Annotated in this window: 53 protein-coding genes and 1 riboswitch (2 of these 54 only partly in view); of the genes, 35 read left to right on the top strand and 18 right to left on the bottom strand. The window is 72.5% G+C overall.

Annotated features, from left to right (window positions below; translation table 11 throughout):
- From ACIPM1_RS24685 to ACIPM1_RS24695, 3 genes are all read left to right on the top strand, one after another.
- On the top strand, nucleotides 1–92 hold the 3' end of the coding sequence (locus ACIPM1_RS24685) for a M16 family metallopeptidase (protein WP_402438126.1). The gene continues 1,297 nt to the left of window position 1, outside the view; the window shows 92 of its 1,389 coding nt (coding positions 1,298–1,389); its start codon lies beyond the left edge, outside the window; it ends in the stop codon at nucleotides 90–92.
- Nucleotides 93–341: 249 nt separating this feature from the next.
- A riboswitch (cyclic di-AMP (ydaO/yuaA leader) is annotated at nucleotides 342–502 on the top strand.
- 13 nt (nucleotides 503–515) lie between these two features.
- Entirely contained in the window at nucleotides 516–1,286 is a 771-nt protein-coding gene (locus tag ACIPM1_RS24690; protein WP_402438129.1) for a M23 family metallopeptidase, read from the top strand.
- Between the two features lie 200 nt (nucleotides 1,287–1,486).
- A complete protein-coding gene (locus ACIPM1_RS24695) occupies nucleotides 1,487–2,182 on the top strand; it encodes a GntR family transcriptional regulator (RefSeq protein WP_402438132.1) in 696 nt (231 codons plus the stop codon).
- A gap of 231 nt (nucleotides 2,183–2,413) precedes the next feature.
- Here the strand turns inward: ACIPM1_RS24695 and ACIPM1_RS24700 are convergent, their stop codons facing one another.
- A complete protein-coding gene (locus ACIPM1_RS24700) occupies nucleotides 2,414–2,695 on the bottom strand; it encodes an HPr family phosphocarrier protein (RefSeq protein WP_402438135.1) in 282 nt (93 codons plus the stop codon).
- A 245-nt stretch (nucleotides 2,696–2,940) separates the two neighbouring features.
- On the opposite strand from ACIPM1_RS24700, the gene ACIPM1_RS24705 reads away from it, so the two are divergent.
- Genes ACIPM1_RS24705 through ACIPM1_RS24720 form a run of 4 tightly spaced genes read left to right on the top strand, consistent with a single transcriptional unit; the run spans nucleotide 2,941 to nucleotide 8,433 of the window.
- A complete protein-coding gene (locus ACIPM1_RS24705) occupies nucleotides 2,941–5,889 on the top strand; it encodes a GNAT family N-acetyltransferase (protein WP_402438138.1) in 2,949 nt (982 codons plus the stop codon).
- 53 nt (nucleotides 5,890–5,942) lie between these two features.
- Complete coding sequence (locus tag ACIPM1_RS24710; protein WP_402438386.1) at nucleotides 5,943–6,539, top strand: DUF5998 family protein; 597 nt, start codon at nucleotides 5,943–5,945, stop codon at nucleotides 6,537–6,539.
- Nucleotides 6,539–7,729: an alkaline phosphatase family protein gene (locus ACIPM1_RS24715; protein ID WP_402438141.1), complete on the top strand. Its 1,191-nt coding sequence runs from the start codon at nucleotides 6,539–6,541 to the stop codon at nucleotides 7,727–7,729. Before ACIPM1_RS24710 ends, ACIPM1_RS24715 begins: the two co-directional genes overlap by 1 nt.
- A 53-nt stretch (nucleotides 7,730–7,782) precedes the next feature.
- Complete coding sequence (locus ACIPM1_RS24720; RefSeq protein ID WP_402438143.1) at nucleotides 7,783–8,433, top strand: thymidine kinase; 651 nt, start codon at nucleotides 7,783–7,785, stop codon at nucleotides 8,431–8,433.
- Nucleotides 8,434–8,539: 106 nt separating this feature from the next.
- Here ACIPM1_RS24720 and ACIPM1_RS24725 read toward each other — a convergent pair whose 3' ends face one another.
- Complete coding sequence (locus tag ACIPM1_RS24725; protein WP_402438146.1) at nucleotides 8,540–8,755, bottom strand: DUF397 domain-containing protein; 216 nt, start codon at nucleotides 8,753–8,755, stop codon at nucleotides 8,540–8,542.
- Nucleotides 8,752–9,693 carry a helix-turn-helix domain-containing protein gene (locus ACIPM1_RS24730; RefSeq protein ID WP_402438388.1) on the bottom strand — a complete coding sequence of 314 codons (942 nt, stop codon included), beginning with the start codon at nucleotides 9,691–9,693 and terminating at the stop codon, nucleotides 8,752–8,754. Before ACIPM1_RS24730 ends, ACIPM1_RS24725 begins: the two co-directional genes overlap by 4 nt.
- Before the next feature lie 150 nt (nucleotides 9,694–9,843).
- Here ACIPM1_RS24730 and ACIPM1_RS24735 point away from each other — a divergent pair, with 150 nt between their 5' ends.
- Complete coding sequence (locus tag ACIPM1_RS24735; RefSeq protein WP_402438148.1) at nucleotides 9,844–10,341, top strand: ATP-binding protein; 498 nt, start codon at nucleotides 9,844–9,846, stop codon at nucleotides 10,339–10,341.
- Nucleotides 10,342–10,392: 51 nt separating this feature from the next.
- Here the strand turns inward: ACIPM1_RS24735 and ACIPM1_RS24740 are convergent, their stop codons facing one another.
- The gene (locus ACIPM1_RS24740) at nucleotides 10,393–11,196 is read right to left on the bottom strand and encodes a VOC family protein (protein ID WP_402438151.1); all 804 of its coding nucleotides are present in this window, start codon (nucleotides 11,194–11,196) and stop codon (nucleotides 10,393–10,395) included.
- Between the two features lie 291 nt (nucleotides 11,197–11,487).
- On the opposite strand from ACIPM1_RS24740, the gene ACIPM1_RS24745 reads away from it, so the two are divergent.
- Nucleotides 11,488–12,342: a sulfurtransferase gene (locus ACIPM1_RS24745; protein WP_402438154.1), complete on the top strand. Its 855-nt coding sequence runs from the start codon at nucleotides 11,488–11,490 to the stop codon at nucleotides 12,340–12,342.
- A 96-nt stretch (nucleotides 12,343–12,438) separates the two neighbouring features.
- On the opposite strand, the gene sepH is transcribed toward ACIPM1_RS24745, so the two are convergent.
- A complete protein-coding gene (gene sepH / locus ACIPM1_RS24750) occupies nucleotides 12,439–13,482 on the bottom strand; it encodes a septation protein SepH (RefSeq protein WP_402438157.1) in 1,044 nt (347 codons plus the stop codon).
- 476 nt (nucleotides 13,483–13,958) lie between these two features.
- The gene (locus tag ACIPM1_RS24755) at nucleotides 13,959–15,278 is read right to left on the bottom strand and encodes a D-arabinono-1,4-lactone oxidase (RefSeq protein WP_402438160.1); all 1,320 of its coding nucleotides are present in this window, start codon (nucleotides 15,276–15,278) and stop codon (nucleotides 13,959–13,961) included.
- Nucleotides 15,279–15,558: 280 nt separating this feature from the next.
- On the opposite strand from ACIPM1_RS24755, the gene ACIPM1_RS24760 reads away from it, so the two are divergent.
- Nucleotides 15,559–16,686, top strand: a complete 1,128-nt coding sequence (locus ACIPM1_RS24760) for a ferrochelatase (protein WP_402438163.1) — start codon at nucleotides 15,559–15,561, stop codon at nucleotides 16,684–16,686.
- Between the two features lie 8 nt (nucleotides 16,687–16,694).
- Nucleotides 16,695–17,510 (top strand): inositol monophosphatase family protein, encoded by an 816-nt coding sequence (locus ACIPM1_RS24765; RefSeq protein ID WP_402438166.1) that lies wholly within the window; start codon nucleotides 16,695–16,697, stop codon nucleotides 17,508–17,510.
- Between the two features lie 166 nt (nucleotides 17,511–17,676).
- Here ACIPM1_RS24765 and ACIPM1_RS24770 read toward each other — a convergent pair whose 3' ends face one another.
- Entirely contained in the window at nucleotides 17,677–17,850 is a 174-nt protein-coding gene (locus ACIPM1_RS24770; RefSeq protein WP_356188208.1) for a hypothetical protein, read from the bottom strand.
- A 438-nt stretch (nucleotides 17,851–18,288) separates the two neighbouring features.
- Here ACIPM1_RS24770 and ACIPM1_RS24775 point away from each other — a divergent pair, with 438 nt between their 5' ends.
- The 4 genes from ACIPM1_RS24775 (at nucleotide 18,289) to ACIPM1_RS24790 (ending at nucleotide 21,879) form a co-directional block, all read left to right on the top strand.
- On the top strand, nucleotides 18,289–18,942 hold the full coding sequence (locus ACIPM1_RS24775) for a response regulator transcription factor (protein ID WP_007385219.1): 654 nt from the start codon (nucleotides 18,289–18,291) through the stop codon (nucleotides 18,940–18,942).
- Nucleotides 18,943–18,948: 6 nt separating this feature from the next.
- The gene (locus ACIPM1_RS24780; protein ID WP_402438171.1) at nucleotides 18,949–20,181 is read left to right on the top strand and encodes a sensor histidine kinase; all 1,233 of its coding nucleotides are present in this window, start codon (nucleotides 18,949–18,951) and stop codon (nucleotides 20,179–20,181) included.
- A gap of 392 nt (nucleotides 20,182–20,573) precedes the next feature.
- A complete protein-coding gene (locus ACIPM1_RS24785) occupies nucleotides 20,574–20,870 on the top strand; it encodes a DUF4193 domain-containing protein (protein ID WP_005481602.1) in 297 nt (98 codons plus the stop codon).
- Between the two features lie 13 nt (nucleotides 20,871–20,883).
- The gene (locus ACIPM1_RS24790; protein ID WP_402438174.1) at nucleotides 20,884–21,879 is read left to right on the top strand and encodes a hypothetical protein; all 996 of its coding nucleotides are present in this window, start codon (nucleotides 20,884–20,886) and stop codon (nucleotides 21,877–21,879) included.
- A gap of 304 nt (nucleotides 21,880–22,183) precedes the next feature.
- Here ACIPM1_RS24790 and ACIPM1_RS24795 read toward each other — a convergent pair whose 3' ends face one another.
- Nucleotides 22,184–22,660 (bottom strand): DUF3093 domain-containing protein, encoded by a 477-nt coding sequence (locus ACIPM1_RS24795; protein WP_402438177.1) that lies wholly within the window; start codon nucleotides 22,658–22,660, stop codon nucleotides 22,184–22,186.
- A gap of 57 nt (nucleotides 22,661–22,717) precedes the next feature.
- On the opposite strand from ACIPM1_RS24795, the gene ACIPM1_RS24800 reads away from it, so the two are divergent.
- The 7 genes from ACIPM1_RS24800 (at nucleotide 22,718) to ACIPM1_RS24830 (ending at nucleotide 29,518) form a co-directional block, all read left to right on the top strand.
- Nucleotides 22,718–23,302 (top strand): PaaI family thioesterase, encoded by a 585-nt coding sequence (locus ACIPM1_RS24800; protein ID WP_402438180.1) that lies wholly within the window; start codon nucleotides 22,718–22,720, stop codon nucleotides 23,300–23,302.
- Nucleotides 23,299–23,850, top strand: a complete 552-nt coding sequence (gene dut / locus ACIPM1_RS24805) for a dUTP diphosphatase (protein ID WP_402438183.1) — start codon at nucleotides 23,299–23,301, stop codon at nucleotides 23,848–23,850. The genes ACIPM1_RS24800 and dut overlap by 4 nt, the downstream gene beginning before the upstream one ends.
- A gap of 1 nt (nucleotide 23,851) precedes the next feature.
- Nucleotides 23,852–24,613 (top strand): DUF3710 domain-containing protein, encoded by a 762-nt coding sequence (locus ACIPM1_RS24810; RefSeq protein ID WP_356188195.1) that lies wholly within the window; start codon nucleotides 23,852–23,854, stop codon nucleotides 24,611–24,613.
- 377 nt (nucleotides 24,614–24,990) lie between these two features.
- Nucleotides 24,991–27,549: an ATP-binding protein gene (locus ACIPM1_RS24815; RefSeq protein ID WP_402438186.1), complete on the top strand. Its 2,559-nt coding sequence runs from the start codon at nucleotides 24,991–24,993 to the stop codon at nucleotides 27,547–27,549.
- Nucleotides 27,549–28,265 (top strand): response regulator, encoded by a 717-nt coding sequence (locus tag ACIPM1_RS24820; protein ID WP_356188191.1) that lies wholly within the window; start codon nucleotides 27,549–27,551, stop codon nucleotides 28,263–28,265. Before ACIPM1_RS24815 ends, ACIPM1_RS24820 begins: the two co-directional genes overlap by 1 nt.
- Before the next feature lie 80 nt (nucleotides 28,266–28,345).
- Nucleotides 28,346–28,744 (top strand): OB-fold nucleic acid binding domain-containing protein, encoded by a 399-nt coding sequence (locus tag ACIPM1_RS24825; protein ID WP_356188189.1) that lies wholly within the window; start codon nucleotides 28,346–28,348, stop codon nucleotides 28,742–28,744.
- A gap of 3 nt (nucleotides 28,745–28,747) precedes the next feature.
- Nucleotides 28,748–29,518: a DUF3159 domain-containing protein gene (locus ACIPM1_RS24830; RefSeq protein ID WP_402438191.1), complete on the top strand. Its 771-nt coding sequence runs from the start codon at nucleotides 28,748–28,750 to the stop codon at nucleotides 29,516–29,518.
- A gap of 137 nt (nucleotides 29,519–29,655) precedes the next feature.
- On the opposite strand, the gene ACIPM1_RS24835 is transcribed toward ACIPM1_RS24830, so the two are convergent.
- Nucleotides 29,656–30,333, bottom strand: coding sequence for a TrkA family potassium uptake protein (locus tag ACIPM1_RS24835; RefSeq protein WP_356188185.1), 678 nt, complete (start codon nucleotides 30,331–30,333; stop codon nucleotides 29,656–29,658).
- Entirely contained in the window at nucleotides 30,333–31,004 is a 672-nt protein-coding gene (locus ACIPM1_RS24840) for a TrkA family potassium uptake protein (RefSeq protein WP_356188183.1), read from the bottom strand. Before ACIPM1_RS24840 ends, ACIPM1_RS24835 begins: the two co-directional genes overlap by 1 nt.
- A gap of 407 nt (nucleotides 31,005–31,411) precedes the next feature.
- Between ACIPM1_RS24840 and ACIPM1_RS24845 the strand changes: the two genes are divergently transcribed.
- The 5 genes from ACIPM1_RS24845 (at nucleotide 31,412) to ACIPM1_RS24865 (ending at nucleotide 37,793) form a co-directional block, all read left to right on the top strand.
- Nucleotides 31,412–33,463: an APC family permease gene (locus ACIPM1_RS24845; RefSeq protein WP_402438195.1), complete on the top strand. Its 2,052-nt coding sequence runs from the start codon at nucleotides 31,412–31,414 to the stop codon at nucleotides 33,461–33,463.
- A gap of 134 nt (nucleotides 33,464–33,597) precedes the next feature.
- Entirely contained in the window at nucleotides 33,598–34,926 is a 1,329-nt protein-coding gene (locus tag ACIPM1_RS24850; protein ID WP_402438198.1) for a class I SAM-dependent RNA methyltransferase, read from the top strand.
- Nucleotides 34,927–35,291: 365 nt separating this feature from the next.
- Nucleotides 35,292–35,495 (top strand): cold-shock protein, encoded by a 204-nt coding sequence (locus ACIPM1_RS24855; RefSeq protein WP_356188166.1) that lies wholly within the window; start codon nucleotides 35,292–35,294, stop codon nucleotides 35,493–35,495.
- A 350-nt stretch (nucleotides 35,496–35,845) separates the two neighbouring features.
- Nucleotides 35,846–37,342 (top strand): DEAD/DEAH box helicase, encoded by a 1,497-nt coding sequence (locus tag ACIPM1_RS24860; protein ID WP_402438202.1) that lies wholly within the window; start codon nucleotides 35,846–35,848, stop codon nucleotides 37,340–37,342.
- 46 nt (nucleotides 37,343–37,388) lie between these two features.
- A complete protein-coding gene (locus tag ACIPM1_RS24865) occupies nucleotides 37,389–37,793 on the top strand; it encodes a CBS domain-containing protein (RefSeq protein WP_402438204.1) in 405 nt (134 codons plus the stop codon).
- A gap of 70 nt (nucleotides 37,794–37,863) precedes the next feature.
- Here ACIPM1_RS24865 and ACIPM1_RS24870 read toward each other — a convergent pair whose 3' ends face one another.
- The 5 genes from ACIPM1_RS24870 to ACIPM1_RS24890 form a co-directional block, all read right to left on the bottom strand.
- Complete coding sequence (locus tag ACIPM1_RS24870; RefSeq protein WP_402438207.1) at nucleotides 37,864–38,712, bottom strand: hypothetical protein; 849 nt, start codon at nucleotides 38,710–38,712, stop codon at nucleotides 37,864–37,866.
- Between the two features lie 123 nt (nucleotides 38,713–38,835).
- Nucleotides 38,836–40,557 carry an MFS transporter gene (locus tag ACIPM1_RS24875; protein ID WP_402438210.1) on the bottom strand — a complete coding sequence of 574 codons (1,722 nt, stop codon included), beginning with the start codon at nucleotides 40,555–40,557 and terminating at the stop codon, nucleotides 38,836–38,838.
- A 260-nt stretch (nucleotides 40,558–40,817) separates the two neighbouring features.
- Nucleotides 40,818–41,429: a lactate utilization protein C gene (locus ACIPM1_RS24880; protein WP_402438390.1), complete on the bottom strand. Its 612-nt coding sequence runs from the start codon at nucleotides 41,427–41,429 to the stop codon at nucleotides 40,818–40,820.
- A 119-nt stretch (nucleotides 41,430–41,548) separates the two neighbouring features.
- Nucleotides 41,549–43,153 carry a LutB/LldF family L-lactate oxidation iron-sulfur protein gene (locus tag ACIPM1_RS24885; RefSeq protein ID WP_402438213.1) on the bottom strand — a complete coding sequence of 535 codons (1,605 nt, stop codon included), beginning with the start codon at nucleotides 43,151–43,153 and terminating at the stop codon, nucleotides 41,549–41,551.
- On the bottom strand, nucleotides 43,150–43,917 hold the full coding sequence (locus ACIPM1_RS24890) for a (Fe-S)-binding protein (protein WP_402438216.1): 768 nt from the start codon (nucleotides 43,915–43,917) through the stop codon (nucleotides 43,150–43,152). Before ACIPM1_RS24890 ends, ACIPM1_RS24885 begins: the two co-directional genes overlap by 4 nt.
- Before the next feature lie 219 nt (nucleotides 43,918–44,136).
- Between ACIPM1_RS24890 and ACIPM1_RS24895 the strand changes: the two genes are divergently transcribed.
- The gene (locus ACIPM1_RS24895; protein WP_402438219.1) at nucleotides 44,137–45,810 is read left to right on the top strand and encodes an L-lactate permease; all 1,674 of its coding nucleotides are present in this window, start codon (nucleotides 44,137–44,139) and stop codon (nucleotides 45,808–45,810) included.
- 115 nt (nucleotides 45,811–45,925) lie between these two features.
- On the opposite strand, the gene ACIPM1_RS24900 is transcribed toward ACIPM1_RS24895, so the two are convergent.
- The 3 genes from ACIPM1_RS24900 to ACIPM1_RS24910 form a co-directional block, all read right to left on the bottom strand.
- A complete protein-coding gene (locus ACIPM1_RS24900) occupies nucleotides 45,926–46,663 on the bottom strand; it encodes a FadR/GntR family transcriptional regulator (protein WP_402438222.1) in 738 nt (245 codons plus the stop codon).
- Between the two features lie 36 nt (nucleotides 46,664–46,699).
- Nucleotides 46,700–48,319 carry an MFS transporter gene (locus ACIPM1_RS24905; protein WP_402438225.1) on the bottom strand — a complete coding sequence of 540 codons (1,620 nt, stop codon included), beginning with the start codon at nucleotides 48,317–48,319 and terminating at the stop codon, nucleotides 46,700–46,702.
- Nucleotides 48,320–48,539: 220 nt separating this feature from the next.
- Nucleotides 48,540–49,316, bottom strand: a complete 777-nt coding sequence (locus ACIPM1_RS24910) for an IclR family transcriptional regulator (protein WP_402438228.1) — start codon at nucleotides 49,314–49,316, stop codon at nucleotides 48,540–48,542.
- A 70-nt stretch (nucleotides 49,317–49,386) separates the two neighbouring features.
- On the opposite strand from ACIPM1_RS24910, the gene ACIPM1_RS24915 reads away from it, so the two are divergent.
- The 7 genes in view from ACIPM1_RS24915 to ACIPM1_RS24945 are tightly spaced (at most 15 nt apart) and all read left to right on the top strand, a layout consistent with a single transcriptional unit that may run on beyond the window.
- Nucleotides 49,387–50,547: a cupin domain-containing protein gene (locus ACIPM1_RS24915; RefSeq protein ID WP_402438231.1), complete on the top strand. Its 1,161-nt coding sequence runs from the start codon at nucleotides 49,387–49,389 to the stop codon at nucleotides 50,545–50,547.
- Nucleotides 50,548–50,549: 2 nt separating this feature from the next.
- Nucleotides 50,550–51,377, top strand: a complete 828-nt coding sequence (locus tag ACIPM1_RS24920) for a fumarylacetoacetate hydrolase family protein (RefSeq protein ID WP_402438233.1) — start codon at nucleotides 50,550–50,552, stop codon at nucleotides 51,375–51,377.
- Nucleotides 51,374–52,006, top strand: a complete 633-nt coding sequence (locus ACIPM1_RS24925) for a maleylpyruvate isomerase family mycothiol-dependent enzyme (protein ID WP_402438236.1) — start codon at nucleotides 51,374–51,376, stop codon at nucleotides 52,004–52,006. Before ACIPM1_RS24920 ends, ACIPM1_RS24925 begins: the two co-directional genes overlap by 4 nt.
- Nucleotides 52,007–52,021: 15 nt before the next feature.
- Nucleotides 52,022–53,302: an FAD-dependent oxidoreductase gene (locus tag ACIPM1_RS24930; RefSeq protein ID WP_402438239.1), complete on the top strand. Its 1,281-nt coding sequence runs from the start codon at nucleotides 52,022–52,024 to the stop codon at nucleotides 53,300–53,302.
- Nucleotides 53,299–54,489 (top strand): thiolase family protein, encoded by a 1,191-nt coding sequence (locus ACIPM1_RS24935; protein ID WP_402438242.1) that lies wholly within the window; start codon nucleotides 53,299–53,301, stop codon nucleotides 54,487–54,489. Before ACIPM1_RS24930 ends, ACIPM1_RS24935 begins: the two co-directional genes overlap by 4 nt.
- Entirely contained in the window at nucleotides 54,489–55,181 is a 693-nt protein-coding gene (locus ACIPM1_RS24940; RefSeq protein WP_402438245.1) for a 3-oxoacid CoA-transferase subunit A, read from the top strand. Before ACIPM1_RS24935 ends, ACIPM1_RS24940 begins: the two co-directional genes overlap by 1 nt.
- Nucleotides 55,181–55,701, top strand: the 5' portion of a protein-coding gene (locus tag ACIPM1_RS24945; protein WP_402438248.1) for a 3-oxoacid CoA-transferase subunit B. It continues 154 nt past the right edge of the window; the window shows 521 of its 675 coding nt (coding positions 1–521); the start codon lies at nucleotides 55,181–55,183; its stop codon lies off the right edge, out of view. The genes ACIPM1_RS24940 and ACIPM1_RS24945 overlap by 1 nt, the downstream gene beginning before the upstream one ends.

Raw genomic sequence — 55,701 nt, forward strand, 5'->3', positions numbered from 1 at the left:
TGGTGACCGTCCTCGTCGGTGACGCGGCGCGGATCAAGGAGCCGGTCGAGGCCCTCGGCATCGGTCAAGTCGGCGTGGTGGCAGCCGAGTAGGCGGTCGCGGCGCCCACCGTCCGCGCGGGTACGCGCCCACCCGCGCGGACGGTGGGCGAGCGGTACGCGTGAGGGAGCCCCGGTGGCCGAAGTGTCACCGGGGCTCCCTGATGTCCGAATTGAGGGAGAGGCTGCCTTTCTGCCCTGTGTCCTGCGCTACAAAACCCACCATTCGTTTGGGATTTGAAAGCGGGCCCGTTTAGCGTCGGTCCGGCTGTCCGTCAGGCAACGCGCCGCGCCCGCGGCACCGGACAGTCATCGCCGAGTCCCCGTACGGCGCGAGCCAGGGGAGCCGGGGACCCACCGTCCCTGGGGTGAATCGGACGCCCGCGCGTGCCGCGAGGGAGTCCGTAGGAGACCTTCCTGCTCCGAACCCGTCAGCTAACCCGGTAGGCGAGAAGGAAGGAAAGGAACAACGTCTGCATGGCGTTCACCCGCGCCACCGGGAAGCACCGTCGTCCCGGCCGGATGCACCGCACCACGGCACGCGCCGTGGGCGTAGCCGCCCTCACCACCACCGGCGTCCTCGGCACCCTCTCCGCCGCCCCGGCCCTGGCCGCCGAGACGCCCGCTCCCGAGGACACCGGCCTCACCCCGGTCATCACCATCGGTGACTCCGTCGCCGAGAAGATCGACGCCCAGGCCGTCGCCCAGCACCGGGCCGCCGCCCAGAAGCAGGCCGAGGAGGCCGCGCGCGAGAAGGCCGCCGAGCAGGCGCGGAAGGCTCGCGAGGCGGCGCGTGAGGCCAAGGAGCGCGCGGCCCGCGCGGCCGAGCGCAAGCGCCTCAACACCTTCGTGGCGCCCGTCTCCGGCTCCTACGTCTCCACCGGGTACAAGACCGGCGGCACCCTGTGGTCGTCCGGCTCCCACACCGGCATCGACTTCCACGCCTCCAGCGGCACCTCCGTCCACGCGGTCGGCATGGGCACCGTCGTGAACACGGGCTGGGGCGGGGCGTACGGCAACCAGGTCGTGATCAAGATGGCCGACGGCATGTACACCATGTACGGCCACCTGTCGTCCATCGGCGTCTCGGTGGGCCAGAAGGTCGTGCCGGGCCAGCAGATCGGGCTCTCCGGCGCCACCGGCAACGTCACCGGACCGCACCTGCACTTCGAGGCCCGCACCACCCCGGAGTACGGCTCCGACATCGACCCCGTCGCCTACCTCCGCAAGCACGGCGTCGACGTCTGACGTGCCACCGGCGCCGACCGCCTCCCGCACATCCGAAGCCCCGGCTCCCGCAGCCGGGGCTTTCGGCGTTTCGGATGCCCCGCTGTCCAAAAAAACTCCATGGAATCCGGCCCGCCGTCGGAAATTCCGGCTCATTGCAATAGAGTCACGGAACGGCGTCCATCGTCGGCGTTTCACGGGGATTAAGGCGGAGGTCGGTCATGCGTATTCCGGCGCACTCGGTGTGCACGGCGATCCGGGACGACATCGTCGCAGGCGTCCATGAGCGCGGCAGCCGGCTCACCGAGGAAGTTCTCGCACGCCGCTACGGCGTCTCGCGCGTCCCCGTGCGCGAGGCCCTGCGCACCCTGGAGGCCGAGGGTTTCGTGGTGACCCGGCGGCACGCGGGCGCGTGTGTGGCCGAGCCGACCGAGCAGGAGGCGGCGGACCTGCTGGAGATGCGGATGCTCCTGGAGCCGCTCGGCGCCGCCCGCGCGGCCCAGCGCCGTACCGAGGCCCATCTGAAGGTCCTGCGCGGCCTGGTCAGACTGGGCCAGGAGCGGGCCCGCAGGGGCAGCAGCGAGGACCTGCGCTCCCTGGGCGGCTGGTTCCACGAGACGCTCGCCCAGGCCTCCGGCAGCCCCGCGCTGACCTCGATGCTGACCCAGCTGCGGCACAAGATCTCCTGGATGTACACGGTCGCGGCGCCGGCCGACCCGGTGGAGTCCTGGGTGGAGCACGGCGCCATCGTGGACGCGGTCGCGCGGGGCGACGGCGAGCGGGCCCGGACGGTCACCGCCGTGCACACCGAGCGGGCGACGGCCGCGCACCGGCTGCGTGCGCCCGGCGGCGCGCCCCGCGCCGACCGTGTGAGGACTTCGCAACATCCCGTAAACACGTCGGGCCCGCGGCATTAACACGAGCACCGTATACAAAGAAGAGATATTCGGTCGAGGTGTATTTCGGCTGCCCTTTTCAGTGGCGCCGGGAATTTCCGTTCGGGGTGCCCCGAGGGGTGCGCGCCGTCCCCGGGACAATGTGCGGGCCCATTCCGTCGGACCCGGCGAAACACCGGGCGGGCCCGCCGGAGCGAAAGAGGCCGCGCCGCCCGGAAAGGGCGACACGGCCTCCTGTGCGCGGCGACGCGGTCAGACCGTCTCGGGGAGCTCCTCGAGCCCCTCGGAGACCAGCTTGGCCAGCCGGTCGAGCGCGATCTCCGCGCCCTCGGCGTCGGAAACCAGGACGACCTCCTCGCCGCCCTGGGCGCCGAGGCCGAGGACGGCCAGCATGGAGGCGGCGTTGACGGGGGCGCCGTCGGCCTTGGCGATCGTCACGGGGACCCCTGCGGCCGCGGCGGCCCGGACGAAGATGGAAGCGGGGCGGGCGTGGAGGCCCTCGGCCCAGCCGACGTTGACGCGGCGCTCAGCCATGTGATGCTGCCCTTCAGGTGTTCAGGGTTGTCTAGACCAGTTTCCCATACGGTGCGGCACCCTCCCGGAGCGGTCCGGTGTTCCGTGCCCGGGAGGGCGTCGGTCCGCGGCCTCGGCCCGACATGTGCCTTCCACAGACTGCCTCGCGGCGCTGCCGTTGCGCCAGGGCGCGCCGTGGGGACCGGACCCGGCCGGCCCGGTCCGCACTGATCCGGAAGCAAGGCCCTGCCCGTACTCTGGGGCCCATGCAGAGCTCGTCGGACCGGCACGTGTACCCCGCCCACTGGGAGGCCGACGTGGTGCTGCGCGACGGCGGCACCGCACGGATCCGCCCGATCACCGTCGACGACGCCGACCGCCTGGTCAGCTTCTACGAGCAGGTGTCGGACGAGTCGAAGTACTACCGCTTCTTCGCGCCCTACCCGCGCCTGTCCGCGAAGGACGTCCGCCGCTTCACGCACCACGACTTCGTGGACCGGGTGGGCCTCGCGGCCACGGTGGGCGGCGAGTTCATCGCCACCGTGCGCTACGACCGCATCGGCGCCGACGGCATGGCCGCGACCGGTCCCTCCGACGAGGCCGAGGTGGCCTTCCTCGTGCAGGACGCGCACCAGGGGCGCGGGGTCGCCTCCGCCCTCCTGGAGCACATCGCCGCCGTCGCGCGCGAGCGCGGCATCCGGCGCTTCACCGCCGAGGTGCTGCCCGCCAACAACAAGATGATCAAGGTGTTCACGGACGCCGGCTACACGCAGAAGCGCAGCTTCGAGGACGGCGTCGTCCACCTGGAGTTCGGCATCGAGCCGACGGACCGCTCGCTGGCGGTGCAGCGCGCCCGGGAGCAGCGCGCCGAGGCCCGGTCGGTACGGCGCCTGCTGGCGCCCGGCTCGGTCGCCGTCGTCGGAGTCGGCCGCACCCCCGGCGGCGTGGGCCGCAGCATCCTCGGCAACATCCGCGACGCCGGATTCACCGGCCGCCTGTACGCCGTGAACAGCGCCTTCGCCGAGGACCTGCGGGAGATCGACGGGGTGCCCGCGCACCGCTCGGTGCGGGAGATCGACTCCCCGGTCGACGTCGCGATCGTCGCCGTGCCCGCCGACCACGTCCCCGGGGTCGTCACCGAGTGCGGCGAGCACGGCGTCCAGGGGCTCGTCGTGGTCTCCGCCGGATACGCGGAGAGCGGCCCCGACGGACGCGAGCGCCAGCGAGCCCTCGTGCGGCACGCGCGCGCGTACGGCATGAGGATCATCGGGCCCAACGCCTTCGGCGTCATCAACACCTCGCCCGGCGTCCGGCTGAACGCCTCCCTCGCGCCCCGGATGCCCCGGCCCGGCCGCATCGGGCTGTTCGCGCAGTCCGGCGCCATCGGCATCGCGCTGCTGTCCCGGCTGCACCGGCGCGGCGGGGGCGTCACCGGCGTCACGGGCGTGTCGACGTTCGTGTCGTCCGGCAACCGGGCCGACGTCTCGGGCAACGATGTCCTGCAGTACTGGTACGACGACCCCGACACCGACGTCGCCCTGATGTACCTGGAGTCCATCGGCAACCCGCGCAAGTTCACCCGGCTCGCCCGCCGCACCGCCGCGGCGAAGCCGCTGGTCGTCGTCCAGGGCTCGGGCAGCGGCCCGCAGGGGCACACCGTACGGGCGACGCGGCTGCCGCACGCCACGGTGTCCGCGCTGCTCCGGCAGGCCGGGGTGATCCGCGTCGACACGATCACCGAACTGGTCGACACGGGCCTGCTGCTCGCCCGGCAGCCGCTGCCCGCCGGGGCGCGCGTGGCGATCCTCGGCAACTCCGAGTCGCTCGGCGTGCTGACGTACGACCGCTGCCTCGCCGAGGGGCTGCGCCCGCAGCGTCCCGTGGACCTGACGACGGCGGCCTCGGCGGAGGACTTCCGCGCGGCGCTGGCCCGGGTGCTCGCCGACGACACCTGCGACGCGGTGGTGGTGACGGCGATCCCGGCCGTGGGGGAGGGCGCCGCCGAGGACGCCGCCCTGGCCGAGGCGCTGCGGTCGGCCGCCCGGACGGTGCCCGGCAAGCCGGTGCTCGTGGTCCACGTCGAGCTGGGCGGACTCGCGGAGGCACTGTCGGCCGCGGCCAGCACCGGCCCGCAGGCCGGGCCGGACGCCGGTCCGCAGACCGGACCGGACCTCGGTGCGCAGGCCGGACCGGACGCGGGCCCGCAGACCGGGCCCGGCACCCCCTCGCGGCCCGGACCGGACACGGGCAGGCCCTCCACCCCGGCGCCCGGAGCGGGCGCGGAGCCCGCCGCCGCGGCGTCCGCCGCCCCGGCCCACGAAACCCCGGCGCCCGAGGCCCCCGGCACCTGCTCCCGACTGATCCCCGCCTATCCCGCCGCCGAGCGAGCCGTGCGGGCCCTCGCCGAGGCGGTCAGGTACGCCCAGTGGCGGCGCGACGCCGCCGACCCCGGCAAGGTGCCCGAGTACGACGACATCGACGAGAAGGGCGCCGCCCGGCTGATCGACGGACTGCTCGCGCGCGGGCAGGGGCTCACCCTCGGCGCCGAGGAGACCGGCGAGCTGCTCGGCCACTACGGCATCCACGTCCGCCGGGCCCTGCCCGCGCCGACCCCCGACGACGCCGCCGAGGCCGCCCGCGCGCTCGGCTACCCCGTGGCCCTCAAGGCCACCGCCCCCCACCTGCGCCACCGCGCCGACCTCGGCGGCGTACGCCTGGACCTGGCCGGCGAGGATCAACTGCGCCGGGCCTACGCGGAGTTGACCGAGCTGTTCGGCAAGCCCGAGGAGCTGCGGCCGGTGGTGCAGGGCATGGCACCCCGGGGCGTCGACACCGTCGTACGGGCCGTGATCGACCCGGCGGCCGGCGCGGTGCTCTCCTTCGGGCTCGCCGGGGCCGCCTCGCAACTGCTCGACGACATGGCCCACCGCCTGGTCCCCGTCACCGACCGGGACGCCACCTCCATGCTCCGGTCGATCCGGATGGCCCCGCTGCTGTTCGGCTGGCGCGGCTCCGCCCCGGTCGACAGCACCGCGCTGACGGAGCTGCTGCTGCGCGTGTCCCGGCTGGTCGACGACCACCCGGAGGTCGTCGCCGTCACCCTGGAGCCCGTCGTCGTGGCCCCGCGCGGGCTGAGCGTGCTGGGCGCCGGCGTCCGCCTCGCGCCCCCGCCCGCCCGCGGCGACCTCGGCCCGCGGACCCTCCCGGCGTACTGAGCCGCGTTTCCCCGGCCCGCGGCGGTGCCTCGCAGTCAGTGCGCCCCCGTAGGATGGACGGCATGGCCAAGACCAGTACGACGACCCAGGGGCTGCGGGCGGCGATCGAACGCAGCGGCTACTACCCGGCTCTCGTGGCCGAGGCGGTGGAGGCCGCCGTGGGCGGCGAGCCCGTCCGGTCGTACCTGGTCCACCAGGAGACCACGTTCGACCAGAACGAGGTGCGGCGGCACGTGACGGTACTCGTCCTCACCGGCAACCGCTTCATCGTCAGCCACACCGACGAGCAGGCCGCCGACAGCACCTCCCCGACCCCGTACGCCACCACCTCCACGGAGTCGGTGAAGCTCGACCGGATCTCCTCGGTCGTGGTCAGCCGCGTGGTGGCCAACCCGGAGCAGTACACGCCGGGCACCCCGCCCCGCGAGGTCGTGCTCACCATCGGCTGGGGCGCCGTCTCCCGCATCGACCTGGAGCCGGCCGCCTGCGGCGACCCCAACTGCGACGCGGACCACGGCTACACGGGCAGCTCGACGGCGGACGACCTGAGCCTCCGCGTCAGCGAGGCCGGGGACGGCCCGGAGACGGTGCGCCAGGCGCTCGCCTTCGCGCAGGCCGTCTCCGAGGCGACCGCGGACCCGACCCGCTGATGGCGCAGCCCACCGCCTGGGACCACCCGGAGCCCCTGGCCGTCGAGTCCGCCCCCGTGCCGCAGTACGGATCCGGCTCGCTCGCCGACCTGCTGCCCACGCTCGCCGCCGGCATGGGCGTGCCGGACGTGACCGCCGCGATCCAGGAGCTGACCCCGGCCGACCGCGCCTGCGTCTTCCTGGTCGACGGACTCGGCTGGGAGCAGCTGCGGGCGCACCCCGAGGACGCGCCCTTCCTGACCTCGCTGCTCGGCAGCTCGCGCGGCGGCACCGGCCGTCCGATCACCGCCGGCTACCCGGCCACCACCGCCACCTCCCTCGCCTCCGTCGGCACCGGCCTGCCGCCGGGCGCCCACGGCCTGCCCGGCTACACCGTGCGCAATCCCGGCACCGGCGAACTGATGAACCAGCTGCGCTGGCACCCGTGGGCGCCTCCGCGCCCCTGGCAGCCGTACCCCACGGTCTTCCAGCTGGCCCACGACGCCGGGGTGCACGCCGCCCAGGTGTCCTCCCCGACCTTCCAGAACACCCCGCTGACCAAGGTCGCGCTCAGCGGCGGAACGTTCCTCGGGCGGCTGACCGGCGAGGACCGCATGGACGTCGCGGCCCGCGAGCTCGCCGCCGCGGACCGGGCCCTGGTCTACACGTACTACTCCGAACTCGACGGCGCGGGCCACCGCTACGGCGTCGACTCCGACACCTGGCGCGGCCAGCTCATGCACGTCGACCGGCTCGTCCAGCGCCTGGCCGAGCAGCTCCCGCCGCGCAGCGCGCTCTACGTCACCGCCGACCACGGCATGGTTGACATCCCGTTCGACGAGCAGCACCGCATCGACTTCGACGAGGACTGGGAGCTGAGCGCGGGCGTCGCCCTGCTCGGCGGCGAGGGACGCGCCCGGCACGTGTACGCGCACCGGGGCGCCGCGAACGACGTGCTGACGTGCTGGCGCGAGGTGCTCGGCGAGCAGTTCTGGGTCGCCTCGCGTGACGAGGCGATCGCGGCCGGCTGGTTCGGGCCGCGGATCGACGACCGCGTCTACGAGCGCATCGGCGACGTGGTCGCGGCCGCCCGTGACGACGTGCTGCTCATCGCCTCGGAGCGGGAGCCCAAGGAGTCGGCGATGGTCGGCAACCACGGCTCGATGACCCCTGCCGAGCAGCTCGTCCCCCTGCTCGAAGTACGCTCCTGACGCCCCCGCCCGCCGTCCCGTTCCGATCTCGCCCGAAAGGTGCTCGACTCCCCATGCCCGAGCTGGTGTTCTTCTCCGGAACGATGGACTGCGGGAAGTCGACACTGGCACTGCAGATCGAGCACAACCGCTCGGCGCGCGGGCTGGTGGGCCTCATCTTCACCCGCGACGACCGCGCCGGCGAGGGAAAGCTGTCGTCGCGCCTGGGGCTGGTGACCGACGCGGTGGAGGTCGAGGACGGCGTGGACCTGTACGCCTACATCGTGGAGCACCTGTCGCAGGGCGGCCAGGCCGACTACGTCATCGCCGACGAGGCGCAGTTCCTGGATCCGGAGCAGATAGACCAGCTCGCCCGTGTGGTCGACGACCTGGACGTCGACGTCTATGCCTTCGGCATCACGACCGACTTCCGCTCCAAGCTGTTCCCCGGCTCGCAGCGCCTGGTGGAACTGGCCGACCGCGTCGAGGTCCTCCAGGTCGAGGCCCTGTGTTGGTGCGGCGCCCGCGCCACGCACAACGCCCGCACGGTGGGCGGTGTCATGGTCGTCGAGGGCGCCCAGGTCGTCGTCGGCGACGTCAACCGGTCCGCCGACGAGATCGGCTACGAGGTGCTGTGCCGACGCCACCACCGCCGCCGCATGACGGCCGCCTCGGCCCACGCGGCTGTGCTGTCCCCGGACGTCCTGCCGGTGACCGCCGACTGACCGGCAGCCCGGCACATCGCGCCCGAACGGGCGTCGGCGGCGGGGGACCCAGGCGAGTGAACACGCATGGTGCCTGACAGGCATTCCGAGCCCGGCCGCAGCAGCGTCAGACGCGCCCCTCCGACGAGGCCAGCCCGACGAAACCCGTCCACGCCTCGGGCGAGACCGTGAGCAGGGGTCCGGCGACGGCCTTGGAGTCACGGACGTGCACACCTGTCGTAGTGGCGGCGACCTCCACGCACTGTCCACCTTCGGCTCCGCTGTAGCTGCTCTTGAACCAGGGCAGGCCAGAAGCGACAGTCGAGGACCCAGCGTTGTTCATAGTGACCCCAGCAACCCTTCGACGAACGCCATCGACTCTCGCGGAGTGAGAGCTTGTGATCGGATGATCCCATAGCGCGAGGCCGCGAGAGCGGCGTGCGCAGGGTCCGTCTCGAGCGAGCTGGTCCCCTGCGCTTCCGCGTACACGAACTGCTTGCCGTCGCGCCTGACGACGACGGTGAAGGGCCCGTCCACTCCTGCGCTCTCGGCGCAGTTGAGGGGCATGACCTGGAGCTCGACATTCCGCCTCTGTCCCATGAGGAGAAGGTGTTCGAGCTGCCCCCGTTGTACGTCCCTTCCGCCGTACCCGCGCCGCACCACCGACTCGTCCATCACGAAGCTCAGCAGCGGTGCGGGTTCACGGTCGAGAAGGTCCTGCCGGGCCTGCCGTGCCACCACCCGCTGCTCGATGGTGTCCTGCTTCAACGGTGGACGCCGCATGGTGAGCAGCGCCCGCATGTATTCCTCGGTCTGGAGCAGGCCATTGACCACGAGAGTGTCGTACACGAGCAGTTCCATGGCCTCCTTCTCCAACGCCGCCATCCCCTGGAAGAACACCGGATACTGAGCCCGCTCCACCTGCTCCTTCCACAGGCACAGCAGCCCGCCCGCCCTCAGGACTTCATCGGCCCGCTCGATCGTCCTGGGGGACGGAATCCTCCGTCCCTGCTCGAACGACGCGATCGTGGACGCCGAGTACCCGAGCCGCCTCCCGAACTCCTCGCGTTCCAGGCCCTCCCGCACCCGCAGCGTCTTCATGGTCTGTCCGAAGGCGACGACGACACCACGCCCGGCCTCGTCCTCCGGTCGCCGTCCGGCCCCGTCGTCGTTGCCCCGGCCGTCCCCGAGACTCACGAACTCCGCCCCCACGCCGCTGTCGTTCCGGCGCGCCCCGGAATCCGCCTCGGCTCCCGCCCCCACGCTCTCGCGTTCCGCCATGTCCATCACCGCCTCCTCGCCTCAACGCCCCCGCGACGGACGCCGTTACGGCGTGCAGCTCGTACAAGCGCGTACAACACGCGTACAGCGGGGACCTGTCGCCGCGTCACCGCTGGTCACGCCGGGCGACCGGGCGCGAACGTGATCGGCATGACGATCAAACCGATCCACACCGCCCGACCCGCCGCGGCCCCGTCGTGCGACCGCACCTTCGAGATGTGCTTCACCTCCACCCCTCGCGGAGCCCGCCTCGCCCGCCGTCTGGCGGCCGTTCGCCTGGAGGCGTGGGGAATCCCGTACGGCACGGAGGCACACGACGCGATCGCGCTGATCGTCGCCGAGTTCACCGCGAACGCCGTACGGCACGGCCACGTCCCCGGTCGGGACTTCCACCTGCGCCTCCATGCGCCGCTCCACGCCCCGCCCCACGACCGCGTGGTGCGCGTCGAGGTCACCGACACCCGCGCCGAACGCCTTCCCCGCCGCCCCACCGCTCCGGAGGGCGCTGCCGAGAGCGAGGAGGAAGCCGGCCGCGGGCTGATCCTCGTGTCGCATCTCGCGACCCGCTGGGACTGGCACCCGCGCCCGGAAGGTCCGGGCAAGACCGTGTGGGCGGAGTACGTGCTTCCGGCACGGTCCCGGGCGTGACCCCGCACGGCTGAACACCTCGCCGCGCTGCCCGGCGTCACGGTGTGGGCGTCAACGCCGCCGCTGGAGCAGCGCGAACCGCGCCCCCTCCGGGTCCGTCACCGTGGCCGTCCGGCCGCGGTCGGTGTCGTGGGCCGGGTCCAGGACGTGGCCGCCGAGGGCGACGACCCGGGACAGTGCCGCGTCCGTGTCGGCGACCTCGAAGTACGTCGTCCAGTGCGGTCCCCGGTCGCGGGGCAGGGACGGGCCCAGGCCGCGGACGCCGGCGACCGGACGGCCGTCGAGGCACAGCGTCAGCTCGTCGAGGCCGTCCGCCGTGCTCCGCCGCTCCTCATAGCCGAACAGCGTTTCGTAGAACTTGGCGACGGTGGCCGCCTCGTAGGTCACCAGCTCGTTCCAGACGGGGGTGCCGGGCACGCCGGAGACGCCCGTGCCCTGGTGCGTCCCGGCCTGCCAGACGCCGAAGACCGCGCCCGAGGGGTCGGAGCCGATCGCGAGGCGCCCGGCCTCGGCGGCGTCCAGCGGACCCACCCCGAGGGTGCCGCCGCACAGCCGTACCGTCTCCGCCGTCAGATCCACGTCGTCCGAGGCGAGATACGGCGTCCAGGCCACCGGCAGACGGCGGTCCGGAGGCAGTTGACCGATGCCCGCCACCTCGTGGCCGTCCAGCAGGGCCCGCACGTACGGGCCGAGCTGCTGCGGGCCGGGCCGGAACTCCCAGCCGAAGAGCTCGCCGTAGAAGGCCTCGGTCGCGGCCACCTGGTGGGCCATCAGGCTCACCCAGCACGGCGTGCCGGGGGTGTGCCGAGCGGGCGCCCCGCCGTTCGGGCCGGCCGACTGAGGTGCCTCGGTCATCGTCACTCTCTTCTCGGCCCCTCGCGGTGGCCGCGTCGCTTCCGCTCTCCGGACCCCGAGCCGATGCTCGTACCACCCGTCGCGGGCGCGTTCGGGGCGCGTCCCCGGGGCGGTTCCCCGCCCGGAGGATGCCCTGTGCGGCTTCCTGCCCGTGTCCGTGCGCTTGCCTACGGATGTCGATCGGCTGTACAGGATGTGGCCGATCCCGTACACCGGGTGATCGGACCTGCCCGGCGGGCAGATTAGCCCGACCTGGACGCGGCGGCCACCCCGTGCGCAAGGATGGCGACCATGAACGCCATCATCTCCGCATCCGGCCTCGCGAGCGCCCTCGCCGGCCCGAACCCGCCGGTCCTGCTCGACGTGCGCTGGCAGCTGACCCTGGCCAGGACGGCCGGCGAGCCGGCCTTCGACGGGCGCTTCGAGTACGGGACCGGGCACCTCCCCGGCGCCGTCTACGTCGACCTGGACCGTGAACTGGCCTCGCCGCCCGGCGGGACGGGGGGCCGGCACCCACTGCCCGACACGGAGGAGTTCGGCGCCGCGATGCGCCGTGCGGGCGTCTCCGCCACCCGGCCCGTCGTCGTGTACGACGGGGGCCAGGGCTGGGCGGCGGCCCGCGCGTGGTGGCTGCTGCGCTGGACGGGTCACCCGGACGTGAGGGTCCTGGACGGCGGGTTGACGGCGTGGCAGGGGCCGCTGGAGACGGCGGTGCCCGAGCCCGCGGCGGGCGACTTCGTGCCGCGGCCCGGTGCGCTGCCCCTGCTGGACGCCGACGGGGCCGCGGCGTTGGCGCGGTCGGGGGTGCTGTTCGACGCGCGGGCGGGGGAGCGGTACCGCGGCGAGGTGGAGCCGATCGACCGGGTGGGAGGCCACATTCCGGGGGCGGTGTCGGCGCCCACCACCGAGAACGTGGCGGCGGACGGCCGCTTCCTGCCCGCGGAGGAACTCCGGGCGCGCTTCAAGGCGTTGGGCGCGGGCGACGGCGGGGAGGTCGGCGTCTACTGCGGCTCCGGTGTCTCCGCGGCACACGAGGTCCTGGCCCTCGCCGTCGCGGGGATTCCCGCGGCCCTGTATGTCGGGTCGTGGTCGGAGTGGTCGGCGGACCCGTCGCGGCCGGTCGCGGTGGGGCCGGACCCGCAGTGAGCGGCCGGGTGCGCGGACCGGCAGCGAGCCGGTCCGCGCACCCGGACGGAGGGCCGCCCGGACAGGCGCGGCCCTCCGTACGGCAGGGTCCTGCCGCTACTCCTGCTTCTTCCGGCGCGTCCCGAACACGATCTCGTCCCAGCTCGGGACCGCGGCGCGGCGCCCGGGGCGGACGCCGTCCGCCTCGGCCTGACGGTCGGTGGCGCCGATGAGCCGGTCGCGGTGGCTGCCGACGGAGCGCGGCATGAGGACGTCCGCGTAGGCGGAGCCCGCACCGGCCGAGGCCGCGGGCGCCGGAGGCTCCTCCGCCTCCGGTTCCGTCGGGGGTTCCTCCACCGGCTCCGGCGCGCGCTCGGGCACCACCAGATCGCCCCGGAAGCTCGGCACCGCTTCCAGCAGGCTCGTCAGCGAGTCGCGCTCGCCTCGCTCGTTCCGCTCGCCCGTGCTCTCCTCCGCCGGCTCGGGAGCCTGCGCGGGCAGGCTCGGCCGGTCGCGGTCGAAGGAGCGCTCGCGCGGCAGCCGTGCGATGCGCGGCACGAACGGGAAGCTGGGCTCCGGGGCGCCGAGGTCGTCGGACTCGCCGATCAGGGACCGCGCCTCGTCGTCGACCGCCTGGACGAGCCGCCGCGGCGGGTCGTACGTCCAGCTCGCCGAGTGCGGTTCGCCCGCGACCCGGTACACCAGCAGGACTTCCCAGGTGCCGTCGTCGCGGCGCCAGGAGTCCCACTGGACGGTGTCCTTGTCGGCGCCGCGCAGCAGCAGCCGTTCCTGGACGGCCTCGCCGAGCAGCGGACCGGAGTTCTCGCCGGGACGGCGCACCGGGGTCTTCCGGGCCCGCTCGGCCATGAAGGCGCGCTCGGCCAGGACGGGACCCTCGAAACGCCGTACGCGATCGACGGTGATGCCGGCGAGTTGGGCGACCTCTTCCGCGGTCGCGCCGGCTCGTATCCGCGCCTGGATGTCACGGGGGCGGAGATGGCTCTCCACCTCGATCTCGATCTGGCCGAGGCGGGGACGGTCGCCACGCACGGCGGCACGGAGCCGTTCGTCGATCGGAAGCGTGTACTCCGTGCTGTCCGCAGCCTTCAGCACCAGCCGTGTGCCGTCATTCGAGACGGCCACGACACGCAGTTCGGGCATGGGGACCTCCCGGGTGGTGCCTGCCGACGTCACGTGCGTCGCTGCTTCCGCTTGTCGAGTGTGGCCTGCCCGGGTGCAGCCTGCCACAACCTTGCCGAGTTGCCCGGCGTGTCGGGCACGGGCCCTGGATCGCCGTTATGGCACGGTTACCTGTTCACAACGCTCAGTGACCAACTGCGTCACCCTGTGCAACCAGCCCCCTCCCGGCGGTCCAGCAAGGCCCCGGACGTCCCGGAGGGAGTCCGGGCCCCAGGGCTCTGCACAGTACTCCATTCGGACCACGTGCGTGGATTGGCGCGCCGTCCAACTTCTGGCAAGGAACGGGACTTGACGGCCCCTGCCCGCTTTTATCGATCATGAACGTGGCGTACTTCACGTAATCGACGGAAACGGAACTAACGGTTTCGTCCGCTTTTCTCCAATTCGGTGCCGTTGTACGGGCCTTGGCGCCGCGGACCTGGCGTCCCGCGGCTCGGCTACGCGCCCAGCACCCTCCGCAAGTAGTCGTTCTGGAAGCGCCGTTCCGGGTCCAGGCGGTCGCGCAGCGCCGTGAACTCGCCGAAGCCGGGATACACCCCGGAGAGGTACGCGGCGTCCCGGGTGTGCACCTTGCCCCAGTGCGGCCGGCCCTCGTGCGCGGTGAAGATGTGCTCGGCGGCGGTGAAGTACCTCTGGTACGGCGTGCCCCGGAACATGTGGACCGCGACGTACGCGCTGTCCCGGCCCGCGGCGGTGGAGAGCGTGATGTCGTCGGCGGGGGCGGTGCGCACCTCCACCGGGAAGCTCACCCTCAGGTCGGAGCGGTCGATCATCCTCTTGAGCTCGCGCAGGGTGTCGGTCAGGGCGTCGCGCGGGACGGCGTACTCCATCTCCACGAACCGCACCCGGCGGGGCGAGGTGAAGACCTTGTACGGGATGTCGGTGTACGTCCGCGCGGACAGCGCCCGGCTGGAGATCCGGGCGAGCGCGGGGATGCCGGCCGGCACCGCGCGGCCGACCCAGTTGGCCGCCTGGAAGACCCCGTTGGAGAGGAACTCGTCCTCGAACCAGCCGGCCAGCCGCCCCACCGGCTGCTCCGGGCCCGCGCTGCGGTTGTTGCGCTTGGTGGTGGTGGTGCCGGTGTGCGGGAACCAGTAGAACTCGAAGTGCTCGTTCTCCGACCACAGTTGGTCGAACTCGGCGAGCACCCGGTCCAGGGGCATCGGCTCCTCGCGGGCCGTGAGCAGGAAGACGGGCTCCACCGCGAAGGTGATGGCGGTGACGACCCCCAGGGCGCCCAGGCCGATCCGGGCGGCCGCGAACACCTCCGGGTTCTCCTTCTCGGAGCAGGTGAGGACCGAACCGTCCGCGGTGACCAGCTCCAGCCCCTTGATCTGGGCGGCGATGGAGGCGGACTCGCGGCCGGTCCCGTGGGTGCCGGTGCTGGTCGCCCCGGACACCGTCTGCTCCATGATGTCGCCCATGTTGGTGAGCGAGAGACCCTCGCGGGCGAGTGCCACATTGAGTCTCTTGAGCGGGGTGCCCGCCTCGACCGTGACCGTCATGGCGTCGCGATCAATGTTGCGTATACCGGTCAACAGGTGAGGGCGGACCAGGACACCGTCCGTCGCGGCGATGCTCGTGAAGGAGTGCCCCGTACCGACCGCCTTCACCTTCAGCCCGTCCTCGGCGGCCTTCCGCACGGCCGCGGCCAGCTCCTCCACCGAGGCCGGCGCGACCTCCCGGGCGGGGCGCGCGCTGACGTTGCCGCCCCAGTTGCGCCACGTGCCGTTCTTCGCGCTCGTCGTGCTGCCCAACGAAGCCTCCCCGAACCGGAGCCGGCCCGCTGAGCCGGCGAACAGCGCCACAGCCAGAAACGGCAGGCTTGCGACCAGTAGAAGGCGGATCATACTCACGGCCGTCGCTCATATGCCCGGTGCCCGGCGATCTGCGGCGCCCCGCCCGGGCGCGGCGCCGCAGAACCTCCCGGCCGCCGCGCCGCAGAACCTCCCGGCCGCCGCGCCGCAGAACCGTCCGGCCCCGGACGCGACACCCCGCCGTTTTCCGGCTGTCCGTGCCGGGTGGCAGGATCGAGACATGCCAGACGCGCTCGATGCCACCCCGTACGACGCCCTGCTCCTGCTCTCCTTCGGCGGCCCCGAAGGCCCGGACGACGTGGTCCCGTTCCTGGAGAACGTGACACGCGGGCGCGGCATCCCCAAGGAACGCCTGAAGGAAGTCGGACAGCACTACTTCCTCTTCGGCGGGGTCAGCCCGATCAACGAGCAGAACCGCGCCCTGCTCCGGGCGCTCCGCGAGGACTTCGCCGACCACGGCCTGGACCTGCCGGTCTACTGGGGCAACCGCAACTGGGCGCCGTACCTGACGGACACCCTGCGCGAGATGGTCCGGGACGGCCACCGCCGCATCCTGGTCCTGGCCACCAGCGCCTACGCCTCGTACTCGGGCTGCCGCCAGTACCGCGAGAACCTCGCCGACTCGCTCGCCGCCCTCGAGGGCGAGGGCCTGGACCTCCCGCGGGTCGACAAGCTGCGGCACTACTTCAACCACCCCGGCTTCCTCGAGCCCATGGTCGACGGGGTGATCGAGTCCCTGGCCGCCCTGCCCGAGGACGTCCGCGACGGCGCGCACATCGCCTTCACCACCCACTCGATCCCGACCTCCGCCGCGGACACCTCCGGCCCGGTCGAGGGGCACGGCGACGGCGGGGCCTACGTCCGGCAGCACCTGGACGTGGCGAAGCTGGTCGCCGACGCCGTCCGCGAGCGCACCGGCGTCGACCACCCCTGGCAGCTCGTCTACCAGTCGCGCTCCGGCGCCCCCCACATCCCGTGGCTGGAGCCGGACATCTGCGACCACCTCGAGGAGCGGCACGCCGCCGGGGTCCCCGCCCTGGTGATGGCGCCCATCGGCTTCGTCTCCGACCACATGGAGGTCCTCTACGACCTGGACACGGAGGCCACGGCCAAGGCCGGGGAGCTGGGCCTGCCGGTGCGCCGCTCGGCCACCGTCGGTGCCGACCCGCGGTTCGCCGCCGCCGTCCGCGACCTGATCCTGGAGCGCGCCGCCGTCGAGCGCGGACAGCGGGTCACGCCGTGCGCCCTCGGCGCCCTCGGCCCGAGCCACGACATCTGCCCGGTCGGCTGCTGCCCGGCCCGCGCGCCCCGCCCCGCCGCCGCGGGCGCCGACAGCCCCCACGCCTGAGGAGCCCCGTGATCGACGCCCTGACCACCGAACTGCTGGAACTCGCGCGGGAGGCCGCGCGCCGCGCCGGGGAGCTGCTGCGGGACGGCCGTCCGGCCGACCTCGCGGTGGCCGCCACCAAGTCGAGCCCGATCGACGTCGTCACCGAGATGGACATCGCGGCCGAGAAGCTGATCACCGGCCTGATCTCGGACCGCCGCCCCGACGACGGCTTCCTCGGGGAGGAGGGCGCCGCCACCGAGGGCACCAGCGGGATCCGCTGGGTCGTCGACCCGCTCGACGGCACGGTGAACTACCTGTACGGACTGCCGACCTGGGCGGTGTCCATCGCGGCCGAGCAGGACGGCGAGACCCTCGTCGGCGTGGTGGCCGTCCCGATGCGCGGGGAGTCGTTCCTCGCGGCGCGCGGCCGCGGGGCCTGGGCCACCGGCGCCTGGGCGGGCCAGCGCAAGCTGGCCTGCCGCGCCGCGCCGCCGCTCGACCAGGCCCTGGTCTCCACCGGCTTCAACTACGTCACCGAGGTGCGCACGCACCAGGCCGACGTCGCCCGGCGGCTCATCCCGCGGCTGCGGGACATCCGGCGCAGCGGCTCGGCCGCGGTCGACCTGTGCGACGTGGCCGCGGGCCGCCTCGACGGCTACTACGAGCGGGGCCTGAACGCCTGGGACTACGCCGCGGGCGACCTGATCGCCCGGGAGGCGGGCGCCCTGACCGGTGGCCGCCCCGGAGAGCGCGCCTCGCGCGACCTCACGGTCGCGGGCTCCCCGGGCGTCTTCGAGCCCCTCCAGCGCCTCCTGGAGGACCTCGGCGCCTGGCACGACTGACCGGGAGACCGCTCGCACTGCACGAGACGGTTCGGCACGACCGGAGACGGTTCGGCACGACCGGAGACGGCTCGGCACGACCGCGGGCAGCGCGGCACGACCGCACACGGCAGCGAAGCGGGGCCCCGGCGCTGGATTCGCCGGGGCCCCGCTTCGCGCACGCTGATCAGACGGCGGACACGCCGACTTCCACACCGTGTTCGGCGGCGAGGCGGCGCAGGTCGTCGAGCTCGGCCAGTTCGACGTCGACGAGGAAGTCGTCGCCTTCGTCGCGAGCCCGCGTCAGGTCGGACTCGGTCGCCTTTATGCGCTGCAGAAGTCCTGCGGTGAATGCGTCCATGCTGCGCCCCCTCGTCCTGGGTCGTGGGTCGGTGGCACGGGGGTGTGCCGTTCGAAAGGGGCGATCACGTCTCCAGTGGATGCCCAGCGCTGCCCGGCTGGGCGGCGACGGCGCCGGACACCCACGCCCACTCCGCCGGAAAGCGGATCATGATGTACCGCAGGTGGTACGGCACATGCAGAGCGTGATCGCGGGGTGTAAAGCCGTCCTCCCCAGCCTCCCTCCCGCGGAAACCTCAACCGCGCGGAATTATTCGGCATTCCCGGACCTTCATCCGGGTCTCATCCGCCCCACGCCTCCCCCTCGCCGGCCGTTCCCCCGGCTTACAGCCGACTTATGACCGAAAAGGGCAGGATGGAGGCACACACCCGTGAGGACCCCCTGCCCGCGTGTGCCCGAGCGGCGCTACGCGGGTGGACATCAGGAAGGACAAGGGACGTGCGCGTACTCGTCGTCGAGGACGAGCAACTGCTCGCCGATGCGGTGGCCACCGGACTGCGCCGGGAGGCCATGGCCGTCGACGTCGTGTACGACGGCGCGGCCGCCCTGGAGCGCATCGGCGTCAACGACTACGACGTGGTCGTCCTCGACCGCGACCTCCCCCTCGTGCACGGCGACGACGTCTGCCGCAAGATCGTGGAGCTCGGCATGCCCACGCGCGTGCTGATGCTCACCGCGTCCGGTGACGTCAGCGACCGGGTCGAGGGCCTGGAGATCGGCGCCGACGACTACCTCCCCAAGCCCTTCGCGTTCAGCGAGCTGACGGCACGGGTGCGTGCCCTCGGCCGGCGCACCAGCGTGCCCCTGCCGCCCGTCCTGGAGCGCGCCGGCATCAAGCTCGACCCCAATCGCCGCGAGGTCTTCCGCGACGGCAAGGAGGTCCAGCTCGCGCCGAAGGAGTTCGCCGTCCTGGAGGTCCTCATGCGCAGCGAGGGCGCGGTCGTCTCGGCGGAGCAGCTGCTGGAGAAGGCGTGGGACGAGAACACGGACCCGTTCACCAATGTCGTACGGGTCACCGTGATGACCCTGCGCCGCAAGCTCGGCGAGCCCCCGGTGATCGTCACCGTGCCCGGCTCCGGGTACCGGATCTGATCCGCCGTGGCCTCCACCCCCGCGCCGCCCCAGGCGCCGCCGAAACCCACCTGGGACCCCCGGAGGCCGGAGCCGCCCTTCCCGTGGCTGCGCCCGACCATCCGGATACGGCTCACCCTGCTCTACGGCGGCATGTTCCTGATCGCCGGCATCCTGCTGCTGTCGATCATCTACCTGCTCGCCGCGAACGCGCTGAACGTGGGCAGCGAGCTGCCGTTCAAGATCATCTCCGGCCAGGTCACCAGCGACGTCTGCAACTTCCCGACCCAGACCACCGCGACGCAGCTCAACCACGCGATGAACGAGTGCGTGAACGAGCAGCGCCAGCACGCCCTGGACAGCCTGCTCAGCCGCTCGCTGCTGGCCCTGCTCGGCCTCGCCGTCATCGCCTTCGCCTTCGGCTACGCGATGGCCGGCCGGGTGCTGTCCCCGCTGGGCCGGATCACCCGCACCGCCCGCGCGGTGGCCGGCTCGGACCTGTCCCGGCGGATCGAGCTGGACGGCCCGGACGACGAGCTGAAGGAGCTGGCCGACACCTTCGACGAGATGCTGGAGCGTCTCCAGCGGGCCTTCACCGCCCAGCAGCGCTTCGTGGGCAACGCCTCGCACGAGCTGCGCACCCCGCTCGCGATCAACCGCACGCTGCTGGAGGTGCACCTGTCGGATCCGAACGCGCCGGTGGAGCTGCAGCAGCTCGGCAAGACGCTGCTGGCCACCAACGAGCGCAGCGAACAGCTCGTGGAGGGCCTGCTGCTGCTCGCCCGCAGCGAGAACCAGATCGTCGAGCGCAAGCCGGTGGACCTCGCGGAGGTCGCCTCGCAGGCCGTCGACCAGGTGCACGGCGAGGCCGAGGCCAAGGGCGTCGAGATCCGCGGCGAGCGCAAGCCGGCGGTCGTCCAGGGCAACGGCGTCCTGCTGGAGCGGATCGCGCTGAACCTGGTGCAGAACGCCGTCCGGTACAACGTGCCCGAGGGGGGCTGGGTGGAGGTCACGACCGACGTCCAGCACGGCCAGGCGGTCCTGGTGGTCGCCAACACCGGCCCCGTCGTCCCGGCCTACGAGATCGACAACCTCTTCGAGCCCTTCCGGCGGCTGCGCACCGAGCGCACGGGCAGTGACAAGGGCGTGGGCCTCGGACTGTCGATCGCCCGCTCCGTGGCGCGGGCGCACGGCGGGCACATCTCGGCACAGCCTCGGGAAGGGGGCGGACTCGTGATGCGCGTCACATTGCCCGTCTGAGATCATAGGTGCGAACACCGGGTTGTTCGCTGCGCGCGGAATCCGCAAGGGCCCGTCGGAGCCTCCCGGTGTGTGATCGGTCACATGCACATTTTTCCGGCCACCCACTCTCCGTGATCATGAATCAGGTCGGAAAGCCGGAAAAATCCTGGTTTTCAGGTGTACTGATCACGGGAAGTACACGGTGGGACCGCTTTGAAGTGCGGCATCCGGACCGTGTACGGTCCCGTTCGCCATCCAAGCCGATCACTCTTGAGGGGGCCGGTTGGGTGTCGATTGAGTAACAGACCTTGATGTGAGGCAAAATCTCCGCCTCAGGTCGGGCACAAGTCCGGCCTCTCACGCGTTACGTGCGCTGGAGACACCGCAGACACCCAGAGGGGGAGAGCGACATGGCAACCGATTACGACACTCCACGCAAGACCGACGACGACGTCGACTCGGACAGCCTTGAAGAGCTGAAGGCCAGGCGGAACGACAAGTCGACCTCGGCCGTCGACGTGGACGAGTTCGAGGCCGCAGAAGGCCTGGAGCTTCCCGGCGCCGACCTCTCCAATGAGGAGCTGGCCGTCCGGGTCCTGCCCAAGCAGCAGGACGAGTTCACCTGCATGAGCTGCTTCCTGGTGCACCACCGCAGCCAGCTGGCCCGCGAGAAGAACGGCCAGCCGATCTGCCGCGACTGCGACTGAGGCGGGGTCGGCCGTGACCGGCTCGACCCCTCCCTGGAAGCGCCGTCCCCCTCGCGGGGGAGCGGACCCGGGGCCGTCCGACGGCCCCCACGGCGTGCGTGACGACGAGCGAGGCTCATCCGATGCGTCCGGCCCGGCCGGACCGACCGGATCGGCCTCGCTCGCATCGCTGTCCGGGCGCGGTGACCCCACCGGGCCCGAGACAGGTCCCGGGCCCGGTGCCCGGACGGAGAAACCTCCCACCCGGCCGGAGCCGGGAGCCGGGGCGAAGGTCGCGAGGCTGGGCGGCAGAGCCGCACGAGTGGCGCGCGACGGCGCCCGCAGGGGCGGCAGCCGCGCCAGGGCGGGACTGGCCTACCTCGCCGACCGGATCATCGACATCGCCCCGCGGATCCCCGTACGGGACCTCGCCACCCTCCGCCGGCAGTTCCCGGGCCTGGGGCCCGAGCAGATCGCGGACAGGCTGGTCGCGGGCGCGGCCAAGGCCACCTCCGCGGTCGGAGCCGGGGTCGGAGCGGCGGCGATGCTGCCCGTGCCGCCCGCGATGCCGACGGAGCTCGCCGCCGAGATCACCGGCGTGGCGGCGATCGAGCTCAAGCTGATCGCGGAGCTCCACGAGGTGTACGGAGTGCGGCCGCCCGGAGATCTCAGGGCCCGCAGCGCCGCGTATCTGTCCTCCTGGTCGGGGGAGCGCGGCATCGACGTGACCAGGCCGTCGACGTTCGACTCGGCCTTCGGCGGCCACCTGCGGCGCCGGCTCAGACACCAGATCATGAAGCGCACGGTGCGTGACCTGCCGAACCTGATGCCGTTCATGGTCGGGGCCGCCGCCGGTGCCCTCCTCAACCGCCGGGAGACCCGCAGGCTCGCCGGGCGGATCCGCGCCGACCTCCGCCGCGTCCAGGTCCCCTGGCACGCGCTGCCCGCGCTGCCGCCCCTGGAGACCCCCGCCGACGCGGTGGCGATCGACGACATCCCGGGCGACGTCCGCAGGGAGATCGGGCACTGACGGATCGAGCACGGGTCCCGCGTAGGCCTCGCCGTCGAGTCGAGGGTGCCGCGGGAGACTCTCTGTCCGCCGTCGGCGGCCCGACGGACCTCCACCGGACCGGTGCCCACGGCTCCCGTGGCTCCGGCGCCGCGCGGGGCCGGAGCGGACGTGCCCGGCGCCTCGGACGCCGGCTCCACGGACCCACGGCTCCACGGGCGTACGCCGCCGCGGGCGTACACGGTGCCGGCCCCCGCGCGGGGGCGTGCCGAGCCCCGCACGAGGCGCCCGTACAGGATGCGGCGCAAGGTGCCGCGGGGGCCTTCTACGCGGTTCCTGGCGTCGTGGCCGCCCGGGCCGCCTCCAGGGCCTCGGCGAGGCCCTGCGGGTTCCGGGTCGACAGGTACAGGTAGGGCGTCGGGTCCTCCGGGTCGGTGACCTCCACGCGCAGCGCCCCGGGGATGTAGGCGCGCAGCAGCAGGAAGGCGCGGGTGTCGGCCCTGTAGGTGCGCCAGGCGCGCGCCTCCTCCGCGTCCAGCACCTCGGCCTCGCCGAGGGCCGTCACCGGGATCTTCGCCTCGCCCGCGACCAGCGTCCCGCCCACGACCCGGATGCGCGGGGCGCCGTACGCGCTCACCACGACCGCTGCCGCGGCGGTGCCCCCCACCAGCCCGCCGAGCGTCGGCAGGATGCCGAAGGGAAGCATGATCAGAGCGCAGGAGACACCGATCAGGAAGCTCATCAGCCACCAGGAGCGGGGCGCGGTGAGACGTTCTTCGTACGGCGGGGCGGAGGGCTGCATGAGCCAAGCTTGGCACGGTGTCGGGACCGGGCCGAGGCGCGGGTAAGGTCTGCGGCTGTGAGTGGTAGTTCCGCAGCTCTTCAGCCCCCGTCCGATGCCGTGAAACCCGTGCGGCACCCCGACGCCCCCGCCCCCGGTGAACTCCTCGGCGCGCACTACGAGCAGTGCTTCGGGTGCGGCGGGGAGCAGCCGCACGGCCTGCACCTGCAGGCCCGGGCCGGTGAGGGCGTCTGCATCACCGCCGAGTTCACCGTGCAGAGCGCCCACCAGGGAGCGCCCGGACTGGCCCACGGCGGGGTGCTCGCGACCGCGCTCGACGAGACGCTCGGCTCGCTGAACTGGCTGCTGCGGACCATCGCGGTGACCGGCCGGCTGGAGACCGACTTCGTGCGCCCGGTGCCGGTCGGCACCACCCTGTATCTGGAGGCCGAGGTCACCGCGGTGGCCGGGCGGAAGATCTACTCGACCGCCACCGGCCGGATCGGCGGCCCAGACGGGCCGGTCGCCGTCCGCGCCGACGCGCTTTTCATCGAGGTCAAGGTCGACCACTTCGTCAGCCACGGCCGCGAGCAGGAGATCCAGGCCGCGATGAGCGACCCGGACCAGATCCGGCGGACCCGCGCCTTCGAGGTGAACCCGTGAGCCGCGACCCGGTGGACGTGCTGATCCGGCGCGTCGACCCCGACGTACCCCTTCCGACGCACGCGCATCCCGGCGACGCGGGGGCCGATCTGCGCACCACCGCCGCCTGCGAACTCGCCCCCGGGGAGCGGGCCGTGCTGCCCACCGGAGTGTCTGTCGCGCTGCCCGAGGGGTACGCGGCCTTCGTGCATCCCCGCTCCGGCCTCGCCGCCCGCTGCGGTGTCGCCCTCGTGAATGCCCCGGGGACGGTTGATGCCGGGTACCGTGGGGAGATCAAGGTGATCGTGGTGAATCTCGATCCGCGCGAGCCCGTGCGGTTCGAGCGCTTCGACCGGATTGCCCAACTGGTCGTCCAGCAGGTCGAGAGGGTCCGCTTCCAGGAGGTCGCGGAGCTTCCCGACTCGGCGCGGGCCGAAGGGGGCTTCGGGTCCACCGGCGGCCATGCCGCGGTGGACGGCGAAAGCGGCACAAGCGGTCGGGCCGCCGTGGGCGGCCGGACGGGTGGGAATCGATACGCTTCGGTCGTATCCGACCGGGAAGGACAGTGACGTGTTCGGACGTCGCAAGAAGAAGGGTGCCGCCGAGGACGCGGCCGGCGAGGCCGAGCAGGTCGTCGACAGCGTCGACACCGAGGCGGACGAAGAGGGCGAGCGCGAGCGCGTGCGGCTCGAGCCCGAGCCGCGGCCCGACGGGCCCTGGGACAGCTCCGAGGTGCGCGACCCGGCCGAGGGCCGCGTGGACCTCGGCGGTCTTCTCGTCCCGGGCGTCGACGGCATGGAGCTGCGGGTCGAGGTCGCGGGCGACGCGATCGTCGCGGCGACCGTCGTGCTCCGCGACAGCGCCATCCAGCTGCAGGCCTTCGCCGCGCCCAAGCGCGAGGGCATCTGGGGCGAGGTGCGCGAGGAGATCGGCAGCGGCATCACCCAGCAGGGCGGCATCGTGGACGAGGTCGAGGGTCCCCTCGGCTGGGAGCTGCGCGCCCAGGTCCCGGTGCAGCTGCCGGACGGCACCGGCGGCTTCCAGGTGGTGCGGTTCGTCGGTGTGGACGGCCCCCGCTGGTTCCTGCGCGGTGTGATCTCGGGTCAGGGCGCGGTGCAGCCGCAGGCGGCCGGCCTGCTCGAGTCGGTCTTCCGCGACACGGTCGTGGTGCGCGGCGACGGCCCGATGGCGCCCCGCGACCCGATCGTCCTGAAGCTGCCCAACGACGCCCAGATGGTGCCCGAGGGCGTCCAGCAGGACGAGGGCCAGTCCCGCTTCTCCGGCGGCATGGGCCAGCTGCAGCGCGGCCCGGAGATCACCGAGGTCCGCTAGCCGGGGCTCCGCGACGACGGACACAGCCTGCCGAGGGCCGCATCCCCCACGGGGTGCGGCCCTTCGCCGTATGCGCCCGCGGGGAGAGCCCCGGTCCTTGGCCGTGCGCGACCGCGGGGGGAGCCCCGGTCCTTCGCCGTGCGCACCCGCGGGGGGAGCACCGGCGGCCCTGGCCGTGCGTGCCCCGTGAGGACGTCCGGTCCGAGAGGGAGACCGTCAGGCGCCGCCGGTCGGCAGAAGCGCCGGGCCCCGGGGCGCCCGGTGCGTCAGGAATGCGTCAAAGACGTCTCACGGTTGCCTCCTTGCCCGTTTCGCCGGAGTCGAGGGCCGTATGGTCGACGCTGCCCACGCGGGGCGTAAGGGAAGACAATGGGGCCATGGCACGCGGCAAGCTTCGGATCCACCTCGGTGCGGCACCGGGCGTCGGCAAGACCTACGCCATGCTGTCCGAGGCGCACCGCAGGGTGGAGCGGGGCACCGACTGCGTCGTCGGCTTCGTCGAGCACCACGACCGGCCGCGCACCGGCGCGATGCTGCACGGTCTGGAGCAGGTGCCGCGCCGTGAACTGACGTACCGGGGCGCGACCTGCACCGAGATGGACGTCGACGCGGTGCTGCGCCGGGCCCCGGCGGTCGCCCTGGTGGACGAGCTGGCGCACACGAACGTCCCCGGCTCGCGCAACGCCGAGCGCTGGCAGGACGTGGAGGAGCTGCTGGCGGCCGGGATCGACGTGATCTCCACGGTCGACATCCAGCACCTGGAGTCCCTCGGCGACGTGGTCGAGTCGATCACCGGGGTCCGGCAGCGGGAGACGGTGCCGGACGAGGTGGTGCGGCGGGCGGACCAGATCGAGCTGGTCGACATGGCGCCGGAGGCGCTGCGCCGGCGGATGGCGCACGGCAACATCTACCAGCCCGACAAGGTCGACGCGGCACTGGCGAACTACTTCCGGCCCGGCAACCTCACCGCCCTGCGCGAGCTGGCGCTGCTGTGGGTGGCCGACCGGGTCGACGAGTACCTGAACGAGTACCGCAGCCGGCACGAGGTGTCGACGATCTGGGGTTCGCGGGAGCGGATCGTGGTCGGTCTGACCGGCGGCCCGGAGGGGCGCACGCTGATCCGCCGGGCGGTGCGCCTGGCGGAGAAGGGCGCCGGGGGCGAGGTGATGGCCGTGTACATCGCCCGCAGCGACGGACTGACCTCGGCCTCCCCGAAGGAGCTCGCGGTCCAGCGCACCCTGGTGGAGGACCTGGGCGGGACCTTCCACCACGTGGTCGGCGACGACATCCCCGCCGCGCTGCTCGACTTCGCGCGCGGCGCCAACGCCACCCAGATCGTCCTGGGCTCCTCCCGCCGCAAGGCCTGGCAGTACGTCCTCGGGCCCGGCGTCGGCGCGACGGTGGCCCGCGATTCCGGGCCCGACCTGGACGTGCACATCGTCACGCACGAGGAGGCCGCCAAGGGACGCGGGCTGCCGCTGGCCCGGGGCGCGCGGCTGGGCCGGGCGCGGATCGTCTCCGGCTGGGCGGTGGGCGTCGCCGGGCCGGTGGTGGCGGCGCTGCTGCTGAACACCGTCCACCTGGGCCTCGCCAACGACATGCTGCTGTTCCTGGCGCTGACGGTGGCGGCGGCCCTGCTCGGCGGGCTGCTGCCGGCCCTCGCCTCGGCCGCCGTCGGATCGTTCCTGCTCAACTACTTCTACACCCCGCCGCTGCACCGGCTCACCATCGCCGACCCCAGGAACATCGTCGCCCTCGCGGTCTTCGTCGGGGTGGCCGTGGCGGTGGCGTCGGTGGTGGACGTGGCGGCCCGCCGCACGCACCAGGCCGCCCGGCTGCGCGCCGAGGCCGAGATACTGTCCTTCCTCGCGGGCAGCGTCCTGCGCGGCGAGACCGGCCTGGAGGAGCTGCTGGAGCGGGTCCGCGAGACCTTCGCCATGGAGTCGGTGGCGCTGCTGGAGCGGCGCGGCGACGTCGACCCCTGGACCTGCGCCGGCCGGGTGGGCACGGGGGCGCCGCCGCGGCGGCCGGAGGACGCGGACGTGGACGTGCCCGTCGGCGACCGCATGGCGCTGGCGCTGACCGGACGCGTGCTGCCCGCCGCCGACCGCCGGGTCCTCGCCGCCTTCGCCGCCCAGGCCGTCGTCGTGCTGGACCGCCGCCGCCTCCAGGAGGAGGCCGACCGGGCCCGCGCCCTCGCCGAGGGCAACCGCATCCGCACCGCGCTGCTCGCCGCCGTCAGCCACGACCTGCGCACCCCGCTCGCCGGGATCAAGGCGGCCGTCTCCTCGCTGCGGTCCGAGGACGTGGAGTGGTCCGAGGAGGACCGGGCCGAGCTGCTCGAGGGCATCGAGGAGGGCGCCGACCGGCTCGACCACCTCGTGGGCAACCTGCTGGACATGTCCCGGCTGCAGACCGGCACCGTCACCCCGCTGATCCGCGAGATCGACCTCGACGAGGTGGTGCCCATGGCGCTCGGCGGCGTGCCGGAGGGCAGCGTGGAGATGGACGTCCCCGAGTCCCTGCCCATGGTCCGGGTGGACCCGGGGCTGCTGGAGCGGTCGGTGGCCAACCTGGTCGAGAACGCCGTGAAGTACAGTCCGCCGGACAGGCCCGTCCTCGTGTCGGCCAGCGCCCTCGCCGACCGGGTCGAGGTGCGGGTCGTGGACCGCGGGCCGGGCGTCCCGGACGCGGCCAAGGAGCGTATCTTCGAACCTTTCCAGCGCTACGGGGACTCCCCGCGCGGCGCGGGCGTCGGCCTCGGCCTCGCGGTGGCACGCGGCTTCGCCGAGGCGATGGGCGGCACGCTCGCCGCCGACGACACACCCGGCGGCGGCCTGACCATGGTCCTCGGCCTCCGCGCGGCCGGAGCGCGTCCCGTGCCGGACGTCCCGCGGCGGACGGCGGGCCCCGTACTCACCGAAAGGCAGGTCTGATGCCTAGCCCCACCGGGGGGACCCCCCGGACCCCCACGCGGGTCCTGGTGATCGACGACGAGCCGCAGATGGTGCGGGCCCTCGTGATCAACCTCAAGGCGCGCGCGTACGAGGTCGACGCGGCCGTCGACGGCAGGACCGCCCTCGACCTGGCCGCCTCCCGCCACCCCGACGTGGTGGTCCTCGACCTCGGCCTGCCGGACATGGACGGCGTCGAGGTGATCCGGGGCCTGCGCGGCTGGACCCGGGTGCCGATCCTGGTGCTGTCCGCCCGGCACTCCTCCGACGAGAAGGTCGAGGCGCTGGACGCGGGCGCCGACGACTACGTCACCAAGCCCTTCGGCATGGACGAGCTGCTGGCCCGGCTGCGCGCCGCCGTCCGCCGCGCCGAGCCCACCGGGGGCGGGGAGGGCGACGTGACGGTCGAGACGGACGAGTTCACTGTCGACCTCGCCGCGAAGAAGGTCCACCGGGCCGGCCGGGACGTACGGCTGACCCCGACCGAGTGGCACCTGCTGGAGGTGCTGGTGCGCAACACCGGCCGCCTGGTCGGACAGAAGCAGCTGCTGCGGGAGGTCTGGGGGCCGTCGTACGGGACGGAGACGAACTACCTGCGCGTCTACATGGCCCAGTTGCGCCGGAAGCTGGAGGCCGACCCGTCGCATCCCCGGCACTTCATCACGGAGCCGGGGATGGGGTACCGCTTCGAGAAGTAGAAGTGAGGTCCGCGGACGACCGTCCGGGCGAGGGCCCCTGTGGCTGCGAAGGCGGCGGCGCACCCCGGTACGCTTCAGATATGAGTGCTGTTCCTCGTTCCGAAAAGCCGGTGGGCCGGTTCCGGCGCATGCTCGACCGGCTCTCCTCGTCGCAGGAGGACCTGGAGTCCGAGGAACTGCGGGAGGACGCCGCGACCGCGGGCTGCACCCGTATCGGCGACTGCCACGACCGCCAGATCGTCACGGTAACTGGTACCTTGCGCACGGTCACCCTGCGTCCGCGCGCCGGAGTCCCGGCCCTGGAGGCCGAGCTGTTCGACGGCTCCGCGGCCCTGGACGTGGTGTGGCTCGGCAGGCGCTCCATCGTGGGGATAGAACCGGGGCGCAAGCTGATCGCATCGGGCCGGATCTCCATGAGCCGGGGCCGCCGGGTGCTCTTCAACCCGAAGTACGAACTGCGACCCCTCGGACGGGAGTAGCCGGTGACCTCACTCGACAAGCCGACCGAAGACCCCCAGGCGAAGGCGGACGACGCCCGGGCGGTGACGGAGGCCGCGCTGTTCGAGGCGTTCGGCGGTGTGCGGGGCATGGTCGAGACGGTGCTGCCCGGCCTCCTCTTCGTCACGATCTTCACCATCGACAAGGACCTGCACTGGTCGGCGATCGCCGCGCTGGCCGTGTCGCTGGTGCTGGTCGTCGTCCGGCTGGCGATGCGGGACACCGTCAAGCACGCCTTCAGCGGCGTCTTCGGCGTCGCCTTCGGTGTCGTCTTCGCGATGATGACCGGCAACGCCAAGGACTTCTACCTGCCGGGCATGCTCTACACGCTGGGCCTGGCGCTGGCGTACATCGTCTCCACGCTCGCCGGCGTGCCGCTGATCGGCCTGATCCTGGGCCCGGTCTTCAAGGAGAACCTCTCCTGGCGCACCAGGAACCCGGGCCGCAAGAAGGCGTACGCCAAGGCCAGCTGGGCCTGGGGCCTGATCCTGCTCGCCAAGTGCGCGATCCTCTTCCCGCTGTACTGGTGGGCCGACACCACGCAGCTCGGCTGGGTCCTGATCGCCCTGAAGATCCCGCCCTTCCTGCTGGCGGTCTGGCTGACCTGGCTGTTCCTCGCCAAGGCGCCCGCGCCCATCGACGTCTTCGCCGAGATGGAGGCGGAGGAGAAGGCCGAGCAGGAGCGCGAGGCCGCCGAACTGGAGGGGGAGCGCGGCGAGGCCCCGAGCGGCGGCCGCCACCGCCGCGGGGCCTGAGCCCGTCCGCCATCGCCGAAAGGCTCGAGCCCTCCCGCCACCGCGTCGAGGCCTGAGCCTTCCCGCCACAGCCCGTACGACGACGAGGGGCGCCCGGAATCCACCGGGCGCCCCTCGTCGTCGTGGACCGGGAAGGCTCAGCCCTCCGTGTCCGCCCGGCGCACCGACAGCAGGTCCTCCAGCTGCTCCTCGCGGGCCTGCGCGGCCACGAACAGCAGCTCGTCGCCCGCCTCCAGGGAGTCCTCCTGGGAGGGCGTCAGGACGCGGGTGCCGCGGATGATCGTGACCAGGGAGGTGTCCTGCGGCCACTCGACGTCGCCGACCTGCGTGCCCGCCAGGGCGGACTCCTCCGGCAGGGTCAGCTCGACGAGGTTGGCGTCGCCGTGGCTGAAGCGGAGCAGGCGGACCAGGTCGCCGACGCTCACCGCCTCCTCCACCAGAGCGGACATCAGACGCGGGGTCGACACGGCGACGTCGACGCCCCACGACTCGTTGAACAGCCACTCGTTCTTCGGGTTGTTCACGCGGGCCACCACCCGCGGTACGCCGTACTCCGTCTTCGCGAGCAGGGAGACGACCAGGTTCACCTTGTCGTCGCCCGTCGCCGCGATCACGACGTTGCAGCGCTGCAGCGCGGCCTCGTCCAGGGAGGTGATCTCGCAGGCGTCGGCGAGCAGCCACTCGGCCTGCGGGACGCGCTCGACCGAGATGGCGGTCGGCGCCTTGTCGATGAGAAGGACCTCGTGGCCGTTCTCCAGCAGCTCGCCCGCGATCGAGCGACCGACCGCGCCGGCACCGGCAATGGCGACCCTCATCAGTGACCGCTCTCCTCTTCGGGGCCCTCGGCGAACGCCGCCTCGACCTTGTCCACGTCGTCCGTCCGCATCATCACGTGCACGAGGTCGCCCTCCTGCAGCACCGTCTGCGAGGTCGGCAGGATCGCCTCGCCGAGGCGGGTCAGGAACGCCACGCGGACGCCCGTCTCCTCCTGCAGCCTGCTGATCTTGTGCCCGACCCACGTCGGGGCGGCGTGCACCTCGGCGAGCTGGACGCCGCCGGTGGGGTCGCGCCACAGCGGCTCGGCGCCCGAGGGCAGCAGCCGGCGCAGCATCTGGTCGGCCGTCCAGCGGACCGTGGCCACGGTCGGGATGCCCAGACGCTGGTAGACCTCGGCACGGCGGGGGTCGTAGATGCGGGCCGCGACGTTCTGCACGCCGAACATCTCGCGGGCCACGCGGGCGGAGATGATGTTCGAGTTGTCGCCGCTGGAGACGGCCGCGAAGGCCCCGGCCTCCTCGATGCCCGCCTCGCGCAGGGTGTCCTGGTCGAAGCCGATCCCGGTGACCCGGCGGCCGCCGAACCCGGGACCCAGCCGACGGAAGGCGGTGGGATCCTGGTCGATCACCGCGACCGTGTGCCCCTGTTGCTCCAGGGTCTGGGCGAGAGCGGAACCCACTCTCCCGCAGCCCATGATGACGATGTGCACGCCCGTCCTTCCGGTGTCAATAGTCACTGCTCAGCCCCATCAGGGTCTCAGACAGAGGGACAAGCTACACATGCGCGGTGCGCGGTGGGCACCCCCCTGTCACCTGTCGGGCGGTTCGCGGGCACGGGACCCCTCGTTCCGCTTCGGGCGGGGCCGCCGAGTGATGCCGCGCACGCCGCACAGGGTGAGGAATCCGAGGCCCGGCAGGGCGGTACCGGCGCCGACGGGCTCCGCGGCCGCGGGCGTGGAACCTGCGGAGGCCGGGGGGCGGCGGCTTTCGCCGTCCCGGCACGGAACCCGCCTCACCTGCGGAATCCGTGGAGATTCCGCCCGCCGGGTTCACCCGTGAGGCAGATCTCGGGTGGCGGGTGGGCGACCTCCTGTTCGAAGGCCTACGATCCTCTGTTGTGTCCAAACTGACCGACGTGCCCAAGCGGATTCTGATCGGGCGCGCACTGCGCAGCGACCGGCTGGGGGAAACCCTCCTGCCGAAGCGCATCGCCCTGCCCGTCTTCGCCTCCGACCCGCTGTCCTCCGTGGCGTACGCCCCCGGCGAGGTCCTGCTGGTCCTGTCCATCGCGGGCGTGTCGGCGTACCACTTCAGCCCCTGGATCGCGGTCGCGGTCGTCGTGCTGATGTTCACGGTGGTCGCCTCCTACCGGCAGAACGTCCACGCCTACCCGAGCGGCGGCGGCGACTACGAGGTCGCGACCACCAACCTCGGCCCCAAGGCGGGTCTGACGGTGGCCAGCGCGCTGCTCGTCGACTACGTCCTCACCGTCGCCGTCTCCATCTCCTCCGGCATCGAGAACCTCGGTTCCGCGATCCCCTTCGTCGTCGAGCACAAGGTGCTCTGCGCGACCGCCGTGATCGTGCTGCTGACGCTGATGAACCTGCGCGGTGTGAAGGAGTCCGGCAAGCTCTTCGCGATCCCGACGTACGTCTTCGTCGGCGGCGTCTTCATCATGATCGCGTGGGGCGCTTTCCGCGGGCTCGTCCTCGGCGACACCATGCACGCGCCGACGGCGGACTTCCACATCAAGGCCGAGCACCAGGGCCTGGCCGGCTTCGCCCTGGTCTTCCTGCTGCTGCGCGCCTTCTCCTCCGGCTGCGCCGCGCTCACCGGTGTCGAGGCGATCTCCAACGGCGTCCCCGCCTTCCGCAAGCCCAAGTCGAAGAACGCGGCGACCACGCTGGCGATGATGGGCCTGCTGGCCGTGACGATGTTCTGCGGCATCATCGCGCTGGCCATGAGCACCAACGTGCGGATGGCCGAGAACCCGGCCACCGACCTCATCCGCAACGGGGTCCCGATCGGCCCGGGCTACGTCCAGAACCCGGTGATCTCCCAGGTCGCCGAGGCGGTCTTCGGCAAGGGCAGCTTCCTGTTCGTCGTGCTCGCCGCGGCCACCGCCCTGGTCCTCTTCCTCGCGGCGAACACCGCCTACAACGGCTTCCCGCTGCTCGGCTCGATCCTGGCCCAGGACCGCTACCTGCCCCGCCAGCTGCACACCCGCGGCGACCGCCTCGCCTTCTCCAACGGCATCGTGCTCCTCGCGGGCACCGCCACCCTGCTGGTGGTCATCTACGGCGCGGACTCGACCCGCCTGATCCAGCTGTACATCGTCGGCGTGTTCGTGTCCTTCACGCTCAGCCAGACCGGCATGGTCCGGCACTGGAACCGCCACCTGGCCACCGAGAAGGACCCGGCCAAGCGCAGCCACATGATCCGCTCCCGCGCGATCAACGCCTTCGGCGCCTTCTTCACCGGCCTGGTGCTGGTCGTCGTCCTGGTCACCAAGTTCACCCACGGCGCCTGGGTCGCCCTGCTCGGCATGTGCATCTTCTACGCGACGATGACGGCGATCCGTAAGCACTACGACCGGGTGGCCGAGGAGATCGCGGCGCCGGAGGGCCCGAGCGACGACAGCGTACGGCCCTCGCGCGTCCACTCCGTCGTGCTGATCTCCAAGATCCACCGCCCCACCCTGCGCGCCCTGGCCTACGCCAAGCTGATGCGCTCGGACACCCTGGAGGCGCTCACCGTCAACGTGGACCCGGTGGAGACCAAGGCGCTGCGCGAGGAGTGGGAGCGGCGGGGCATCCAGGTCCCGCTCAAGGTGCTCGACTCGCCCTACCGCGAGATCACCCGGCCGATCATCGAGTACGTCAAGAGCCTGCGCAAGGAGTCCCCGCGCGACGCCGTCTCGGTGATCATCCCCGAGTACGTGGTCGGCCACTGGTACGAGCACCTGCTGCACAACCAGAGCGCGCTGCGCCTGAAGGGCCGGCTGCTGTTCACGCCCGGCGTGATGGTGACCTCCGTGCCCTACCAGCTGGCCTCCTCCGAGGCGGCGAAGCTGCGCGCCCGCAAGCGCCAGGAGTGGAACGCCCCGGGTTCGGTGCGTCGCGGTCCGGCACAGGAGCGTCCGAAGGAGTCCCCGGCGGCCAAGGGCTGAACGCGGTGCGGCGCCCGGCGCCGCCCCCTCGCCGCCCCCGCCCCACGCCCGTGGTGAACGGCCGGACGGCGCCCACGTAGACTGGTGGGCTGTTGTCCGGCCGTTTCCGCTTCCCGATCTGGAGTCACCCCGCCATGCAGGCAGAACCGAAGAAGTCGCTGGTGGGGGAGGAGTACGAGGTCGAGGTCGGCCCCGTCGCCCACGGCGGCCACTGCATCGCCCGCACCTCGGAGGGCCAGGTGCTGTTCGTCCGGCACACGCTGCCGGGTGAGCGGGTCGTGGCGCGGGTGACGGAGGGCGAGGAGGGGGCCCGGTTCCTGCGCGCGGACGCCGTCGAGGTGCTGTCCGCTTCCAAGGACCGCATCGACGCGCCCTGCCCCTACGCGGGTCCCGGCCGCTGCGGCGGCTGCGACTGGCAGCACGCCAAGCCGGGCGCCCAGCGGCGGCTGAAGGGCGAGGTGATCGCCGAGCAGTTGCAGCGGCTCGCGGGCCTCACGCCCGAGGACGCCGGCTGGGACGGCACGGTGATGCCGGCCGAGGGCGACAAGCTCCCGGCGGGCGAGGTCCCGCAGTGGCGCACGCGCGTGCAGTACGCGGTGGACCCGGGCGGCCGGGCGGGGCTGCGCCGCCACCGCTCGCACGAGGTCGAGCCGATCGAGCACTGCATGATCGCCGCCCCGGGCGTCAGCGAACTGGGCATCGAGAAGCGCGACTGGACGGGCATGGACTCCGTCGAGGCGATCGCGGCGACCGGCTCGCAGGACCGCCAGGTGATCCTCACCCCGAAGCCGGGCGCGCGGCTGCCGCTGGTGGAGCTGGACCGTCCGGTGTCGGTGCTGCGGGTGGACGAGCGCAACGGCGCGATCCACCGGGTGCACGGCCGCCCCTTCGTCCGCGAACGCGCCGACGGCCGCACCTACCGGGTCGGCGCCGGCGGCTTCTGGCAGGTCCACCCGATGGCCGCGGACACCCTGGTGAAGGCGGTCATGCAGGGCCTGCTGCCGCGCAAGGGCGAGATGGCGCTGGACCTCTACTGCGGCGTGGGCCTGTTCGCGGGCGCGCTGGCCGACCGGGTCGGCGAGCAGGGCGCGGTGCTCGGCATCGAGTCCGGCAAGCGCGCCGTGGAGGACGCCCGGCACAACCTCGCCGACTTCCCCCGCGTCCGCATCGAGCAGGGCAAGGTCGAGTCGGTCCTGCCCCGCACCGGCATCACGGAGGTCGACCTGATCGTCCTGGACCCGCCGCGCGCGGGCGCCGGCCGCTCGACGGTCGCCCACCTCTCGGCCCTCGGCGCCCGCCGCATCGCCTACGTCGCCTGCGACCCGGCCGCCCTGGCCCGAGACCTGGCGTACTTCCGCGAGGGCGGATACCGCGTGCGGACGCTGCGGGCGTTCGACCTGTTCCCGATGACGCATCACGTGGAGTGCGTGGCTGTTTTGGAGCCCGCCACAAAGGGGCTCTGACCTGCTGTTTCCTGGCACCAGGCAGTTCTGGCGCTCATGTGACGCTCGCTCTGACGGGGCAGGACGCGTTCCCGCTGGTGAAGGTCAATATCTGTGCCCGCGAGCTGAGATTTCAACGGAACGGGCAGGTAGATTCTCTACCGCATTAAGTGGAGTGGGATTCTTCGCCGTACACAGGCCGCTGCGGCGTGCTACTGTCGATGTCAGTTGCAGTTGTGGTTCCCAAAACTTCAAGTGCCCGCCGGTCGGCGCCTGTGCCACTGGAAGCGCTTTTGTTATCCGGTTCTTTTTCCGGGGTGATCATCGCGGCGACACAGGGTCCGCGCAGTGCGGATCCCGATGCACTGCCCCAAAGGAGAAATGACATGGCTACTGGTACCGTGAAGTGGTTCAACGCGGAAAAGGGCTTCGGCTTCATCGAGCAGGACGGTGGCGGCGCCGATGTGTTCGCCCACTACTCGAACATCGCCGCCCAGGGCTTCCGCGAGCTGCTGGAGGGCCAGAAGGTGACCTTCGACATCGCGCAGGGCCAGAAGGGCCTGACGGCTGAGAACATCGTTCTCGCCTGACGCTGACTGTCGCGTACTTGTAGCTGGGGCCCGCGTCCTTCGGGGTGCGGGCCCCAGCTACTCGCATTTTCCCGCAGTGGTTTCGCCTGCGGACGACAACCAGGAAACCCGTAGGCTCGCCGCATACGGGGCATCCTTCAGGGGCGCAGCAGGCGTCCCTTCATACTTCATCGCGGTGGACTCCCGAACATTGCGTCCGCTTCGCGCCACTCATTCCAGCTCCTGTGCCGGCCCGGATTTTTCGTCGGTCAGGCTGGCTTTCGCATTCCACTGGTACATTCTTGCAATTCTCTGTGCTGCTGATCGCTGCGGGAATTCCTTGATATGTGCCGTATCGAGGAAGGTTCCGCATGAACCGCACACGCACGAACGACCGCTTCACCCGCACCCGTAACGGCAGTGCCGAATCCGGAAGGGGTGGCAGCCGATTCGGTTCGTCGGCCAGGAGCCGCTCCGCCGGGTCGAGCCGCTCCGGTGGTTACGGCCGTCGGCCCGCCGCGGTCCAGGGGGAGTTCGCGCTGCCCAGGACGATCACTCCCGCGCTCCCCGCCGTGGAGGGCTTCGCCGATCTCGACATGCCCGGGGCGCTGCTGGGCGCGCTCAGCTCGCACGGCGTGACCGTACCCTTCCCGATCCAGGCCGCCACCCTGCCGAATTCCCTCGCCGGCCGCGACGTACTGGGCCGTGGCCGCACCGGCTCCGGCAAGACCCTCGCTTTCGGGCTGGCGTTGCTGGCCCGCACGGCCGGGCAGCGCGCCGAGGCCAGGCAGCCGCTGGGGCTGATCCTCGTACCCACGCGTGAGCTGGCGCAGCAGGTCACCGACGCGCTCGCACCGTACGCCCGCTCCGTGAGGCTGCGGCTGGCCACGGTGGTGGGCGGAATTCCGATCGGCCGGCAGGCGGGCGCGCTGCGCGGTGGCGCCGAGGTCGTCGTCGCCACACCGGGACGCCTCAAAGACCTCATCGACCGCGGCGACTGCCGGCTGAACCAGGTGTCCATCACCGTCCTCGACGAGGCCGACCAGATGGCCGACATGGGCTTCATGCCGCAGGTCACCGCCCTTCTCGACCAGGTCCGCCCCGAAGGCCAGCGCATGCTGTTCTCCGCCACTCTCGACCGCAACGTCGACCTGCTCGTGCGCCGCTACCTCAGCGACCCCGTCGTGCACTCCGTCGACCCCTCGGCCGGCGCGGTCACGACGATGGAGCACCACGTGCTCCACGTTCACGGCGCCGACAAGCACACGGCAACCACCCAGATCGCCGCACGCGACGGCCGCGTGATCATGTTCCTCGACACCAAGCACGCCGTCGACGGCCTCACCGAGCACCTCCTGAACAGCGGGGTACGGGCCGCCGCCCTGCACGGCGGGAAGTCACAGCCACAGCGCACCCGCACGCTGGCACAGTTCAAGACCGGACACGTCAACGTGCTGGTAGCGACCAACGTCGCGGCGCGCGGCATCCACGTCGACAACCTCGACCTCGTCGTCAATGTCGACCCGCCGACCGACCACAAGGACTACCTCCACCGCGGCGGCCGTACCGCCCGCGCAGGAGAGTCCGGCAGCGTCGTCACCCTGGTCACACCCAACCAGCGCCGCAGCATGACCCGCCTCATGGCAGCGGCCGGCATCGTCCCGCAGACCACCCAGGTCCGCGTCGGCGAAGAGGCCCTGCACCGCATCACCGGCGCCCAGGCCCCCTCCGGCATCCCGGTCGTCATCACCGCACCGGTGGCCGAACGCCCCAAGAAGCGCGGCGCCACCTCACGCGGCCGACGCCGCCCCGTCTCGGCGGCCCGCCGCGCGCCGGTACGGCAGTCCACCGACGGTGCGGCGGCATAGAACCTTGGTGATCAGGAAGCCGGCCCGACTCCGCAGGAGGCACACTTTGACGCTGAACCAGACGCAGTTCCGCCCGGCGAGCGCCCACCCCGCGCACGGCGCGGTGGCCGACACCATGGACGCGGCCGGACCGCAGGTCTGGGAGGACATGACCGTGGAGGTGGCACTGTCCGTGATGGCCGCCGCCCGTACAGGTCGTCTGGTCGTCTGCGACGAGGACGGTATGTGCACCGGCCTGGTCACCCGTGACCGGCTCACGGCCGTTCGTGACGGTTCCGGATACACGGATCGGATCCGCCTGCGTGACATCGCCGACGTCATCGAGCCCTTCGCCTCGCCGCTGGTCACGAGGGCCGAAGCCGAGCGTGCAATGCGCTGCCGCCGGTTCGGGATCCCGCCCGTGGCCGACGGACACGGCAACGCTCCGGGCGTCGTCGCCCTCTCTCGCTGAACCGCCCTCGCCCCTGGCCGGCCCGTACGAGCCGGCTTCCGCAACGCTCGGCACTCGGTTCTCCGACTTCTCAGGTTCCGGGGGTCTCGGGCCGCGACTCGTAGTGCAGGGTGTGGAAGCGGCCGCTCTCCTCGCGCCCCGCGGGGTCGCGGCCCAGCGCCCGTACCGCCGTGATCGCGTAGCGCCGTTCGCGCTCGTCGGTGAAGAGGCGCTGGGGGTAGGTGCGGGAGGCGTCGACGGTGGTCCTCAGGCCGTGGGCGGCCAGGGCGCGGGCGATCGGCTGGTACGACACCGTCCGCAGCACGAAGGCGCTGACCCATACCGGTCGGCGGGCGCCCTCCAGCAGTGCCGTGAAGGTTCGGGCGGTGATGTAGCTGCCGCCCCCGGTCACCGTGATGAGGCCGACCTCGGCGAGCGCGCGGCGCAGGCGGGGGCCGGGGGAGGCCCGTTCCAGATCGTCGGAGAAGGCGGCGTCCAGCAGGCCCACCTCCAGGGCGTACCGCACGGCGGGGGCCGCGACGTCCAGCCCGAACACCGGCACCGCGTCCGGGCGGCGCCGGGCGGCGTAGAAGGCCTTGTCCGATGCCGTCAGTTCCGCCGTCGACATCGCCCGGGTTCCGGGGGAGGTGTACCGCTCGTACATCTCGGCCAGCGTCACGTCGTGGTTGAGCAGCGCGGCGTTGATCCCGTAGGAGCAGCACACGTCCAGCACAGCCGGCCCGGGGGTGCGGGCGTCGTCGAGGGCGGTCCGTTCGGCGGCGACCTGCCGGAAGACCGGCTGGGCGTGGTGCGGGATCTCGTACTCCAGTGGCGCCAGCCGGGTGAAGTAGGCGCGGGGGTCCGGTCGGCCGTAGATGTCGTCGAACCGTGCCTTGCCACCCGCCGCGCCCTCGGTGCTGCCAGAGCCGGGCTCGGCCATGCCGTACTCCTCCTCGCGCGACGCGTCCGTACTTCCATCATGTCTCGCCCCTCTATGTCCCGGTATGTCTGCCACACCGGCGGGCTCGGCCGAGCGATCCGGGACCCCCGAGTGGACGCCGGACTACGTCGAGGGCTCCTCGCGGCCCGGGCCGGTGGCCCGCGTCGTCCCGGCGGGGACGGGGAGACGCAGTGCCATCAGCCATCCGACGAGGGCCAGGGTGGCCATCCCGGTGGCCGACACGGTCAGCGCCTGCTCCCTGGCACGTGCGTTGATCCGTACCAGCCCGTCGGCCTCGGCGCCCGTGATGCCCCGCGACGTCATCTTCGCGCGCAGGGCGTCGTCGGACACCGCGGTGATCTGGAGCTGCTGCTCCACCGTCCGCGTCACCCACTCCTTCTGGGCGGTGGTGAGGACGCTGCTGTCGTTCACGCCGGCCTCGAACGTGTACAGCAGCGCCGTGGTCATCAGGGCGCCGGCGAGCGCGACGCCGAAGGAGCTCCCGAGGTATCCGGCCGTGTAGAAGAGCCCTGTCACGTCGCTCACCTCGTCCCGTTCGGGCGCCGACTGAACGAGGTCGGTGAGCGTCGTGGCCATGCCCCGGCCGAGCCCGATGATGAGAATCCCCGGCGCGAGGGCGAGGCCCACTGCGGCCACTCCCTGCGCGTGCGGACTGAAGAGGACGGCGACCGCGGCGCAGCCGACGCCCATACAGACGAACGCCCCCATCGCGGCGGCGCGGTGGGTCATCCTGCCCCGCCCGATCCGCCGGGCGGTCGGCGGGGCGGCCAGCATCAGCCCCAGTGCGATCGGGAGCAGCACGATCCCGCAGCGCAGCGCGCCGAACCCGAGGGCCGTCTGCAGGAAGACCGGCACCAGGAAGAGCACGCCGTAGGGCACCACGATCAGCATCAACTGGGTCGAGATCCCGGTCCGGACGGTGCGGTTCCGCAGCACCGTCACACGAACCAGCGGATCCCTTCCACTCCTGACGAGACGCAGTTCCCATCCGGCGAAGGCGGCCAGAACCGCAAGCCCCAGGCCCGCCAGGAGGGGAACGGGTGACAGGCCGCCACGCTCCAGCAGGGTGTGGCCGAGGACCACGAAATCCTGCCGGGCCCTGAGCAGGCCGTACTGCCCCGAGAGCAGGGCCGCGACGACGAGCAGAACCAGTCCGGTCGTGGACAGCAGCACCCCGCGGACGTCGAAGCGCTCCCCGGGGCGTCCGGGGAAGGCCCCGGAATCGACCGTACGCCGTACGAGCCAGATCAGGGCCAGGGTGATCCCGGCTCCCAGCAGGAACGAGATGCGCCAGGTCAGGAAGCTGGTGATCAGGCCGCCCAGGACGGGACCGGACGCCCCGCCGACCCCGGACGTCATGACCAGGATCGACAGCGCCTTGGTCCGTACGGCCCCGGTGAAGGTCTGGGTGAGCATCGCCATCAGCGCCGGGGACATGAGCGCGACGCCGAGCCCCTGGAGCACGGACCAGCCGAGCAGCATGAACGGCAGGCGCGGGGCGAAGGCGGTGATCAGCGCCCCGAGGGCGAAGACCCCGCCGCCGAGGGAGAAGGTCCGCCGGTATCCGTGGCGGGTGCCGAGCTTGCTGCCAGTGATGATCAGCGAGGCGATCACCAGGGCGTACAGCGAAATGGCCGACTGCACGCCGGTCAGCGAGGTGTGCAGGTCCCCGACGAGCGCCGACAGGGCCACGTTCATGGCGGTGCCGGTGTAGTTGATCAGCAGGTTCTCGGCGGCGAGGAGGAGGAACAGTGTCCGGGCGGCCGGCGGCGTGTCCCCTCCGATCGGGTCCCTGAACCGCCGCGCCCCGTTTCGCCCTTGCACGAATGCGTCCTGCCGTTCGATCGCTCCACCCCGGGCAGGCCCGCTGCCGCCAGGACCGGCCTCTGTCTCCGGCTCCCCGGTTCAGAGTGCACGCCGTGCGCGGCGCACGCCTGCGGGACGCGCCCACACAGACCCGAGCGGGCGACACGGGCCGCCGCCCGGCCCTCGCCGCCGCGGCGCCCCGCCTCGCCCCGGTCCCGCATCGGTGCGGGGCGCCGTACCGGCCCCGGGGGTGGTGCGGCGCCCCGCACCGCCATCGGTCACGCGTCGGTGCGGATGATCACGTCCAGGGTGCGCGGGCCGTGCACGCCCTCCACCCGTTCGAGTTCGATGTCGGACGTGGCCGACGGGCCGCTGATCAGCGTCGTCGGGCGGGTCGGCACCAGGCGGGCCAGCGCCTCCGGCACGCCGGCCTCCACGGTCGACAGGTCCACGACGCACACATGGAGGTCGGGGACGAGGGACAGGGCGCGGCGGCCCTGCGCGGCCGAGCCGTCCAGGAAGATCGTTCCGGTCTCGGCACAGCTGACCGCCGACGCCGTGACGACGCCGTCCAGCGCGTCGAGGTGGGGCGCCGGCACGTCGGGCGAGTCGGTGTGGACCGTGCCGTCGAAGCCGACGAGCCAGGCCGGGTCGAGGCCCGCGGGGACGCCGACCGTCCGTGCGCCGCGCTCACGCAGGACGCGAGCGACCGTCGCCGCGGTGTCGGCGGTGACGCAGGTGTGGACCTCGGCGCGGTAGTCGACGAGCCGGTCGACGAAGAGGTCGAGACGCTCGGCGGCGGGCAGCGCGCGGCCGGTGCGGTAGGCGCGTTCGACGGTGACGGGCGGCGTGGGGGCGAGAGCCAGAGCGTCCCTGACCCGGCCGAGCACGACGTCCCGCGCGGAGGTTCCCCGCGGGGCCGTTGGCGCGGGACCGGCCGCCCCGGTGTCCCCGGTGTCCCCGGTGTTTCCGGTGTTCCCTGTGTTCCCGGTGTTCTTCCTCGGGGTGCTCAACGTCCGTCGCCTTCCTCGCCGTGCCGCTCGGACGCGGCGGCTTCCTCGTGGCGCCGTTCGGACACGGCCCCTTCCTCGCCGTGCCGGCCGGGTGCGGCGGCGGCCTCGGCGCGCAGCGCCTGCTGCCCCTCCGCCGAGGAGAACCAGTCGCGGAACGTCTGCTTCGGCGGCGCCGCGATGTCCCGGCTGTCGCTCCAGCCGTCGAACGGCTTCGGCAGTCTCGTGATCTTGCGGTCGCGTCCGGCGACGACCCGGCCGATCCCGGCGGCCTTCTGCGCGGTGGTGTACAGGCCGGGCCGCGCCATGACGGCGGCCGCCGCCCTCATGGCGAGCTTCTCGGCGGTGGTGCCGGACTGCTCGGTGTGCTGGTGACGCAGCTCCACGAGCAGCGACGGGATGTCGATCTTCACCGGGCAGGCGTCGAAGCACGCGCCGCAGAGGGTGGAGGCGTAGGGCAGCGAGGAGTTGGGGTCGTTCTTCGCCTCGTGCATGCCGGCGAGCTGCGGGGTGAGGACGGCGCCGATGGGGCCGGGGTAGGCGGAGCCGTAGGCGTGGCCGCCCGCACGCTCGTAGACCGGGCAGACGTTGAGACAGGCCGAGCAGCGGATGCAGTTGAGGGCCTCGCGGCCGATGGCGTCGGAGAGGGCGGCGGTGCGGCCGTTGTCCAGGAGGACGAGGTGGAACTCCCGCGGGCCGTCCCCCTCGGTCACCCCCGTCCACAGCGAGGTGTACGGGTTCATCCGCTCGCCGGTGGAGGAGCGCGGCAGGAGCTGGAAGAAGACCTCCAGGTCCTGGTAGCGGGGCAGGACCTTCTCGATGCCCATGACGGTGATGAGTGTCTCGGGCAGGGTCAGGCACATGCGGCCGTTGCCCTCGGACTCGACGACCGACAGGGTGCCCGTCTCGGCGATGCCGAAGTTCGCGCCCGAGACGGCGACCTTCGCCGTCATGAACTTCTCGCGCAGATAGGCGCGCGCCGCGGCGGCGAGGTGCGCGGGAACGGAGTCGAGCCCGGCGTCGACGCCGGGGATCCGTTCGAGGAAGATCTCGCGGATCTCGTCGCGGTTGCGGTGGATGGCCGGGACGAGGATGTGGGACGGCTTGTCGTGGGCGAGCTGCACGATCAGCTCGGCGAGGTCCGTCTCGTGGGCGGTGATGCCCTGGCTCTCCAGGTGTTCGTTGAGGCCGATCTCCTGGGTGGCCATCGACTTGACCTTGATGACCTCGTCGCTGCCGGTCGCGGCGACCAGACGCGTGACGATCGCGTTGGCCTCGGCGGCGTCGCGGGCCCAGTGGACGGTGCCGCCGGCGGCGGTGACCTTCGCCTCCAGCTGTTCGAGCAGCTCGGGCAGGCGGTTCATGGTGTCGGTCTTGATCCGCGAGCCGGCGGTGCGCAGCGCCTCCCAGTCGGGCAGCTCCGTGGTGACGGCCAGACGCTTGCCGCGGATGGTGCGGGTGGCGTTGCGGAGGTTGCGGCGCAGTTGCTGGTCGCGCAGCTCGCCGCGGGCGGCCTCGGGGAACTTCGCGTCGCCCCGCAGATTGCCCTCGCCGTACGGGGCGCGGGGCGGGGCGGCCGGCATGCCGAGGAACGTGCTGCTCATCGGGTGGCCTCCGGGAGGACGTACGGCGCGGAGCGGGTGGCGGCGAGGATCTGCGCGAGGTGCAGGGTCCGGGTGCCCGAGGCGATGCGGGACAGCCCTCCGCCGATGTGCATCAGGCACGAGGAGTCACCGGCGGTGCAGATGTCGGCGCCGGTGGAGGTCACGTTCGCGACCTTGTCGTGGAGCATGGCGGAGGACGTGTCGGCGTTCTTGAGGGCGAACGTGCCGCCGAAGCCGCAGCAGGCGTCCGCTTCGGGCAGCTCGACGAGGTCGATGCCCTCGACGGCGCGCAGGAGTCGGAGCGGCTTGTCGCCCACGCGCAGCATCCGCAGGGAGTGGCAGGTGGGGTGGTGGGTGACGCGGTGCGGGAAGTACGCGCCCACGTCCACGGTGCCGAGGACGTCGACGAGCAGCTCCGACAGTTCGTACGTCTTCTCGCTGACCGCGGCGACCCCTGAGCGCAGCGACGCGTCGCCGTACCGGTCGGCGATCAGCGCGTGCTGGTGGCGCACGGAGCCGGCGCAGGACCCGGACGGCATGACGACGGCGTCGATGGAGCCGTCGCCGAACTGCTCGGCGAACGCCCGCACCAGCGGGACGGGTTCGCGCTGGTAGCCGGTGTTGACGTGCATCTGGCCGCAGCAGGTCTGCCCCGGCGGGAACACCAGCTCGTGGCCGAGGCGGGTCAGCAGCCGGGCCGTGGACTTCACCGCGTCGGGGAAGAGCGTGTCCCCCAGGCAGGTGGCGAAGAGTCCGATACGCATGGGGGACCTCCACGATCATTTATGGTCCGACCATAGCATCATCGGACCCGAAGTTGACGAGCCTGCCTGTAAAAAGGGCGGAGCGCAATTTGGTCCGACCTTATTGACATGCGACATCTCCAGTGCGCTACTGAGTCGGTCCTCCAGGCGCACCGACCCCTGCCTCACGAGCGGGACCTCGTGGTGGGGGTCTACGAAACTCGACGAGGAGTTACTCGCGTGGCCCCTACCCCATCGGCTGCACTCGCGGTCACCTTCACGCCCGACGTGACCGCCGTCGGCGGCAGCCTTGCCGCCACCGCCCTTCTGGGGCTGGTTCCCCTGGCCGCCTTCTTCCTGCTGCTGATGGCCGCCAAGCGCCCTGCATGGCAGTCCGCGCTCGGCGCGCTGATCGCGGCGCTGCTCGTCGCGGTGTTCGGCATGGGGATGCCAGTCCGGCTCGGTGTCCTGTCCGCCGCACAGGGCCTGCTCTTCGGCCTCTTCCCGGTCATGCTGATCGTGGTCGCGGCCATCTGGTTCTACGAGCTGACCGTGATCAGCAGGCGCTTCGAGGACCTGCGCCGGGCCTTCAGCGCCGTGGGCCGCGGTGATCTGCGCGTACAGGCCATCCTCATCGCGTTCTGCTTCGGGGGCCTGCTCGAGGCGCTGGCCGGCTTCGGCGCGCCCGTCGCGATCACCGCCGCCATGCTGATGGCGGTCGGTCTGCCTCCGCTGCGCGCGGCCGTCACCGTCCTGGTCGCCAACACCGCGCCCGTCGCCTTCGGCTCCATGGCCATCCCGATCACCACCGCGGGCAACCTCACCGGCATCCCGGCCGAGGACATCGCCGCCGTCGTCGGCCGGCAGACCCCCCTGCTCGCGCTGTTCGTGCCGCTGCTCCTCCTCTTCCTCGTCGACGGCGTCCGAGGCATGCGCGAGCTGTGGCCGATCGCCCTGGTCACCGGCGCCGTCTTCGCCGTCGCCCAGTTCTGGTGCTCCGCCCACTTCGCCTACGAGCTGACCGACGTCGTCGCCGCCCTCGCCGGGTTCGCCGCCGCCGTGACCATGCTGCGCTTCTGGAAGCCGGACACCCCCGCCGACCAGCGCTCCCAGGTCGAGCCCGAGCCGCTCACCCCGGGCCGCGTCGCGCTGGCCGTGCTGCCGTACGCGCTCGTCATCGTCGTCTTCGCGCTGGCCAAGCTGAACGCCGGCGGCATCGACATGCCCGCGCTGCTCGGCCGCTGGAACATCGAGCTGGAGTGGCCCGGCCTGTACGGCAACCTCCTCACCGGCGACGGCTCGGCGGCGGCCGGCGCGATCTACAAGCTGGAAGTGCTCGGCAACCCCGGCACCCTGCTGGTCGTCTCCGGCGTCCTGGTCACCCTCGTCTACCGGCTCACGAGCAGCGACCGCTACCCGATGACCGGCGGTATGGCCGTGCGGGCGGCCGGCTCGACGCTGAGGAACATGAAGGCCTCCATAGCCACCGTCGCCGCGGTGCTCGCCCTCGGCTACGTGATGAACCAGTCGGGCCAGACCGTCGCCATCGGCACCTGGCTGGCCGCCGCGGGCGGCGCGTTCGCGCTGCTCTCACCGACCCTGGGCTGGCTGGGCACCGCCGTGACCGGCTCGGACACGTCGGCCAACGCGCTGTTCGCCACGCTCCAGCAGGCCGCCGGCCAGAAGGCGGGCATCGACCCGCACCTGCTGGTCGCCGCGAACACCTCCGGTGGCGTGGTCGGCAAGCTGGTCAGCCCGCAGAACCTGACGATCGCCGCCACGGCCGTGGAGAAGCCGGGCAGCGAACACGTCCTGCTCCGACGGGTCGCCAAGTACAGCCTCGCGCTGCTCGCGGCCCTGTGCGTGCTGGTGTATCTCCAGTCGCTGCCGGCGCTGTCGCGGATGCTGCCGTAGTCCGCGCGGGCGGGAAGGGCCGGTCTGCCTCGGGTGAACGCCCGGGGCAGACCGGCCCTTCAGGGGGTGCGGGGGACCGCGCGAACCGCCCGGCTGCGGGGTGGTCTCCGCCCGGCTACCGGTCGGTCTCCGTCCGGTCGTCGACCAGCGTCCCGTGGAAGCCCCGGATGTGCTCCTCCACCAGATCGGCGGCCCCCGCCCCGTCCCCGGCCCGTACCAGCCGCAGCAACTCCGCGTGCTGGGCGTTGAGTGCGGCGGCGGTCGCGGCCCAGTCCTCCGCGTCCTCCTCCGCCTTGAGGATCAGCGTGCGCACGGACTCCCGGACCGCCGAGGTGAGCGTCGAGATGAGCCGGTTGCCCGAGCTGCGGGCGATCAGTACGTGGAACAGCGTGTCCAGCTCGTTGAACTCCGTCACGGTGAGACCCGGCTCCCGCATCCGCGCGAGGACCTCCTCCGCCTGTGCCAGGTCGTCCTCCGACGCCCTGCGCGCGGCGGCCTCGAAGCTCGAGCGCTCCAGGGTGACGCGGGCCTCCAGGACGTCCTGGAGGTCGTAGCTGCCGAGCGCCAGATGCAGGCGCAGCAGGCGCCCGAGCGCGTCGTCGGGGTTGCGCACGATCCGGGCGCCCGCGTCCGGCCCCCGGCCCGCGTGGGCGACGAGGACACCGATCGTCTCCATGACCCGCAGCGCCTCGCGCAGCGCGGAGCGGCTCACGCCGAGGGTGGGGGCCAGCTCACGCTCGGGCGGAAGGCGGTCTCCGGCCTTCAGCTCACCGGCGAGCACCCGCTCCTCGATGCTCTCCAGCACGAGTTCATGCGTGCGTGACTGCCGCACCGGACGCCACTCGGCCGTCATCGGCACCTCCCCGACTCGCTTTCCGTAGCAACTATGTCACAGCGCTATGAGGTCGGACCTCTCGGAAGGGCGAGCATCTGCGCGTCCGCCGGAGTGGTGGGCGTGGACTCCGATCATGCCGAAGGCGGTCAGCGCCGCCGCGACGGCCGCCGCCGCACCGCACACGAGGAACGCGGTGCCGAATCCGCTGCCCAGGGCGTCCAGGGCCAGGCCGTGCGCCGCGGATCCCGGGGCGCCGGGCGGCAGACCGTTCACGGCGATCGGCCCTCCGGCCTCGGCGATCGCGCGGGCCGCTGCCGCCTGGCCCACCGGCAGGTGCGCGCCGGCCAGGTCCGCCGCGAACGCCGACCCCGCGTTGCTGAGGGCGACCGCGCCGACGACGACGGGGCCGAGGACGAAGCCGAGGTCGCGCAGCATGTTGGTGGCGGCGCTGGCCATGCCGGCCAGGTGCGGGGGCACGCTGTTCAGCGCCACGGCCGTCACCGAGCTCACGGTCAGGGCGAAACCGATGCCGATCAGCAGGGCGGGCGCGACGAACGCGCGGAGCCCCGGGGCGGTGACGTCCAGGCGGGCGCACAGCAGGCAGCCGATCGCCATCAGGACGAAGCCCGAGGTCAGCAGCCAGGACGGGGCGACCCTGTGGAGGAGCCGCGAGCCCACCGGGATGAGCAGGAACGCGGGCCCCTGGAGGAACAGGAACGGGATCGCGACGCGGAGCGGGTCCTGATGCTGTACGGGCCCCAGCCACATGCTCGTCGCGAAGCAGGCGCCGAGGAAGGCGAGCATGCCGATGACCGCGACGGCGGAGGACACGCTGAAGGCCCGGTTGCGGAACAGGGCCAGGTCGAAGATCGGGGATTCGGCCCCCAGCTCCACCACCACGAATCCGGCGAGGAAACACGCGCCGAGGGCGAAGGCGAGCAGGACGGGAAGGGTGGTCCAGCCCGACTCCGGCCCCTCGACGGCGCCGTACAGCACCAGGACGAGACCGAGGGCGAAGGTGATCTGCCCGGGTACGTCGAGCCTGCGGCCCGTGGGCGCCTTCGACTCGGTGGCCAGCGTCAGGGTGAGCGCCATGCTGACCAGGGTGAGTCCGACGAGCACCCAGAAGGAACCGCGCCACGACCCGACCTTGGCGAACATGCCGCCGAGCAGAGGTGAGACGGCCGCGCCGGCGGACAGGAAGCCGCTCCAGACCGCCACCGCGTGCGCCCGCTCCCGCAGGGTGCGGGTGACCGCGGTGATCGCGGTGAGCGAGCCGGGGAACATGGCGCCGGCGCCGAGGCCGTTCAGGGCGGCGCCGATCCACAGCACCTGGACGCTCGGCGCGAGCGCGGCGACGGCGCTGCCGGCGGCGACCAGCGCCGTGCCGGCCGCGACGAGCCGTCGCCGTCCGAAGAGGTCGCCGAGGACACCGAAGGTGAACTCGAAGCAGACCACGGCGATCATGAAAGCGGCCGTGATCCAGGTGAGTTGGGATCCGTGGGTGTGCAGGTCCTCCTGGAAGAGCCCGTTCAGCGAGGCCGGCAGCGCGTTCGCCACCTGGGCCACGAAGACCGCGCAGCAGGCGGCGGCCAGAGTTCCCGCGTAGCCCGGTGTCCGGGCGGCCCCCGCGGTGGGGCCGGGGGACGTCGTCGTCCCGTTGTCGAGCGTCATTGCTGGTCTCCCTGGCTGGAAGAGGGGCGTCCCGGTAGCGGGGCCCGAGAGGCGGAAGAGCTCGGCTCTGCGTGCGCGGTGGGGGAGAGGGGCGCGACGTGAGTCGGGCGCGTTGCCGTGGAGAATGACACTCGCTTTACGTGACGTCAATCATTCATTCGTTATCTAAGGTGAGCGGTTAATGCGTACGGTAATCATTCGCATTGCCTTGCGTGCGGGCTCAGCGCTGCTCGGCCAGGTCGTTCTCCAGGGCGTGCGCGGCGGCGTCCAGGGTGGCGACCAGGAACTGGAGGCGGTGCGGGTCGTAGCGCACGCTGGGCATCGACACCGACAGACCGGCCAGCGCGGTGCCGTCCCGGTCGCGCACCGGCACGCCGACGGCGACCAGACCGCGTTCGGACCGCTCCCGGTTGACGGCGAACCCGTTGCGGCGCAGGCGCCGCAGGTCCGTCCGCAGCCGGCCGAGATCCGGGCGATCGGCCGGACGGTCGCGGTAGCGCTCCGGGGCGTAGACCTCCTCCAGTTCCCCGTCGGTGAGGTCGGCGAGCAGGAGCAGCCCCGCCGTCGTGCGGTGGGCCGGGAACACCATGCCCTCCCGGGAGCCGACCCGCAGGGCCTGCCGGCACTCGACGCTGGCGATGAACCGGGCCGTGTCCCCGGTGCGCACGATCAGGTTCGCGGTCTCGTCCAGAAGGTCGACGACCCGGTGCAGATGCGGCAGGGCCGCCGCGCGCAGTCGCGACACGAGGGACTGGGAGTGCGCGGCGAGCTCCAGCACCGGTCCCGCGCGGTAGACGCGGTCCTCGCCCTGCACGGCGAAGTCCCGGTAGACGAGCATCGCCAGGACCCGGTGGGCGGTCGACCGGGCGACGCCCAGCCGCTCGGCGATCTGCGACACCGTCGCGCCGCCCTCCATCTGCAGGATGGTCGCCGCCCGCAGCGCGTGGTCCACGCTGGCGATCGGGTAGGGCGGCGGCGTCTTGAGCGGCTTGTCCATGGCATGTCCCTCGGATTCTGTTCTCCAGAATCTCCATGTTCTCCTGGAAGACGCGTCGCACGCTGGAGGCGTGACTCAGTCCTCCATCGCCCAAGACGTCGCTACGGGTTCCCCGGTCCGGCTCCAGGCCGTCTCCGCGGAGGGGCAACCCCCGGTCACCCCGGCGCTCGAAGAGCTGTACCGGGGCTTCGAACAGGAACTGCTCGTACCGCTGTGGACCGAGATCGGCGACCTGATGCCGGCCCACCCGCGCTCGCGCGCCGTGCCGCACCTGTGGCGCTGGGAGCGGTTGCGGGAGCTGGCGGCCCGAGCCGGCGACCTGGTCCCGGTCGGCCGCGGCGGCGAGCGCCGGGCCATCGCGCTGGCCAACCCCTCCCTGGGCGGGCGGCCGTTCGCCACGCCGACCCTGTGGGCGGCCATCCAGTACCTCATGCCCGGCGAGGACGCCCCGGAGCACCGGCACACCCAGCACGCCTTCCGCTTCGTGGTCGAGGGCTCGGGCGTGTGGACGGTGGTCGGCGGCGACCCGGTACCGATGAACCGCGGTGACTTCCTCCCGCAGGCCGGCTGGAACTGGCACGCCCACCACAACGCGACCTCCGAGCCGATGGCCTGGATCGACGGCCTGGACATCCCGTTCCAGTACGCCGCCGAGGCGCAGTTCTTCGAGTTCGGCCGCGACCAGATCGGCGACGCCGAGCGCGTCACGCCCGAGCGGTCGCGCTCCGAGCGCCTGTGGGGCCACCCGGGCCTGCGCCCGCTGTCGGCCGTACCGGCCACGCCGGGCAGCCCGCTGCTGTCCTACAAGTGGGAGTACACCGACGCCGCCCTGCGCGACCAGCTCCTGCTGGAGAAGGAGGGCTACGGCGGCACCGTCGAGCCCGGCCACGCCGCGGTGCGCTACGCCAGCCCGCACGACGGCTCCGACGTCCTGCCGACCGTCCGGGCCGAGTTCCACCGCGTCGCCCGCGGCGCCGGGACGGCGCCCGTCCGCGAGACCGGTTCGTCCGTCTACCAGGTCTTCGACGGCTCCGGCGTGGTGACCGTCGGCGACACGTCGTGGACGGTGACCCGCGGCGACCTGTTCGTCGTCCCGTCCTGGCAGCCGTTCTCCGCCCGGTCGGAGGCCGGCGCGACCGACTCCGACGCGGGCGCCCTCGACCTGTTCCGCTTCTCCGACGCGCCCGTCTTCGAGGCGCTCAAGCTCAACCGCACCCAGAAGGACGCCTGACCATGAAGCTCGCCACCATCCGCACCGCCGAAGGGACCCGGGCGGTCCGCCTCGACGGCGAGGTCCTCGTCGACCTCGGGTACTCCGACCTGGGCGAGCTGTTCGCCGAGGCCGACTGGCGGTCCAGGGCCGCCGCCTCCTCCGGCACCACGTACCCGGTCGAGGGCGCGGACTTCGCGCCTGTCGTCCCGAACCCGTCCAAGGTCGTCTGCGTGGGCCACAACTACACCAACCACATCAAGGAGATGGGCCGGGACCTGCCCGACTACCCGACGCTCTTCCCGAAGTTCGCCGAGACCCTGCTGGGCGCGGGCGACGACATCGTCAAGCCGGCCGAGACCGACGCGCTCGACTGGGAGGTCGAACTGGCCGTCGTGATCGGCAAGGAGGTGCGCCGCGCCGACGAGCGTCAGGCCGCCGACGCCATCGCCGGCTTCACCGTCATGAACGACGTCTCGGTGCGCGACTGGCAGTTCCGCACCATCGAATGGACCCAGGGCAAGATCTGGGAGGCCTCCACCCCGGTCGGGCCCTATGTCGTCACCCCCGACGAGGCCGGCGGGGTCCGTCCCGCGCTGGAGGTCAGGACGGTCGTCGACGGCCAGGTCGTGCAGCGGGACGGCACCGGCACGCTGCTGTTCGACCCCGTCTTCCTGGTGCGGTACATCTCCACCGTCATCACCCTGAAGCCGGGCGACATCATCGCCACCGGGACCCCGGCAGGCGTGGGCAACGCCCGCGACCCCAAGGTGTTCCTGCTCCCCGGCCAGACCGTGGTCACCGAGATCGCCGGCCTGGGCGCCTGCATCAACAAGGTGGTCGCGGCATGACCGGCACCCCGCGGACGTTCGCCGACGCGCGCGCCTGGGCCCGTACCGGCACCGAGCTGGTACTGGCCGCCGTCGCGGACCTCGACGAGGCCGGCTTCGCCGCCCCCAGCGTGCTGCCCGGCTGGACCCGCAAGCACCTGGCCGCGCACGTCGCCGCCAACGCCGACGCCCTGTGCAACCTCGCGCACTGGGCGGCCACCGGCGAGGAGACGCCGATGTACGCCTCCCTCGAGGAGCGCGCCGCCGGCATCGCCAGGGGCCCGGCCCTCTCCGCCGGCGAACTGCGCGCCCGGCTGGCCGACTCGGCCCGCCGGCTCGGCACGGACCTGGACGAACTCACCGACGAGCAGTGGCAGAACAAGGTCGTCACCGCCCAGGGCCGTACCGTCCCCGCCACCGAGCTGCCCTGGATGCGGTCCCGGGAGACCTGCGTCCACGCGGTCGACTTCGGCACCGGCGTCACCTTCGCCGACCTACCGGCGGACTTCCTGTCCGCCCTGGCCGACGAGATCGGCACCCGACGCGGGCTGACCGAGCTGCCCGACGGCCCTCTTCCCGAGGTCGCCGCCTGGCTGGCCGGACGGCCCCACACGCTCGCCGACGCTCCCGAGCTCGGCCCGTGGCTCTGAGAGTGAGGAAGTTCCATGACGAACCCTGACGTGATCGTCGTCGGCGGCGGGATCGGCGGCCTGGGCGCGGCGTTCTCCCTGACCCGCCAGGGCCTGGACGTGCGCCTGCTGGAGAGCGCCCCCGCCTTCGGCGAGGTCGGCGCCGGCATCCAGCTCGCCCCCAACTGCACCCGCATCCTGGACGACTACGGCCTCTTGGAGGAGGCCAAGAGCCTCGGCGTCGTCCCGGACGCGATGGTCCTGCGCGACGCCGTCGACGGGGACGAGCTGACCCGCCTCGACCTGCGCGACCTGGAGAAGCGCTTCGGCTACCCGTACATGGTGATCCACCGCAGCGACCTGCACGGACTGCTGCTGCGCGCCTGCGAGCGGGCCGGGGTCGAGCTGGTCACCGACTCCCGGGTCACCTCGTACGAGAACACCGGGAACGGCGCCCGCGTCACCCTCGCCTCGGGCGCGGTGCACGAGGCCGGACTGGTCATCGCCGCCGACGGCCTGCACTCCGTCGCCCGCAAGCTCCTCGTCGACGACCGGCCCGTCTCCTCCGCGTACGTCGCCTACCGCGGCACCGTGCCCGCCGAGACGCCCCGCGTGCAGGGCACCGACCTCAGCGAGGTCGTGGTCCACGTCGGCCCGCGCTGCCACTTCGTCCACTACGGCCTGCGCGGCGGCGAACTCCTCAACCAGGTCGCCGTCTTCGAATCCCCCAAGGCGCTCGCCGGCCAGGAGGACTGGGGCACCCCGGACGAGCTCGACGACGCCTTCGCCGGGACCTGCGGTTTCGTGCGGGAGGGCCTGCCGTTCATGTGGCGGGACAAGTGGTGGCGGATGTTCGACCGCGAGCCGGTCATGAACTGGGTCCACGGCCGGATCGCGCTGCTCGGCGACTCCGCGCACCCCCCGCTGCAGTACATCGCGCAGGGCGCCATCATGGCCGTCGAGGACGGCTGGGTCCTCGGCGAGCACGTCGCCCGCAACCGCGCCGAGGACGGCACGATCGACTGGGACACCGCCCTCGCCGCCTACGAGGCCGTCCGTCCGGAGCACTGCCGCCGCGTGCTGACCACGTCCCGCGCGTGGGGCGAACTCTGGCACCTCGACGGCGTCGCCCGCGAGCAGCGCAACGTCCTGCTCCGCGCCCGCGACACCTACGACTACTCCTTCGTGGACTGGCTGTACGGCCCGACCGCGCTGACGCCGGACGAGGAACCCCCCATGTTCACGCCCGTCCCGCTGTCCTCGGTCCACGTCGACGAGCCGGAGGCCGCCGCCCTGGCCGGGGGGCGCCTCCGATGAAGGACGCCTACCTCTACACGGCGGCCCGTACTCCGTTCGGCCGGTTCGGCGGAGCCCTGGCCGGGGTGCGACCGGACGATCTCGCGGCCACCGCGCTGACCGGGGTGCTGGAGCAGGCACCGGACCTGGACCGCGCCGCGATCGGCGACGTGGTGTGGGGCAACGCGAACGGCGCCGGGGAGGACAACCGCAACGTCGGCCGGATGGCGGTGCTGCTGGCCGGACTGCCGGTGAGCGTGCCGGCCACCACCGTGAACCGGCTGTGCGGGTCCGGCCTGGACGCGGCCGTCATCGCCTCGCGCACCCTGGAGTCCGGCGACGCCGACATCGTCGTGGCGGGCGGGGTGGAGTCCATGACCCGCGCGCCCTGGGTGCTGCCCAAGCCGGACCGCGCCCACCCCGCCGGGAACGTCACGGCCGTCTCCACGACCCTGGGCTGGCGGCTGGTCAACCCCGCGATGCCCGAGGAGTGGACGGCGTCGCTGGGGGAGTGCAACGAACTGCTCCAGGAGAAGTTCTCGATCTCCCGGGAGCGGCAGGACGCGTTCGCGGCGCGCTCCCACCGGCTCGCGGCCCGGGCATGGGACGAGGGCTTCTACGACGAGTTGGTCGTCCCCGTGGCGGGACTCACCCGGGACGAGGGCATCCGCCCCGGCACCGACCCCGGCAAGCTGGCGGCACTGAAGCCGTCGTTCCGCCCGGACGGGACGATCACGGCCGGCAACGCCTCCCCGCTGAGCGACGGGGCGTCCGCCGTACTGTTGGGCACCGCGGCAGCGGCCGACCGGATCGGGCTGGACCCCGTCGCCCGCATCGCCGGACGCGGGGTGCACGCGGTCGACCCGCGGCTGTTCGGCTTCGCCCCCGTGGAGGCCGCCGAGCGGGCACTGCGCCGCGCCGACATCGGCTGGGGCGACGTGGGCGCGGTCGAGTTGAACGAGGCGTTCGCGGTGCAGTCGCTCGCCTGCGTGGACGCCTGGGGCATCGACCCGGAGATCGTCAACACCCGGGGCGGTGCCATCGCCCTCGGGCATCCGCTGGGCGCCTCCGGCGGCCGGCTCCTCGCCACCCTGGCGAAGGTGCTGCGGCAGCGGCGTGCGCGCTGGGGCGTGGCGGCGATCTGCATCGGCGTGGGCCAGGCCCTCGCCGTGGTCCTGGAGAACGTCACCGACGAGGTGAGCCGCTGATGGGCGTGACCATCGCCGCGACGGCGGACGAGGCCGTGGCGGGCGTGGAGGACGGATCGACGGTCCTGGTGGGCGGATTCGGCCTGGCGGGCATGCCGTTCGACCTGATCGACGCACTGATCCGGCAGGGCGCGGGCGACCTCACGGTGGTGTCCAACAACGCGGGGAACGGGGACGTCGGCCTGGCCGCACTGCTCAAGGCGGGCCGGGTGCGCAAGGTGATCTGCTCCTTCCCCCGGCAGAGCGACTCCTACGTGTTCGACGACCTGTACCGGGCCGGCCGCGTCGACCTGGAGGTCGTACCGCAGGGCACGCTCGCCGAGCGGATGCGCGCCGCCGGAGCCGGCATCGGCGCCTTCTACAGCCCCGTCGGCGTCGGCACCTCGCTGGCGGAGGGCAAGGAGGCCAGGGAGATCGACGGACGCGCCTACGTCCTGGAGTACCCGATCAAGGGGGACGTGGCCCTGATCTCGGCGCACCGGGCGGACACCATGGGCAACCTCGTCTACCGCAAGACCGCCCGGAACTTCGGCCCCGTCATGGCGACCGCGGCCACCACGGTCGTCGCCCAGGTCACCGGCATCGTGCCCGCCGGAGGGATCGACCCGGAGACCGTGGTCACCCCGGGTATCTTCGTCGACCGCCTCGTACGGGCCGAGGCCCGCCGGCTCACCGTGCAAGGAGCCCGCTGATGACGCTCACACCGCCCGCGGCCCCCGTGGAGCACACCGGCCGGGGCCCGCTCACCACCGACGAACTCGCGGCCCGCATCGCCCGCGACATCCCGCCCGGCGCCTACGTCAACCTCGGCATCGGGCAGCCGACCCGGATCGCCGAGCACCTGTCACCGGACGCCGGGATCGTGCTGCACACCGAGAACGGCATGCTCGGCATGGGGCCGGCCGCCGTGGGCGACCGGGTGGACCCGGACCTCACCAACGCCGGGAAGGTACCGGTCACCGAGCTGCCCGGGGCGGCGTACTTCCACCACGCCGACTCCTTCGGGATGATGCGCGGCGGCCACCTGGACGTGTGCGTCCTCGGGGCGTTCGAGGTCTCGGCACACGGCGACCTGGCCAACTGGCACACCGGAGACCCCGACGCCATCCCCGCCGTGGGCGGCGCGATGGACCTCGCGGTCGGAGCGCGGCGGGTCCTGGTGATGATGCGGCTGTTCACCCGGGACGGCGCCGCCAAGCTCGTCCCCGCGTG

The organism is Streptomyces sp. NPDC086766 (assembly GCF_044746005.1).
Lineage (GTDB): Bacteria > Actinomycetota > Actinomycetes > Streptomycetales > Streptomycetaceae > Streptomyces.

Bases quoted from the DNA above. Each gene is read 5' to 3' on its own strand.
- ACIPM1_RS24930 (WP_402438239.1), top strand. From the start codon at position 52,022: ATGACGAACCCTGACGTGATCGTCGTCGGCGGCGGGATCGGCGGCCTG.
- ACIPM1_RS24900 (WP_402438222.1), bottom strand. From the start codon at position 46,663: ATGACGGCCGAGTGGCGTCCGGTGCGGCAGTCACGCACGCATGAACTC.
- ACIPM1_RS24745 (WP_402438154.1), top strand. From the start codon at position 11,488: ATGAACGCCATCATCTCCGCATCCGGCCTCGCGAGCGCCCTCGCCGGC.
- ACIPM1_RS24910 (WP_402438228.1), bottom strand. From the start codon at position 49,316: ATGGACAAGCCGCTCAAGACGCCGCCGCCCTACCCGATCGCCAGCGTG.
- ACIPM1_RS24785 (WP_005481602.1), top strand. From the start codon at position 20,574: ATGGCAACCGATTACGACACTCCACGCAAGACCGACGACGACGTCGAC.
- ACIPM1_RS24690 (WP_402438129.1), top strand. From the start codon at position 516: ATGGCGTTCACCCGCGCCACCGGGAAGCACCGTCGTCCCGGCCGGATG.
- ACIPM1_RS24705 (WP_402438138.1), top strand. From the start codon at position 2,941: ATGCAGAGCTCGTCGGACCGGCACGTGTACCCCGCCCACTGGGAGGCC.
- ACIPM1_RS24730 (WP_402438388.1), bottom strand. From the start codon at position 9,693: ATGGCGGAACGCGAGAGCGTGGGGGCGGGAGCCGAGGCGGATTCCGGG.
- ACIPM1_RS24815 (WP_402438186.1), top strand. From the start codon at position 24,991: ATGGCACGCGGCAAGCTTCGGATCCACCTCGGTGCGGCACCGGGCGTC.
- ACIPM1_RS24820 (WP_356188191.1), top strand. From the start codon at position 27,549: ATGCCTAGCCCCACCGGGGGGACCCCCCGGACCCCCACGCGGGTCCTG.
- ACIPM1_RS24770 (WP_356188208.1), bottom strand. From the start codon at position 17,850: ATGGACGCATTCACCGCAGGACTTCTGCAGCGCATAAAGGCGACCGAG.
- ACIPM1_RS24940 (WP_402438245.1), top strand. From the start codon at position 54,489: ATGGGCGTGACCATCGCCGCGACGGCGGACGAGGCCGTGGCGGGCGTG.
- ACIPM1_RS24885 (WP_402438213.1), bottom strand. From the start codon at position 43,153: ATGAGCAGCACGTTCCTCGGCATGCCGGCCGCCCCGCCCCGCGCCCCG.
- ACIPM1_RS24825 (WP_356188189.1), top strand. From the start codon at position 28,346: ATGAGTGCTGTTCCTCGTTCCGAAAAGCCGGTGGGCCGGTTCCGGCGC.
- ACIPM1_RS24890 (WP_402438216.1), bottom strand. From the start codon at position 43,917: ATGCGTATCGGACTCTTCGCCACCTGCCTGGGGGACACGCTCTTCCCC.
- ACIPM1_RS24720 (WP_402438143.1), top strand. From the start codon at position 7,783: ATGCCCGAGCTGGTGTTCTTCTCCGGAACGATGGACTGCGGGAAGTCG.
- ACIPM1_RS24835 (WP_356188185.1), bottom strand. From the start codon at position 30,333: ATGAGGGTCGCCATTGCCGGTGCCGGCGCGGTCGGTCGCTCGATCGCG.
- ACIPM1_RS24725 (WP_402438146.1), bottom strand. From the start codon at position 8,755: ATGAACAACGCTGGGTCCTCGACTGTCGCTTCTGGCCTGCCCTGGTTC.
- ACIPM1_RS24795 (WP_402438177.1), bottom strand. From the start codon at position 22,660: ATGCAGCCCTCCGCCCCGCCGTACGAAGAACGTCTCACCGCGCCCCGC.
- ACIPM1_RS24925 (WP_402438236.1), top strand. From the start codon at position 51,374: ATGACCGGCACCCCGCGGACGTTCGCCGACGCGCGCGCCTGGGCCCGT.
- ACIPM1_RS24920 (WP_402438233.1), top strand. From the start codon at position 50,550: ATGAAGCTCGCCACCATCCGCACCGCCGAAGGGACCCGGGCGGTCCGC.
- ACIPM1_RS24855 (WP_356188166.1), top strand. From the start codon at position 35,292: ATGGCTACTGGTACCGTGAAGTGGTTCAACGCGGAAAAGGGCTTCGGC.
- ACIPM1_RS24860 (WP_402438202.1), top strand. From the start codon at position 35,846: ATGAACCGCACACGCACGAACGACCGCTTCACCCGCACCCGTAACGGC.
- ACIPM1_RS24850 (WP_402438198.1), top strand. From the start codon at position 33,598: ATGCAGGCAGAACCGAAGAAGTCGCTGGTGGGGGAGGAGTACGAGGTC.
- ACIPM1_RS24735 (WP_402438148.1), top strand. From the start codon at position 9,844: ATGACGATCAAACCGATCCACACCGCCCGACCCGCCGCGGCCCCGTCG.
- ACIPM1_RS24740 (WP_402438151.1), bottom strand. From the start codon at position 11,196: ATGACCGAGGCACCTCAGTCGGCCGGCCCGAACGGCGGGGCGCCCGCT.
- ACIPM1_RS24710 (WP_402438386.1), top strand. From the start codon at position 5,943: ATGGACGGCATGGCCAAGACCAGTACGACGACCCAGGGGCTGCGGGCG.
- ACIPM1_RS24700 (WP_402438135.1), bottom strand. From the start codon at position 2,695: ATGGCTGAGCGCCGCGTCAACGTCGGCTGGGCCGAGGGCCTCCACGCC.
- ACIPM1_RS24870 (WP_402438207.1), bottom strand. From the start codon at position 38,712: ATGGCCGAGCCCGGCTCTGGCAGCACCGAGGGCGCGGCGGGTGGCAAG.
- ACIPM1_RS24715 (WP_402438141.1), top strand. From the start codon at position 6,539: ATGGCGCAGCCCACCGCCTGGGACCACCCGGAGCCCCTGGCCGTCGAG.
- ACIPM1_RS24935 (WP_402438242.1), top strand. From the start codon at position 53,299: ATGAAGGACGCCTACCTCTACACGGCGGCCCGTACTCCGTTCGGCCGG.
- ACIPM1_RS24760 (WP_402438163.1), top strand. From the start codon at position 15,559: ATGCCAGACGCGCTCGATGCCACCCCGTACGACGCCCTGCTCCTGCTC.
- ACIPM1_RS24695 (WP_402438132.1), top strand. From the start codon at position 1,487: ATGCGTATTCCGGCGCACTCGGTGTGCACGGCGATCCGGGACGACATC.
- ACIPM1_RS24905 (WP_402438225.1), bottom strand. From the start codon at position 48,319: ATGACGCTCGACAACGGGACGACGACGTCCCCCGGCCCCACCGCGGGG.
- sepH (WP_402438157.1), bottom strand. From the start codon at position 13,482: ATGCCCGAACTGCGTGTCGTGGCCGTCTCGAATGACGGCACACGGCTG.